Annotated in this window: 58 protein-coding genes (2 of these 58 cut by a window edge); 23 read left to right on the top strand and 35 right to left on the bottom strand. The window is 61.1% G+C overall.

The features are described from left to right. Positions 1 to 2780, bottom strand: partial view of a PAS domain-containing protein gene (locus DVK01_RS14255; RefSeq protein WP_121537233.1) — the 5' portion only. Its footprint begins 1120 nt before the window's first position; 2780 of the gene's 3900 nt are visible here — the first part of the coding sequence; its start codon is at positions 2778 to 2780; its stop codon lies off the left edge, out of view. A 221-nt stretch (positions 2781 to 3001) separates the two neighbouring features. Between DVK01_RS14255 and DVK01_RS14250 the strand changes: the two genes are divergently transcribed. Both DVK01_RS14250 and DVK01_RS14245 read left to right on the top strand, forming a co-directional pair. Beyond that, on the top strand, positions 3002 to 4948 hold the full coding sequence (locus DVK01_RS14250) for an ATP-binding protein (protein WP_101351922.1): 1947 nt from the start codon (positions 3002 to 3004) through the stop codon (positions 4946 to 4948). Positions 4949 to 5838: 890 nt separating this feature from the next. Next, positions 5839 to 6948 (top strand): guanosine monophosphate reductase, encoded by a 1110-nt coding sequence (locus tag DVK01_RS14245; protein WP_101351598.1) that lies wholly within the window; start codon positions 5839 to 5841, stop codon positions 6946 to 6948. 120 nt (positions 6949 to 7068) lie between these two features. On the opposite strand, the gene DVK01_RS14240 is transcribed toward DVK01_RS14245, so the two are convergent. Both DVK01_RS14240 and fdhF read right to left on the bottom strand, forming a co-directional pair. After that, positions 7069 to 7347 carry a hypothetical protein gene (locus tag DVK01_RS14240; protein WP_101351597.1) on the bottom strand — a complete coding sequence of 93 codons (279 nt, stop codon included), beginning with the start codon at positions 7345 to 7347 and terminating at the stop codon, positions 7069 to 7071. 155 nt (positions 7348 to 7502) lie between these two features. Then, positions 7503 to 9554, bottom strand: a complete 2052-nt coding sequence (gene fdhF / locus DVK01_RS14235; protein ID WP_121537231.1) for a formate dehydrogenase subunit alpha — start codon at positions 9552 to 9554, stop codon at positions 7503 to 7505. 201 nt (positions 9555 to 9755) lie between these two features. Between fdhF and DVK01_RS14230 the strand changes: the two genes are divergently transcribed. From DVK01_RS14230 to DVK01_RS14220, 3 genes are read left to right on the top strand one after another with little or no spacing between them, the layout of a single operon-like run. Then, positions 9756 to 11669: a NosD domain-containing protein gene (locus DVK01_RS14230; RefSeq protein ID WP_121537229.1), complete on the top strand. Its 1914-nt coding sequence runs from the start codon at positions 9756 to 9758 to the stop codon at positions 11667 to 11669. Further along, on the top strand, positions 11666 to 12391 hold the full coding sequence (locus tag DVK01_RS14225) for an ABC transporter ATP-binding protein (protein WP_101351594.1): 726 nt from the start codon (positions 11666 to 11668) through the stop codon (positions 12389 to 12391). Before DVK01_RS14230 ends, DVK01_RS14225 begins: the two co-directional genes overlap by 4 nt. After that, complete coding sequence (locus tag DVK01_RS14220; protein ID WP_101351593.1) at positions 12388 to 13200, top strand: ABC transporter permease; 813 nt, start codon at positions 12388 to 12390, stop codon at positions 13198 to 13200. Before DVK01_RS14225 ends, DVK01_RS14220 begins: the two co-directional genes overlap by 4 nt. A 2-nt stretch (positions 13201 to 13202) precedes the next feature. Here DVK01_RS14220 and DVK01_RS14215 read toward each other — a convergent pair whose 3' ends face one another. From DVK01_RS14215 to DVK01_RS14195, 5 genes are all read right to left on the bottom strand, one after another. Then, complete coding sequence (locus DVK01_RS14215) at positions 13203 to 13730, bottom strand: helix-turn-helix domain-containing protein (protein WP_121537227.1); 528 nt, start codon at positions 13728 to 13730, stop codon at positions 13203 to 13205. Between the two features lie 70 nt (positions 13731 to 13800). Further along, on the bottom strand, positions 13801 to 14367 hold the full coding sequence (locus tag DVK01_RS14210) for a nitrous oxide reductase accessory protein NosL (protein ID WP_101351591.1): 567 nt from the start codon (positions 14365 to 14367) through the stop codon (positions 13801 to 13803). Positions 14368 to 14425: 58 nt separating this feature from the next. Continuing rightward, positions 14426 to 14746: a hypothetical protein gene (locus DVK01_RS14205; protein WP_101351590.1), complete on the bottom strand. Its 321-nt coding sequence runs from the start codon at positions 14744 to 14746 to the stop codon at positions 14426 to 14428. 135 nt (positions 14747 to 14881) lie between these two features. After that, on the bottom strand, positions 14882 to 15106 hold the full coding sequence (locus DVK01_RS14200; RefSeq protein WP_232794593.1) for a universal stress protein: 225 nt from the start codon (positions 15104 to 15106) through the stop codon (positions 14882 to 14884). A gap of 158 nt (positions 15107 to 15264) precedes the next feature. Next, positions 15265 to 15744 (bottom strand): pyridoxamine 5'-phosphate oxidase family protein, encoded by a 480-nt coding sequence (locus DVK01_RS14195; protein ID WP_101351589.1) that lies wholly within the window; start codon positions 15742 to 15744, stop codon positions 15265 to 15267. A 280-nt stretch (positions 15745 to 16024) separates the two neighbouring features. On the opposite strand from DVK01_RS14195, the gene DVK01_RS14190 reads away from it, so the two are divergent. From DVK01_RS14190 to DVK01_RS14180, 3 genes are all read left to right on the top strand, one after another. Then, positions 16025 to 16927: a universal stress protein gene (locus DVK01_RS14190; RefSeq protein ID WP_121537225.1), complete on the top strand. Its 903-nt coding sequence runs from the start codon at positions 16025 to 16027 to the stop codon at positions 16925 to 16927. Between the two features lie 127 nt (positions 16928 to 17054). Next, entirely contained in the window at positions 17055 to 17489 is a 435-nt protein-coding gene (locus tag DVK01_RS14185) for a pyridoxamine 5'-phosphate oxidase family protein (RefSeq protein ID WP_101351587.1), read from the top strand. Between the two features lie 149 nt (positions 17490 to 17638). After that, positions 17639 to 20224 carry a calcium-translocating P-type ATPase, PMCA-type gene (locus DVK01_RS14180; protein WP_121537223.1) on the top strand — a complete coding sequence of 862 codons (2586 nt, stop codon included), beginning with the start codon at positions 17639 to 17641 and terminating at the stop codon, positions 20222 to 20224. An 18-nt stretch (positions 20225 to 20242) separates the two neighbouring features. Here DVK01_RS14180 and DVK01_RS14175 read toward each other — a convergent pair whose 3' ends face one another. The 4 genes from DVK01_RS14175 to DVK01_RS14160 all read right to left on the bottom strand — a co-directional run bounded on the left by DVK01_RS14175 (position 20243) and on the right by DVK01_RS14160 (position 23377). Then, a complete protein-coding gene (locus DVK01_RS14175) occupies positions 20243 to 21664 on the bottom strand; it encodes an FAD-dependent oxidoreductase (RefSeq protein ID WP_121537221.1) in 1422 nt (473 codons plus the stop codon). Positions 21665 to 21853: 189 nt separating this feature from the next. After that, positions 21854 to 22210, bottom strand: a complete 357-nt coding sequence (locus DVK01_RS14170; protein ID WP_121537219.1) for a DsrE family protein — start codon at positions 22208 to 22210, stop codon at positions 21854 to 21856. A 249-nt stretch (positions 22211 to 22459) separates the two neighbouring features. Beyond that, positions 22460 to 22819, bottom strand: coding sequence for a thioredoxin (gene trxA / locus DVK01_RS14165; protein WP_121537217.1), 360 nt, complete (start codon positions 22817 to 22819; stop codon positions 22460 to 22462). 153 nt (positions 22820 to 22972) lie between these two features. Next, positions 22973 to 23377, bottom strand: a complete 405-nt coding sequence (locus tag DVK01_RS14160) for a helix-turn-helix domain-containing protein (RefSeq protein ID WP_101351582.1) — start codon at positions 23375 to 23377, stop codon at positions 22973 to 22975. Between the two features lie 575 nt (positions 23378 to 23952). Between DVK01_RS14160 and DVK01_RS14155 the strand changes: the two genes are divergently transcribed. Continuing rightward, entirely contained in the window at positions 23953 to 24393 is a 441-nt protein-coding gene (locus DVK01_RS14155; protein WP_101351581.1) for a DUF302 domain-containing protein, read from the top strand. 1 nt (position 24394) lies between these two features. Continuing rightward, positions 24395 to 24955: a class I SAM-dependent methyltransferase gene (locus DVK01_RS14150; protein ID WP_101351580.1), complete on the top strand. Its 561-nt coding sequence runs from the start codon at positions 24395 to 24397 to the stop codon at positions 24953 to 24955. Between the two features lie 101 nt (positions 24956 to 25056). On the opposite strand, the gene DVK01_RS14145 is transcribed toward DVK01_RS14150, so the two are convergent. Genes DVK01_RS14145 through DVK01_RS14115 form a run of 7 tightly spaced genes read right to left on the bottom strand, consistent with a single transcriptional unit; the run spans position 25057 to position 30312 of the window. Further along, positions 25057 to 25746, bottom strand: a complete 690-nt coding sequence (locus DVK01_RS14145) for an urease accessory protein UreF (RefSeq protein ID WP_121537215.1) — start codon at positions 25744 to 25746, stop codon at positions 25057 to 25059. After that, positions 25743 to 26309, bottom strand: coding sequence for an urease accessory protein UreE (locus tag DVK01_RS14140; RefSeq protein WP_121537213.1), 567 nt, complete (start codon positions 26307 to 26309; stop codon positions 25743 to 25745). The genes DVK01_RS14145 and DVK01_RS14140 overlap by 4 nt, the downstream gene beginning before the upstream one ends. Next, positions 26309 to 27208 carry an urease accessory protein UreD gene (locus DVK01_RS14135; RefSeq protein WP_121537211.1) on the bottom strand — a complete coding sequence of 300 codons (900 nt, stop codon included), beginning with the start codon at positions 27206 to 27208 and terminating at the stop codon, positions 26309 to 26311. Before DVK01_RS14135 ends, DVK01_RS14140 begins: the two co-directional genes overlap by 1 nt. Then, positions 27208 to 27831: an urease accessory protein UreG gene (gene ureG / locus DVK01_RS14130; protein ID WP_101351576.1), complete on the bottom strand. Its 624-nt coding sequence runs from the start codon at positions 27829 to 27831 to the stop codon at positions 27208 to 27210. The genes DVK01_RS14135 and ureG overlap by 1 nt, the downstream gene beginning before the upstream one ends. Next, a complete protein-coding gene (locus DVK01_RS14125) occupies positions 27828 to 28211 on the bottom strand; it encodes an urease subunit gamma (RefSeq protein ID WP_101351575.1) in 384 nt (127 codons plus the stop codon). The genes ureG and DVK01_RS14125 overlap by 4 nt, the downstream gene beginning before the upstream one ends. Beyond that, positions 28208 to 29914, bottom strand: a complete 1707-nt coding sequence (ureC, locus tag DVK01_RS14120; protein ID WP_121537209.1) for an urease subunit alpha — start codon at positions 29912 to 29914, stop codon at positions 28208 to 28210. Before ureC ends, DVK01_RS14125 begins: the two co-directional genes overlap by 4 nt. Further along, positions 29911 to 30312 carry an urease subunit beta gene (locus tag DVK01_RS14115; RefSeq protein WP_121537207.1) on the bottom strand — a complete coding sequence of 134 codons (402 nt, stop codon included), beginning with the start codon at positions 30310 to 30312 and terminating at the stop codon, positions 29911 to 29913. Before DVK01_RS14115 ends, ureC begins: the two co-directional genes overlap by 4 nt. Positions 30313 to 30942: 630 nt before the next feature. Here DVK01_RS14115 and DVK01_RS14110 point away from each other — a divergent pair. From DVK01_RS14110 to DVK01_RS14085, 6 genes are all read left to right on the top strand, one after another. Beyond that, positions 30943 to 32250: an urea ABC transporter substrate-binding protein gene (locus DVK01_RS14110; protein ID WP_101351572.1), complete on the top strand. Its 1308-nt coding sequence runs from the start codon at positions 30943 to 30945 to the stop codon at positions 32248 to 32250. A 2-nt stretch (positions 32251 to 32252) separates the two neighbouring features. After that, on the top strand, positions 32253 to 33191 hold the full coding sequence (gene urtB, locus DVK01_RS14105) for an urea ABC transporter, permease protein UrtB (protein WP_101351571.1): 939 nt from the start codon (positions 32253 to 32255) through the stop codon (positions 33189 to 33191). Next, positions 33192 to 34346: an urea ABC transporter, permease protein UrtC gene (gene urtC / locus DVK01_RS14100; protein WP_101351570.1), complete on the top strand. Its 1155-nt coding sequence runs from the start codon at positions 33192 to 33194 to the stop codon at positions 34344 to 34346. After that, positions 34346 to 35152, top strand: coding sequence for an ABC transporter ATP-binding protein (locus DVK01_RS14095; RefSeq protein WP_101351569.1), 807 nt, complete (start codon positions 34346 to 34348; stop codon positions 35150 to 35152). The genes urtC and DVK01_RS14095 overlap by 1 nt, the downstream gene beginning before the upstream one ends. Continuing rightward, entirely contained in the window at positions 35152 to 35850 is a 699-nt protein-coding gene (locus DVK01_RS14090) for an ABC transporter ATP-binding protein (RefSeq protein ID WP_101351568.1), read from the top strand. The genes DVK01_RS14095 and DVK01_RS14090 overlap by 1 nt, the downstream gene beginning before the upstream one ends. A gap of 176 nt (positions 35851 to 36026) precedes the next feature. Then, the gene (locus tag DVK01_RS14085; RefSeq protein ID WP_101351567.1) at positions 36027 to 37442 is read left to right on the top strand and encodes a sodium-dependent transporter; all 1416 of its coding nucleotides are present in this window, start codon (positions 36027 to 36029) and stop codon (positions 37440 to 37442) included. A 39-nt stretch (positions 37443 to 37481) separates the two neighbouring features. On the opposite strand, the gene nth is transcribed toward DVK01_RS14085, so the two are convergent. Further along, positions 37482 to 38177: an endonuclease III gene (gene nth, locus DVK01_RS14080; RefSeq protein WP_121537205.1), complete on the bottom strand. Its 696-nt coding sequence runs from the start codon at positions 38175 to 38177 to the stop codon at positions 37482 to 37484. A gap of 471 nt (positions 38178 to 38648) precedes the next feature. On the opposite strand from nth, the gene DVK01_RS14075 reads away from it, so the two are divergent. Next, a complete protein-coding gene (locus DVK01_RS14075; RefSeq protein ID WP_233562780.1) occupies positions 38649 to 39245 on the top strand; it encodes a hypothetical protein in 597 nt (198 codons plus the stop codon). Positions 39246 to 39307: 62 nt separating this feature from the next. Here the strand turns inward: DVK01_RS14075 and DVK01_RS14070 are convergent, their stop codons facing one another. Beyond that, positions 39308 to 39991, bottom strand: a complete 684-nt coding sequence (locus DVK01_RS14070) for a hypothetical protein (protein WP_233562779.1) — start codon at positions 39989 to 39991, stop codon at positions 39308 to 39310. A gap of 93 nt (positions 39992 to 40084) precedes the next feature. Between DVK01_RS14070 and DVK01_RS14065 the strand changes: the two genes are divergently transcribed. Beyond that, on the top strand, positions 40085 to 40558 hold the full coding sequence (locus tag DVK01_RS14065; protein WP_101351563.1) for a hypothetical protein: 474 nt from the start codon (positions 40085 to 40087) through the stop codon (positions 40556 to 40558). Positions 40559 to 40642: 84 nt separating this feature from the next. On the opposite strand, the gene DVK01_RS14060 is transcribed toward DVK01_RS14065, so the two are convergent. The 3 genes from DVK01_RS14060 to DVK01_RS22295 all read right to left on the bottom strand — a co-directional run bounded on the left by DVK01_RS14060 (position 40643) and on the right by DVK01_RS22295 (position 43272). Then, positions 40643 to 41680 (bottom strand): hypothetical protein, encoded by a 1038-nt coding sequence (locus tag DVK01_RS14060; RefSeq protein WP_101351562.1) that lies wholly within the window; start codon positions 41678 to 41680, stop codon positions 40643 to 40645. Between the two features lie 165 nt (positions 41681 to 41845). Next, positions 41846 to 42754 (bottom strand): permease, encoded by a 909-nt coding sequence (locus DVK01_RS14055; protein WP_121537203.1) that lies wholly within the window; start codon positions 42752 to 42754, stop codon positions 41846 to 41848. Between the two features lie 170 nt (positions 42755 to 42924). Further along, positions 42925 to 43272 (bottom strand): hypothetical protein, encoded by a 348-nt coding sequence (locus DVK01_RS22295; protein WP_198560263.1) that lies wholly within the window; start codon positions 43270 to 43272, stop codon positions 42925 to 42927. An 841-nt stretch (positions 43273 to 44113) separates the two neighbouring features. Here DVK01_RS22295 and DVK01_RS14045 point away from each other — a divergent pair. Continuing rightward, positions 44114 to 44380: a hypothetical protein gene (locus tag DVK01_RS14045; RefSeq protein WP_101351560.1), complete on the top strand. Its 267-nt coding sequence runs from the start codon at positions 44114 to 44116 to the stop codon at positions 44378 to 44380. A 435-nt stretch (positions 44381 to 44815) separates the two neighbouring features. Here DVK01_RS14045 and DVK01_RS14035 read toward each other — a convergent pair whose 3' ends face one another. The 7 genes from DVK01_RS14035 to DVK01_RS22290 form a co-directional block, all read right to left on the bottom strand. Then, on the bottom strand, positions 44816 to 45700 hold the full coding sequence (locus tag DVK01_RS14035; RefSeq protein WP_121537201.1) for a DUF6498-containing protein: 885 nt from the start codon (positions 45698 to 45700) through the stop codon (positions 44816 to 44818). 38 nt (positions 45701 to 45738) lie between these two features. Continuing rightward, on the bottom strand, positions 45739 to 46575 hold the full coding sequence (locus tag DVK01_RS14030; RefSeq protein WP_121537199.1) for a DUF4870 domain-containing protein: 837 nt from the start codon (positions 46573 to 46575) through the stop codon (positions 45739 to 45741). A 51-nt stretch (positions 46576 to 46626) separates the two neighbouring features. Next, positions 46627 to 47217, bottom strand: coding sequence for a hypothetical protein (locus tag DVK01_RS14025; protein ID WP_101351556.1), 591 nt, complete (start codon positions 47215 to 47217; stop codon positions 46627 to 46629). Between the two features lie 432 nt (positions 47218 to 47649). Next, positions 47650 to 47916 carry a helix-turn-helix domain-containing protein gene (locus DVK01_RS14020; protein ID WP_121537197.1) on the bottom strand — a complete coding sequence of 89 codons (267 nt, stop codon included), beginning with the start codon at positions 47914 to 47916 and terminating at the stop codon, positions 47650 to 47652. A 218-nt stretch (positions 47917 to 48134) separates the two neighbouring features. Further along, the gene (locus DVK01_RS14015; RefSeq protein WP_101351554.1) at positions 48135 to 48422 is read right to left on the bottom strand and encodes an amphi-Trp domain-containing protein; all 288 of its coding nucleotides are present in this window, start codon (positions 48420 to 48422) and stop codon (positions 48135 to 48137) included. A gap of 402 nt (positions 48423 to 48824) precedes the next feature. Then, complete coding sequence (locus DVK01_RS14010) at positions 48825 to 49853, bottom strand: sulfite exporter TauE/SafE family protein (RefSeq protein ID WP_101351553.1); 1029 nt, start codon at positions 49851 to 49853, stop codon at positions 48825 to 48827. Positions 49854 to 49856: 3 nt separating this feature from the next. Continuing rightward, positions 49857 to 50018, bottom strand: coding sequence for a hypothetical protein (locus tag DVK01_RS22290; protein WP_170084266.1), 162 nt, complete (start codon positions 50016 to 50018; stop codon positions 49857 to 49859). 378 nt (positions 50019 to 50396) lie between these two features. Between DVK01_RS22290 and DVK01_RS14005 the strand changes: the two genes are divergently transcribed. Continuing rightward, positions 50397 to 51236, top strand: coding sequence for a universal stress protein (locus DVK01_RS14005; RefSeq protein ID WP_121537195.1), 840 nt, complete (start codon positions 50397 to 50399; stop codon positions 51234 to 51236). 9 nt (positions 51237 to 51245) lie between these two features. Here the strand turns inward: DVK01_RS14005 and DVK01_RS14000 are convergent, their stop codons facing one another. From DVK01_RS14000 to DVK01_RS13985, 4 genes are read right to left on the bottom strand one after another with little or no spacing between them, the layout of a single operon-like run. Continuing rightward, positions 51246 to 52427: an inorganic phosphate transporter gene (locus tag DVK01_RS14000; RefSeq protein ID WP_121537193.1), complete on the bottom strand. Its 1182-nt coding sequence runs from the start codon at positions 52425 to 52427 to the stop codon at positions 51246 to 51248. Between the two features lie 21 nt (positions 52428 to 52448). Further along, the gene (locus DVK01_RS13995; protein ID WP_121537191.1) at positions 52449 to 52919 is read right to left on the bottom strand and encodes a YeeE/YedE family protein; all 471 of its coding nucleotides are present in this window, start codon (positions 52917 to 52919) and stop codon (positions 52449 to 52451) included. Next, a complete protein-coding gene (locus DVK01_RS13990) occupies positions 52919 to 53410 on the bottom strand; it encodes a YeeE/YedE family protein (RefSeq protein ID WP_101351549.1) in 492 nt (163 codons plus the stop codon). The genes DVK01_RS13995 and DVK01_RS13990 overlap by 1 nt, the downstream gene beginning before the upstream one ends. Before the next feature lie 6 nt (positions 53411 to 53416). Next, positions 53417 to 54610, bottom strand: coding sequence for an MBL fold metallo-hydrolase (locus DVK01_RS13985; RefSeq protein WP_121537189.1), 1194 nt, complete (start codon positions 54608 to 54610; stop codon positions 53417 to 53419). 249 nt (positions 54611 to 54859) lie between these two features. On the opposite strand from DVK01_RS13985, the gene DVK01_RS13980 reads away from it, so the two are divergent. The 3 genes in view from DVK01_RS13980 to DVK01_RS13970 are tightly spaced (at most 40 nt apart) and all read left to right on the top strand, a layout consistent with a single transcriptional unit that may run on beyond the window. After that, on the top strand, positions 54860 to 55105 hold the full coding sequence (locus DVK01_RS13980) for a sulfurtransferase TusA family protein (RefSeq protein ID WP_101351547.1): 246 nt from the start codon (positions 54860 to 54862) through the stop codon (positions 55103 to 55105). 1 nt (position 55106) lies between these two features. Continuing rightward, on the top strand, positions 55107 to 55679 hold the full coding sequence (locus DVK01_RS13975; protein ID WP_101351546.1) for a DsrE/DsrF/DrsH-like family protein: 573 nt from the start codon (positions 55107 to 55109) through the stop codon (positions 55677 to 55679). A gap of 40 nt (positions 55680 to 55719) precedes the next feature. After that, positions 55720 to 55997, top strand: the start of a protein-coding gene (locus DVK01_RS13970) for a type 1 glutamine amidotransferase (protein ID WP_121537187.1). 433 nt of this gene lie beyond the right edge of the window; 278 of the gene's 711 nt are visible here — the first part of the coding sequence; it begins with the start codon at positions 55720 to 55722; its stop codon lies off the right edge, out of view.

Here is a 55997-nt window from a genome sequence, read left to right as displayed (position 1 = left end):
AACACGGCCAGTATGCTCGCTATCTCTCCGTCGGGAGCAGTGATTGGGGCAGCCGACAGGAGCAGATCTAGTTCCTCACCGGCTTTCGTCTTCCGTCGTACCTCCTTGCCCCGAATCGGCTCGCCGCTCAATACGCGCTCCCGGTGAGAGGCGAACTCAGCCTGGTGCTCGTCTGGGACCATCGGATTGAATTCGCCAAGTACCTCTTCGCTCGACCAGCCGAACATATTCTCGGCTCCATCATTCCAGCGGATGACCGTCCCGTCCGTGTCGATTTCCATGACAGTGAGCGGCGTCGCCTCGATGAGTGACTCCAGTCGCTGGTTCGTCGCTTCGAGTTTGCGTTCCCGCTCGACCTGCTCAGTCACGTTGCGGGCGATGCCGACGATCCGGACGATCTCGTCACCCACAATAACCGGCGCGAGGCTCGTGTCCCAGAACCGTGCGTCGTCAGCGATGTCCAGCTCCTCACGATACGAGATTGGCGCACGCTGTTCGACACAGCGAGTGTAGTTCGCTGCGAGCTCAGCACCGCGTTCGGCACCGAAGACCTGCCGCGGTGTTTGCCCTCGAACGTCCTCGGTCGTGAGTCCCGTCTGCGACTCGTAGCCGGGGCTGAGTCGCGCAAACTCGAACGCTGGCTCGTCACCGGCTGTCTCGACATCGAGCATGAATATGGCGTCACCGGAGGTGTTGAGCAGTGCCTCGTATTCCTCTGCAAGCTCTCGGTGCGCGCGCTCCTCGGCTCTTCGCTCGGTGATATCCTGGAAAACACCCCGAAGCACGGGCTCGTTGTCCTGCGAACCGTCGACGCGCTCCCCCCATGCCCGAACATCGCGTACCTCACCGTCTGTCCGAACGATTCGGAGATCGAGATCGTACGACTCCCGGGCCTCGATTGCCCGCTCGACGGCCTTCGTAATCGTCCCCCTGTCCTCAGGATGGTAGAACTCGATAGCGTCGTCGATAATCGGTTCGTAATCGTCGTCGACCCCGTGAATCCGACGCACTCCAGCGGACCAGTCGAGGTCGCCTGTAGACGGGTAGTACTCCCAGACACCGATATCAGCGATGGCTTGCACTCGTTCGAACAGGAACTCCTGTCGCTGGAGCTCCGCCCGGTCTTGTCTACGCGATATTTCGGCGCTCACGAGCTCTGAGAGTAGCTTCACGAACGTCCGCTCGAGCGCTCCAAAGGGAGCGACCCGCGTTGTGGGACTCGAAAAATTGACCGTCCCGTACCGACTCCCGTCAACGACCAATGGGACGCCGATGTACGATTCTAACTCGAACTCACGATATGCTGGGTGGGTTTCTCTCCCGTCGGCCACCGCATCGGTAAACGAACAGAGGGAATCTGTGCCCACGACTTCTTCGCAGTACGTCGATCCGATATCGAACTGATCCCCGGATTCGATTTCGGCAGTCGGCGCGTGCACTGCCGTGACCGTGTACTCATCCCCCTGAATGTGTGAGACGATGCCGATGTCGAGACCGAGCGTTTGACACCCCAGTTCGAGAAGTTCGTGAAGGCGTGTTTCGGCTGAGACATCGCTGCTTGCCATGATATTCTGGAGTTCCCGGAGCGCGTCGCGCTCTCGCTCCAACTGTCGCTTGGGTTCGCTCTGTTCCGTGATGTCCCGAGCAACGACAAGCGCTTGACTGCTCTTGTTGCTCTGGAACGGTGTCACTCGGACATCAAGTGTGCGTTTATTGCCACCGGTCGTGATATCAAGCTGTAAGTCCGCGTCGTACAACCCCGTGACGCCACCGTCGCCCTCTATGTCATTGAGCGTCGAGCGGACCGCAGATGTAAACTGCTCCGCATCAGACGTGGAAACGCGGTCACCCACGACTGTCTCTAACTGCTGCCCCGCGACCTGCGTTGCCCGTTCCCCGGCAATCAGCCGTTTCGACGCCGCGTTCGCGAATTCGATCGTCCCCTCATCGTTCAGGACGAACACGGCGTCGTGGATGGTTTCGAGGATCGCTTCACTGCGCTCCAGTTCCAGTTCGCGCTCCCGCTCGGCCGTCGTTTCACGTGAAAAGACGGTGAGCCCGTCATCGTCCGGGAATACCCGCACTTCGACCCAGTACTCAAAGGGTTCGCCAAGGTACTGTTCGAACGACACCGGGTCACCGGTTTCCATTGCCGTTCGGTATTTGTCTTCGAGTCCCGTCCCAACTACCGAGGGGAACTCTTCCCAGATGACCGTACCGACGATAGCCTTGGGGTCGCGGCCGACCCGGTTAGCCATCTTCTCGTTTACGTATTCGATTCGCCATTGGCTGTCGACGGCATAAATCCCGTCAGTCGCCCGCTCTAAGGTTCGTTGGAAGCGGTCGGATAGCCGCTCGGCGGCCGCCTGTTTGCGAGCGGCATCGGTGAGCGTCTGGATGCGGCCCGCGAGCACCTCGAAACTGTTCTGGCCCGCGCGGATCGGAATGTAGTCGGAAACACCCGCCTGTGTCGCTTCGCTCGCAATTCGCTCGCTCCCGCGGCCGGTAAATAGAATCGTCGGTAGTTCGTACTCGCCAGCCTGGAGCCGATTCAGGAGGTCGATTCCCGTCCCGTCCGGCAGTGAATACGAGGTGACCACACAATCGATAGTCGATGTTTCGAGCGAGTCGAGAGCAGCCTCCACAGTCCCGACAGCTGTCATGTCAAAATCCGATGAGAGATGTGCGAGTTTCGTCTGTGTTAGCTCAGCAAACTCACCATCGTTGTTTACATACAGAACCTGAATGGAATCGGGAGTCCTGTCACCTATGTAGGCCATTGGAGCTACTACGTAGTGGGCTTTTATCAGTCGAGTGCCCCGGTTTTTATCTGTGATACTATTACGACCCGCCGAAATCAGAAATCACGGGTGTCAGGTGATTCGGTGCTGAAAATTTCCGCTCTTGACACATACCACGTCCAAGATTAGAGTATAGGTTCTGATACTCGGGTCAGCAACTTTATCCTCCGAAGTTCGGTACAGTCGGTATCGTGTCAGAGATGTCGAGTATCGCTGTGCTTCATATCGATGATGAACCGGACTTTTTAGATGTGGCATCAGAAATACTCACACAGCAATCAGATAAACTCACTGTCGTCCCTGCGACGAGTGCTGCTGAAGGGCTCGACAGACTCGCGACGCGGTCTATTGACTGTATTGTCAGCGATTACCGGATGCCCGAGACGGACGGCATCGAACTCCTCGAAACTGTCCGTACGGAGTACCCTGATCTCCCGTTTATTCTTTTTACCGGAGAGGGGAGCGAAGCGGTCGCCAGCGATGCTATTGCCGCCGGTGCAACCGACTATCTGCGGAAAGGGCACGGCACGGAACGATACGAACTCCTCGCAAATCGTATCGAAAACGCCGTCGACCAGTACCGCACCAATCAGCGCGCTGCTGAACTTGAACGGGTTCGCGCTCTCGTAAGCAGTATCGACCAGGCTCTCATCCGGGCGAGTTCGCTCTCGGAGATCAAAACGCGTGTCTGTGAGATTATTAGCGACTCTGAACCCTACCGTTTTGCTTGGATCGGCGAGCCCAATCCTGAGACAGACCGAATCGAGCCACAGGCCTGGGCCGGCGTCGAAGACGAGTATCTCGATACGATTGTTGTCACGGCGGACGACTCTCCGACCGGACAGGGCCCCGCGGGCAGGGCCGTCCAGCACCGACGCATTGCTACGTCGCAGAACATTCAGGCTGACCCGGCGTTCGAGGTCTGGCGAGAGGAAGCACTCGACCGCGACTATCGGAGCAGTGCTGCGGTTCCGCTAGAATACAATGACACGCTTTATGGCCTTCTGTGCGTCTATTCATCCCGTCCGTTCGCTTTCGCAGAGGACGAACAGGAGCTACTCACCGAACTCGGGAACAGCATCTCGCACGCCATACACTCGCTAAAGATCCGAAACGAACTCCGGACAGAACGGACTTTTATCGATCAGGCGCTCGATTCACTTGCCGATATATTCTACGTGCTTGATTCCGAAGGCAACGTCCAGCGCTGTAACGAACACTTCGAAAAGCTGGCCGGGTGCACCGACGAAGAGATGACGGATCTTGACGTACGCAGTCTTTTTCCGGAAGAGGAACGGGAGGCAGTCTCTAAGGCGATTGAGGAGGCGCTCACAACGGGGCACTCGACCATCGAAGCGGATTTCCGTACCGCAGAGGGGAACCGCGTTCCCTACGAGTTCACTGCTGACCGACTAACTGACGCCGACGGTACCATGATAGGGCTTGTCGGCACCGGTCGAAACATAGCCGAACGTACGAGGCGTGAACGGGAACTGCAGGATCAAAAAGAACAGCTGGAGCAGTTTGCCGCAACTGTCAGCCACGACCTGCGGAACCCGCTCAACGTCATACAGGGTCGGCTTGGACTCGTTCAAGCCGAACAGTCGAGCGATCATCTCGATGTGATCGAGACCGCGACTGATCGGATGGAACGCATTGTCGAGGACCTCCTCTGGCTCGCGCGGGAGCAACAAGAGATCGGGTCACTGGAACCTGTCGCAATCGACGCAGTCGCTGCGGCTGCGTGGAAGCTTGTCTCTGACCCTGCAGACGAGGCCGAGCTGTACTGTGATTGTGGGGCCGATGCACAGCCAGTGATAAAAGCTGACCCCGACCAACTCCGGCACCTGCTCGAAAACCTGTTCCGGAACACGATTGATCACGCAGGTCTAGACGTTACTGTGGTAGTCGGCGAGATTTTCGGAGACGCCAACGGATTCTACATCGAAGACGACGGTCCAGGCATCCCCGACGAGGACCGGGAAAAAGTGTTCGAGGCCGGCTACTCGACTTCCGAATCGGGGACTGGTCTGGGTCTCAACATCGTCAAACGAGTCGTTGACGCTCATGGCTGGGAGATTCACGCAACTGAGAGCTCGATGGGTGGGACACGATTCGAGATTACAGGTCTCGAAGCCGTGGAATAACCCCGGCTGACAAGCGGGTGCGCGCTCATCGCGACTGCCCATGCTGCGATTGCGGACGCTCAGTAACCACAGAGCCAATAAAATGAACTAAAACGTCACAGTCGTTATTCCCAAGTAACCCTATTATCTCTAATAGGGTTCTGGTTCCCGCGCCACCTCTCCCCCACTGAATCCGGGCACCCTCAGCAAACGGCCCGGGCCCAGAACCCGTCGTCGTGGATGACGACCGTGAATGGTGCGGTGCACACTCCCCCCGGCTGCCCACCATTCCGTCGCTGGTAGCATTCGGGTGTATTGCTGACGCGACCGGACGGGAGTAACGCCCGTGAGAACTGTGCGACTTGCGGTCAAACCAACAGACAGCGAACGGATCCCGCAAGCATTTTATATATACTGGTAGCGGAGCTAGATGGGTTCTGAGCCTGTCCAATCGCGCTGGCTTTTCCCACACGATTGCCCGGGCCGGACCCCATCGTCAGTTTCGACGACTTCCGATGGTGCGTTGCACCCACCTCTCCCACCCCACAGCAACGTACCATTCGTTCGTGTGATCGGCAGAGCTGCGCGTTCCGGTGCTGACTGGATTGTGCAGACCTGCCACTGTGTTAAGGCTTACCACAAAAGATATGACCAACGGCGGCTTACGTAAACACGGGTTCTGGCTCCCGCTCTGGGCTTCTTCGTACTTTGAGCCCACGCGTTTCACCCCATGCCTCGGATTCAGAACCCGATCGTGCCTCTGACTGCAGTGGGTGGCACACACGGTGCCCACCGCCACCCGTCATCCGCTTCCTTGCTGGAGCGCAACCTCTGTTTCGGCCACTCACGTTTCCGGGGGAACTCTCCAATCCGACCTACTTTTGTTCTAGGCGGTACACTGGCAGCGGGGCATGAACGAGTTACGTACTGGATTGAGTTATGGCGACGTTCTTCTCGTCCCGAAGCGATCACCGGTCGACAGTCGGAGCGACATCGACCTCTCGACGCCCCTTACTCCAACCGTTGAACTAGACACGCCGCTCGTCTCGGCCGCGATGGACACTGTCACAGAGGCAGCACTGGCAATCGAGCTTTCGCGTTCAGGCGGGTTTGGGGTGTTGCATCGCTTCTTGACGCCGGACGAACAGGCCGAACAGGTCACGCAAGTGAAGACCGCGGACGAACGGGTCGGTGCTGCCGTCGGTATAAATGAGGATTACGTGGCGCGGAGCGCGGCCGTCATTGCGGCCGGCGTTGATGCGCTCGTCGTCGACGTAGCCCATGGTCATCTTGAGCGGGCGCTTGATGCCGTCGAGACGCTCGCTGACGAGTTTCCCGACACTGACCTCATCGCCGGCAACGTTGCGACGCCCGCAGGTGTTGAAGACCTTGCCGCCGCCGGAGCCGACTGTGTCAAAGTCGGCATCGGACCGGGGTCACACTGTACCACCCGGAAGGTCGCGGGTGCCGGCGTCCCACAGCTGACCGCTGTCGATGACTGCGCCACAGCCGCTGCGGATCTTGACATCACCCTCTGTGCGGATGGCGGGATTCGCACGTCTGGTGATGCGGTGAAAGCCCTCATGGCCGGTGCCGATACCGTGATGCTCGGCAGCCTCTTTGCCGGCACGGAGGAGGCTCCCGGTGCGATCGTCGAAGTCGACGGGACGCAGTACAAGCGGTCGCGGGGGATGGCGACCACCGCCGCGGCCGAAGACCGTGACGACAAACAGAACAACGTCAGCGCTGACGAGGGAGTCGAAGCACTGACTCCGTACAAAGGCTCGGTCGCTGCTGTGGCTGAGGAATTCTGTGCCGGCATTCGCTCCGGACTCTCCTACTGTGGCGGACAGACCATCGCTACGGCCCGTGATAAGGCGGAGTTCATCCGTGTCGCCCAGAGCGCGAAAGAACGCGAGGGGTACCACACGGACCACGACTGGGAAGGCGTTAACGTGGAGAGTGAAGCCACACAGGTCCGTACCGCCGGCACCGAGGCGACAGTCGACAGCGACGACTGAGCCGGCTTCAGTGTGTTCGAGAAAGGTGCCCGCGTGATGAACTTCAACCCCACCGGTCCGCGCCACTCTCGCTGATGAAGGAGTTGGGAGACTGGAGTTCCGGCGATGTTGTTGCCTTCGCTATTCGCCGTCCCCGTCAGCCGCGGGCAGGTCGTCGTCTGTCTCTCCAGCGCTCTGCAACAGGAGATCCGTACCGGCTGCGGCAACCATACCAACGCCGACTGCGCGCAACTGCCGGCGATACGCTGGCTTCACCTGCAACTCCGACGCATTGTCGAAGTTCTTTCCGATCATGGATTTGATGAACTTGACACTTATCTGCGGGAAGAGCGCAGTCACGACCCCCTGGAAGAGGACGACTGCTGCACTGAGCTTACGACTTTTTCGACTATCCAACATACATTCATCTACGCGTCCGACAGGAATTACTATTGCGACTAATCCACTCCATTGAGAAACGTAGAAACTGTTTTATCGGTGTCTAGAGCGCATCGACCACGCTCCGCAAGCCGTTCGAACCGGCCACCTGCACGCCCAGTCCCCCGCCGGCTCTGCTACCCTGCCTTCCGTACCGTCACCGCCGAATGCTTGTACTCGGGAATCTCGGCGACCGGGTCGAGCGAGTCACCGGTTAGGGCGTTTGCGAGCGGGTCCAGATAGTGGAACGTGCAGAATACGACACCGGGCCGAATGGCCGCCGTCACAGCCGCCGACACTGTCACGCTGCCCCGGCCGTTCTCCACGACGACAGCATCGCCGTCCTCGATACCGCGAGCGGCAGCGTCGTCTGGATGGATTTCGAGCACGTCCTCTCCGCGCATTCGCATGAGTGTCTCCGACCGGCGAGTGAGCGCGCCGCTGTTGAAGTGCTGGAGCGCGCGTCCCGTCGTGAGCACGAGCTGGTCCCCGGAGACGGCATCGGCTGGCGGTGTCGGCGAGACTGGGCGTAGCGGCGCCGTTTGTTCGCCCGAGGCGAACGTCTCCGTGTGGAGCACGTCGGTTCCGGAATCGGCCTCTGCCGGGAACGGCCAGCGCTGGTAGCCCTCACCGATGCCGTCGTAACTCATACCGGCGTACAGCGGAGTGACCCGCGTTAGCTCCTCGAACACCGCTTCAGGCCCGTCGTAGTCGAACGCGTCTGGCTGGTCGACCAACCGATGACCGAGGTCTGTGAGGATATCGAGGTCCCGACGGGCGTTTCCGGGCAGATCGGCGTTCGGCCGCATCCGCATCACCCGCCGGTCCGTGTTGGTCACGGTCCCCGCTTTCTCCGCCCAGCTGCTTCCCGGCAGCACGACATCGGCGTGGTCGACGGTCGCTGTCTCGAAAAGGTCGATGACGACGCAGAAATCGAGGTCGTCAAAGCCGGCCCTGACAGAACTGGCGTTCGGTTCCGTGACGGCCGGGTTCTCGCCGAACACCACCGCAGCCTTGACCGCGTCGCCGAACTGATGTGTCGCAGTCGTCTCCGTCAGGCCGGGTTCGCTCGGCGGCTCGACACCCCACTCGTCGGCGACACGCTGTCGAGCATCCGGGTCCGTAACGGGTTCGTAGCCGGGGAGCACGCTGGGAAGCGCGCCAACGTCGCCGGCCCCCTGGACGTTGTTCTGGCCACGGAGGGGGTTCACACCCGTGCCCGGGCGACCGACGTTGCCGGTCAACAGCGCGAGGTTCAACAGCGCGTGGACGTTGTCGGTCCCGCACGTGTGCTGGCTCATTCCCATCCCGGTGACGATTGCCGCTGTATCGGCCTCGGCGTATGCTCGGGCTGCCTCCCGAACGGTTTCCGGGTCGACGCCGGCTACGTCGGCACCCGATCCGACGTCGACGTTGTCGAGATGTGCCGTCAAGTCTGAATAGCCGGTTGTACGTTCCTCGACAAAGGACTCGTCGACGAGGTCCTCGTCGAGAACGACTTTCGCCATCGAATTGAGGAGTTCGATATCGTATCCGGGGCGAACATCGAGGTGGATGTCGGCGGCATCGGTCGTGTCCGTCTCGCGCGGGTCGATATGGATGAGCGTGGCCCCGTTCCGAATCGCCGGCAGGAAATACGACCGGAAAATGACGGGGTGCTGTTCGGCCGGATTCGCGCCGGTGACGAGCAGACAGTCGGTTTCCGCGAGGTCATCGAGCGTGTTCGTCATCGCTCCGGCACCGAACCGCTCGCTCATCGCGGCGACCGTCGACGAATGACAGAGGCGAGCGCAGTTGTCGACGTTGTTGGTGCCGAGCATCCGCGCAATCTTCTGAAAGACGTAGTTTTCCTCGTTCGTGCAGTTCGAGGACGCGAAGAACTCGACGGCGTCCGGCCCGTGCTGGTCGACGATGCCATTGAGCCGGTCGGCCACGCGAGCCATGGCGGTTTCCCAGGGCGCAGTGGCGAACTGCCCGTTCTCACGGACGAGTGGCTCGGTCAGTCGGTCCCCGTGTTCGACCACGTCGTACGCGGCTCCACCCTTCGGACAGATCTCTCCTTTCGTGTTCACTGGCCCCGCTGTGCCGGTCGCCTTTCCGTTGTCCGCGTACTGTATCGTACAGCCGACGCCGCAGTACGGACAGACTGTCTGCTCGGCCCGGGGATTTCGGTTCTGGTCGGTGCCCATTTCTACGCTGAGTAATGGGAGTGCAGCTACAAGTAGCCGACCGGTAAAACGTAGGCGATTTTATCAGGGTAGCAAAACGACGCCACTTGAACGCCCTAGAACTGTGCTCCGGTCTGGTGTGGGTGACCGTGTGCGGGTGCGCTGCCAGTTTCGAGAGCCACACCACATACTGTAATGGGGCCTCACTCGTAGTACCGGCAGATGCGACTAGCCCTGTCGACTGTGCAACTCGTCGCGCTCCTTGCGGTAGTTCTTGGCACACTGATCGTTGCGATGTCGTTTGCCGTCGATACAACCAGCGCCCGTCCTGAACCAGTCCCGTTTGATAACACTGTCCAGCGTGGGATCACGATGGCCGACGAACAGATCGCCCGGAATCGGAGCATCAGCGTTCCGCGGGCGCAAGTCTTCTACTCACAGTACCGCTACGTTGTCGGCTACGTCGGCATCGATCAGGCTGTGACCGCGCTCACGGAACCGGGGCACGAGCAGCAGTTCGGCTATCCACTTGCGGTGTACGTTTCTGACTACAGTGACCGGCCAGTCAGGTGCGGTGACGACGGCTCGCTCCGGACCGCAACGCCGCCGGACTGGGTCGAAGCTAATCAGGCCTACTACGTCGTCGACGGGTCGGCGCGGGTCCCGTCCGGGTCGGCAGTTGTGCCGTTCGCCGACCGGGACGACGCCGAAGCGTTCACCGATAGCTGTGGCGGTCGAATCGTCGACTGGGAGGCCCTCAAGACACACTCGTTCGACCTCCAGCAGGCGGCGGCAGTCCGAAAACAGGTCGGTCCGCGGCGAAACGATGCGAACGCAATCGTACAGGCAACACGACAGCGTCGAGACCGACCTGTCTCTGTCGAAGTCGGAACCGATGCCCCAACGGTGCAGGCGGCCGTCGATGCGGCCCCGCCGAACACGACGGTCGTTGTCCCGACCGGGACGTACAACGAGCAGGTGACGATAGACAAACCACTCACGCTCCGCGGTTCCGGAGCGACGCTCGACGGTGGTGGGAACGGTACTGTCGTGACAGTGACCGCCGACCGGGTCGGCGTCACCGGGTTCGAAATCGTCGGCGTCGGCAACAGGACAGTCGGCGACCCAGCGACGGCCAACGACAGCGCCTGGGACGCGACCGTCACGACCGCCTACGGCAACAGCGACGCCGCCGTGACCGGTCGCAACGTTTCAGGACTGTACGTCGCGAATCTCACCGCCGAGACGCCCGCAAGCGGCGTCGTTCTGCGACAGGCATCCGGCTCGGTCGTCGAGAACGTCACGGTCAACGGGACGGCAGACTGGCAGGACGGGTTTATGGGCGTTATCGGGATGCATGGGCCGATTGTCGTGCAGGACTCGGTGTTCAACGGCGGGCGTGACGGCGTGTATCTCCACCGGGCCGACGGGACCGTCATCCGGAACAACACCTTCCGGGACAACCGCTTCGGCGTCCACCTGATGTACACCTCCCGGTCGCTCGTTGCCGACAACGTCGCCCGGGGACAGGAGTACGCTGGTGTCGTCGTCATGACGAACCCCGTGGCGAACGCCATCGTCGGGAACGACGTGCGCCACTCCGGGAGTGGCGTCATGTTAGCCGGCTCCCGGAGCTATATTGCGCACAACGTGGTGGTCGACACTACGCAGGCGATGTCGACCAACGCCGACCAGTCCCTGTACGAGCACAACGTCCTGTACGGGAACGACATCGGTGTGAGAGCGTCGACAGTCGTCCCGTCGAACATCGTCACCGAGAACGATTTCATCGCAAACGACCGCCACGCCGTCTCCGGGCCGGGGCCGCTACGCGTGTACACACACGACGGCAGAGGGAACTACTGGAGCGGCGCGTACGACCTCACTGGCAAAACTGGCCCGGTGCTGGCCCAGTCCTACTCACCCACCGATTCCGTCGACCGTCGGCTCCATCAGACTGACGCCGCCATCGCCCTCAGGTCGGCCCCGAGCGTCCGGGGTCTCCGAGCGCTTCGCGGCACCACACCCGGCTTTCGCCGGGGAAGCATCGTCGACAGGGCACCTCTGTCGGACCCTGCGAATCCCGAGACCGTCAGGCGACTTCGAAACGAGACAGCCACGGAGGACCCAGCATGACCGGCGAGACGTACCTCACGGCGTCGGATGTCACGAAATCGTACGGTGATGTGACGGCCGTCTCAGAAGTATCACTCGACATCCCGTCCAACGCCGTCACCGGATTCATCGGTCCGAACGGGTCCGGGAAAACGACGCTCCTGCGCATGCTTCTGGGCGTCGAGCGACCCACAAGCGGCACCGTCTCGTACAGCGGGCCTGACGCCGAACGGCAACTGGGCTACCTGCCACAGCGGCCGACCTTCCGGCCGGGGTTCAGCGTCCGGGAGACGGCCGGATTCTACGCGGACCTCGTCGACGACGATCCGGACCGACTGCTTGAACGTGTCGGCCTCGAAGAAGTGGCCAGCCGCCCCGTCTCAGGACTCTCCGGGGGAATGACGCGCCTGCTGGGAATCGCGCAGGCACTGGCCGGCGACCCGCCGATTGTGATGCTCGACGAGCCAGCGAGCGGGCTCGACCCGGCGATGAGCCGTCTGATATTCGACATCGTCGAATCGATTGCCGACGCCGGTCGCGCCGTGGTTCTGTGCTCGCACGAACTGCCACTCGTCGAGGAAACGGCTGACCGACTGGTTGTGCTCGAGTCCGGTCGCCTTGTCCGAACCGGGTCGGTTGCATCTCTGCGGGAACAGACCGGCGGGCCGCTCCACGAGACGTTTACAGCGCTTCTCGAACAGGACAGAACCACTATCGCTGCGCCGGGGGGAGAGAAGCCATGACAGCGGGCGGTCGCTTCTGGACGGTCTTCGTCCGAGAGGTCCGGAGCGCAGTCAGGACACGCACATATATCGCCCTCGGTGTGGTCACGGGGGTTGTTCTGTTCGGCCTCGCCCACGCCGGCGGTGGCCCAGCCGGCGGCTACGTTCCAACCGTCGTTGATACGCTCGTCGCCGTCGAAGTACTCGTGCCGACGCTTGCCTTTGCCGTCGGCTATCGCGCGATTGCTGACCCCGCCGTCCGGGGCGAACTCGACATCCTCGACACCTATCCGCTGTCGACGTGGGCGTACGTCGGCGGAGTGTACGCGGGCCGCGCCCTGCTGTTGCTCACTATTGTCGTCGGTCCGTTGCTGGCGCTGGGCATCAACGTGGCGACGACTGCAGGACCGGAGACGACGGTGTTTGCGAGCCATCGCGGCGTCGACTCACCGTTCCTGTTCATCCGGTTTATCGCGCTGACCGTCCTGTATGCGCTCTCCTCGCTGACTATCGCGTTCCTGCTGTCAGCGCTCGCCGGCAGCCGGGGCCGGGCGCTTGTGCTCGCACTCGCCGGGCTGCTCGTCCTCACTGTCGGAAGTGATCTGGCGGTATTCGCAGCGCTTGACACCGGTGTTACCACGGACACCCTCGGCGGCGCGCTCGCCATGACCCCGGCGGGAGCCTACCGCGGACTCGTGTTCGATCAGGTCCTGTACGTCGCTGTTCCGGGCCGGTCGGCGTTCGTCCCGACGTGGGTCGCCTCCCTTTCGCTGCTGTTCTGGTGGGGACTCACGTTTGTGGGGGCGATGCTCGCGACGGATGCGGCCTGAGTTCAGCCGTCGTCTGCCGCGGCCGCGAGCCCTTCGTCGACCAGCCGCGTGAACCGGTCGATAAGACGATCTGCAAGCGACGGACGAACCGCCGCAAGCAGCCGCTGTGTCTCGTTCGGGTCAGTCAGGGTCACGACGACACGACCCCGGTCACCGTACGACTTCTCGAGTATCTCTGCGTCGGCCAGTGCCGAAACGTGCCAGGAAACCGTACTCCGGGCGACGCCCAGCCGGTCGGTCAGTTCGTCTGCTGACAGGGACTCCGCTTCCAGAAGATGCAAGAGAATCGTCCGCGCAGTCTCCCGCCGGGCAAAGGCGAGTACACGCCGCTCCCAGGGGTCGTACTCCCGGCTGTAATAGTGCGTTTTACCCTGAATCTCTTCGGCGACGATATCGCCGGCACGGCGCAGTTTCCGCAGGTGATACTGTGCCTGGCCAGTCGCGATATCGAGATCTGCTGCAAGCGCGTTGAAATGAACTCCCGGTTTGGACTCGACGTGGGAACGCACTTGCTCAGTAACCGTGGACATTGTCTTCAAGACAGCGTTCTATCCACCGAAACAACAGGGTATCGAACGTTCTCACCGCGTGGGAACTCGCCTACATTCCGCCGACTAGTTCCCGCGATATCTCCTCTGCGGGGAGCGTCTGACCGCCGTGTTCTTCGGCAAACGACTCGGCGTCCCCGCTGTCGCTAAACGGAACGATAGCGGTCCCCATCGCACCCTCTACCTCGGAGTTCGCGACGACAGTGAGGCGTTCCGTCGAAGCGAAGGCTTCTCGCCCCAGATGGCGAGAGATAATTGTCTTGCCCCCGTCGGTCTGGGTCTCGTAGTCGCGTGTACTGTAGTCGGTGAGGAACGTTTCCGCGGGCGTCCACCCCGATTGTTCTTTGGCGAATCGGTGGCGATACGTGCAGGTCGTACTGCAGAACCGTGCCGGCGGGTCGTGGCCCTCGGGCGAATTGTTCTGATAGTACGTTTGGCCGGCTGGCCCCGGGTGCTGGTCGATAACCATTCCACACTGGTCACAGTTCTGGCCGCTTTCGATGCTGACCGGGTCCATCTCCTCACTGGTTCCCAGACACCCCGAAAGCGAGACGACGGCCACAGTCCCAGCCCCGGCCAAGAAGCATCGCCGTGTGAACCCTGTTGTGTGTTTGGACATACGAGGTAGTACACTGAACGACACCAAATGGTTCATGGTGCGACCGTCGAAACGCCGGTCAGTCGGGGACGCTCGGCGGTGCGACCGAATAGATCGCACTCAGTACCAGCAGCGCGATCAGGAAGTCGAACCCGTGCTCAGTGAGGTGGTGTACGACCATCGGGACGACACCGAGAACGGTCCCGATACCGACCACGGACCGCACGACCAGTAACCCGATAGCGACGGTCAACAGCACGTACGGGCGTGACCGGCGCCGGCGTGTACTGACCGCTGCGACGACAAACAGCGCCACCGTTCCGAGTGTAGCGAGGCCTAGTACGGCGATCAACACTGCGGATTGACCGGGACCGATCCAGTCAGCCGTCGGTTGGAGCATCTCTCAATAGTCTGTTTCGAACAGTAGCACTGGAATCGGTTTCGGTCGCCGTCGCTGCCGCCGCTGAATCACAGACGGATGTACTCAGACACACCTCCACCGGCGAACCCCTGTTCGAACGGATCTGTCGCCCTCTCAGGTAGCCACCAGCACTGGCCGCCCCGCGTTCTGGACAACCCGGTCTGTCACACTGCCGATCTGGTTGCCTTTGCTGTGAGAATGGCCGTGGTAGCCGAGCACGACCAGATCGGCGTCGACCTCGTCTGTATAGCTGATAATTTCCAGGTACGGGTTCCCGTGACAGCATCGAGTGGTGACCTCGACGTCAACGGCGTCGCCTCTCTCGGCGACTTCTGCCAGCGCAGGCTCCCATCCTATTTCAATCTACTTACAATCCTCACTTAGTTGCACCTTATTACACGTAGCGCCCGCCAACAGCGGAATCTGCCAGCTTCTACTGGCGCAGGAGTATCGTCATTTCAGTAATGTCGTCCGGTTGTACCACGAGCAACCGACAGTCACGGTTCGATGTTCTCCCGAAAGTCGGGAGCCAGTCCGGTCTGCTTGATTCCGGTGAGATCCGTTATCTCGAATTCGTAAAGCGCGACTCCGCCGGACGTGGTGGCCGTCTGGAGCGTGTTGGGTCGCCAGGCGTTTTGTGTCATCGCCGTAATCTCTGCCCACTCGTCTTCTGGGACACTGTTGATATCCCCGGCAAGCATCACGCTCTGCCACTCAAACGCGGTGTCAATCTCGTAAACGAGAAACCGGCCGCGGCCGGCCCGCTCAGTTAGGTCCGCTTTCTGACTTGACTCGCCCAGCAGGTACGTGAAATAGAGACACGCCCCATCGTCGAAGCCGTACGAGAGCGGCAGCAGATACGGAACATCTGTTGTCGGAAGCCCGAGGACGCCGGTTGAGTGTGTGGCGAGGAACTCCTGTATCTCCTCGTCGTCCATCCGCTCAAGTCCGTACGCCTCTAATTCATCGATTGTCATAGCTCGCGTCTGATCATCCAGTTACGTATCCTGAATGTGACCCCACGGTAAAAAAAGTAGAGCGCGCTCCTCAGGGAGAGGCCGCCTGCTGTGTGGCACAGATACTGCGCCATCTCCGAACGGACCCGGTACTCGTTATATTCCCGGGACACATCCCGCCGAGAACTCGTGATAATCCCGGTAAAACAGTTGGGTGCCACACCCACCTACCGGATTTCTAATAACGTGAGAACCACGACTGCAGTTTATTGACTGACAGCAACGAGCTGTAAACGCAGCAATGTTCGATTCAATCCTGGTTCCGACCGACGGCAGCGAGCACGCAACCCGGGCCGCTGAACACGGGGCAGCGCTTGCGCGTGCGTTCAGCGGGACTCTGCACGTCATGGCTGTCATCGATACGCGAACGGCGGGCGGACCATTCAGCAGTGGTGAACTCGACGACGAGACACGCGACCGCATGAGGGCCGACGCCGACGCAGCAGTCACGGCCATCACAGACGCGGTGGACGCCGCTGGAGCGATACAGACGACTATCCGCACGGGCAATCCTGTCGACGAGATTTGCGCATACCGCGACGACCACGATATCGACCTGATTGCGATGGGAACGCACGGTCGTACCGGTGTCGGGCGATATCTCGCCGGAAGCGTGACAGAGAGCGTCGTCCGGCAGGCTGATGTCCCCGTTTTTACCGTCCGCGCAACCGAACAGAGTCGCGAGACCGACTCCTACGACGACATTCTCATCCCGACGGACGGAAGCACGTCTGCAACGGCTGCTGTCGAACCGGCATGCGAGATTGCAGCGCAGTTCGATTCTCGCGTTCACGTTCTGAACGTCGTCAACCTCGGCGACGTGGCGACCGGTTCGGAATACACGCTGCCGAAAGACTTGATCGATACTCTGGAATCACAAGGTAAGAAGGTGACCGAGCGGATTGCAGCGCAAGCACGCGAGTCCGGCGTGGACGCTGTCACGCAGGTCGTCGATGGATTCCCGGCGGCAGATATTCTCGATTACGCTGAGGAGAACGATGTCGATCTGATTGCGATGGGGACGGCCGGCCGGACTGGGCTCAATCGGTTCCTCATGGGAAGCACGACAGAACGGGTCATCAGACACGCTGACATGCCTGTGCTGGCAGTCAATGCCCGAGACCAGCGTGGCGACAAAGCCTGAAAACAGCGTCACGCGTTTCTGTCTGCCAGCGCCTGACTGCCTACGGCTTCGGCCATGTCCCCAGCGAGCCAGCAGTCAGATGCGGCTCGACCGTGCACTTATTGCTGTTCCTGTTGTGACAGTAACTATGTCCGCGGACAACCCGATTACGATGACGGACGAGGAACGGGACGCGCTTCTGGGCAACGGGGGGACGGGCGTCCTCTCGCTGGCTGCCGGCGACGCACCGCCACACTCGGTTCCGGTATCATACGGGTACGACGCGCCGACTACTACCTTCTATTTCCGGCTGGCTGTCGGCGCTGAGAAGTCGAAGGGCGAACTCAGCGACCGCTCGGCGACGTTCGTGACCTATCGCGAGACAGAGACTGGGTGGCAGAGTGTGGCCGCCAGCGGTCGACTTGAAGATGTCGAACGGGAGGGAATTGAGACGGACACGCTAGCGGGACTCGAACACGTCGACATTCCGCTGGTCGACATCTTCGAACGCCCGCTCCGCGAGGTGACATTCGAATTTTACCGCCTCGTGCCGGATGACCTGACGGGACGAACCGAACTCTAACACGAGACGGCTCTCAGCAGTACCGGCGAGTGCGAGTATGGATATCATACAATTGATGCGTCCATTCCCCGTCGAAACCAGCGTCTCAAAGAAGCACTGCCGTACTACGGAGGTAAACTCATATCAACACAGCGGTAGATCTGCCGTCCATGTCCGAAGCTGCCCACACGCAACCGACTGCCGACGTTCTTTCCGGACTCGACAGCGAGTCTGCCGGGCTATCGGCGTCGGAAGCCCGCTCTCGGCGCGACAGACACGGCGAGAACGAAATCACGCAGGGCAGCAAACGGACACCACTCGATATCGCTGTTGCACAGTTCGATAGCGGCCTTATCTGGGTTCTCGTTGCGGCCGCGATACTGTCCGTGTGGGCGGGACACGCTGTCGACGCAGTCCTGATAGCCGTGATTGTAGTCGGGAACGGTCTGTTCGGCTTCGTCCAGGACTACCGTGCAGAGGGAACGCTCGAATCCTTGCGAGAACTGACCGCTCCAACCGCGACAGTCAGGCGCGACGGCAAATCTGTCGAGGTCGACGCGACCGAACTCGTCCCGGGTGACGTTATCGAACTGGAGAGCGGTGACGTCGTTCCAGCCGACGGTCGGCTGATTGACTGTCAGTCCTTGGAAGTAGACGAAGCAGCGCTCACTGGTGAGAGCACGCCGGTCGCGAAGGGAACTGAGCCGGTCGGAACCGATACACCGCTTGCGGAGCGCGAACCGATGGTGTACAAGGGGACGAACGTCACGCGCGGTTCGGCTGTCGCCGTCATCACGACAACCGGGATGAACACTGAGGTCGGGTCCATCGCCCGCAAGCTCGCGGGCACGGAGGAAACCGACACACCACTCCAGACTGAACTCGACGCACTCGGGCGGACACTTGGTATCGGTGTGATAGCTCTTGCTGCGCTCGTTGTCCCTCTTCTCGTCCTCCAGGGGACCGAACTGGTTCAGGCGGCACTCACCGCGATATCACTCGCGGTGGCTGCGGTTCCGGAAGGCCTTCCAGCGGTGGTGACGCTAACGCTGGCCCTCGGTGTCCGGAAAATGGCCGACGAGAACGCGCTCGTGCGGCGCTTGCCCGCCGTCGAGGCGCTGGGCTCCGTCGATGTCATCTGTACGGACAAGACCGGGACGCTGACCGAGGGGCGAATGTCAGTTAGTCGGATCTGGGTCAACAACGCCGTTGTCGACACTGGCGAGATAGACGGGGAATCCTTGCCGGACCGCGTTGCCAAAGTGCTGCGTGCAGGGACACTGTGTAGCGATGCGACTCTTGAGGAGGGCGACCCGACGGAGCAGGCCATCGTCATGGCGGCTGATGAGTCCGGCATCAACGTCGAACGTCTCCGTGAAGCGAACCCGAGAACAGACGAGATACCGTTCTCCTCGGAGCGCAAGTGGATGGGCACTGTGCACGATGACACGGTCTACGTCAAAGGCGCACCCGAAGTCATCCTCTCGAAGTGCGCCCGTGTCCTCACCGACACTGGACCGGCGGACCTAACGGCCGACAGCGCCGAGCAGATCAGGGGGCAAGTCAGAGCGTTCGCTGACGACGCGCTCAGGGTGCTCGCCGTGGCGTACTCAGCGGACGCCGACGTGGTCGAACGCGATGACACAACCGGGCGGGCCGACGATATCAGCGACGACCTGATCTTCGCCGGGCTGCTCGGCATGATCGACCCGGCCCGTGGAGAGGTCGCCGACGCGATTGCGGCGACTGAGCGTGCCGGCGTCGGCGTGAAGATGGTGACCGGGGACAACGTCCGGACCGCCGCGGCCATCGCCGGCAAACTCGGGATCGGCGAGCGCGTGATGGACGGCCGCGACGTCGAGGATTGCTCCGAGGCAGCGCTCCGTGAGCGTGTCGAGTCTGTGGACGTGTTCGCACGCACGTCTCCTGAGCACAAAGTACGGATTCTGCAAGCGTTACAGGCGAACGGCCATACCGTCGCAATGACTGGCGACGGGGTCAACGACGCACCGGCGCTGAAAAACGCCGATATCGGCGTCGCAATGGGCGTCCGCGGAACTGACGTGGCCAAACAGGCCAGCGATGTTATCCTGCTGGACGATAACTACGCGACAATCGAGCGGGCAATCGAGCGCGGACGGGCGATCTTCGACAACGTCTGGAAGTTCGTCGGGTACCTGCTGAGTGCCAATGTGGCAGAAGTGGCTATCGTCTTTCTCGCCTCGCTCTTTGGCTACCTCGTCTTGCCGGCGGTACAATTGCTGTGGATTAATCTCCTGACTGACGGACTGCCAGCGCTCGCGCTTGGGGCCGACCCGAAAAGCGGCGACGTGATGCAGCGGCCGCCCAGAGACCCGGACCGGGGCATCATCGACCGCGAGATGCTCGCACTCATCGGGGGCACAGGAGTCATTTCGACAGCCGTAATGCTCGGGCTGCTACTGGTCACGCTTGCAGGCGCACCCACAGTCACGCCCTACGCGATGACGATGGTGTTCACCGGGTTCGTCTTCCTCGAATTCGAGAAACTGCACGTGATTCGCTGGCTCCGGGAGACACCGCAACTGTCGAACCGGTGGCTGGCCTCCGCCGTTTGTGGGTCGGTACTCCTGCAGCTCGCCGTCCTGTACACTCCTCTCAACACCTACTTCGGGACGGTCCCGCTCGGCTTCGCCGACTGGGGGTTGATCGGTGGGGCTCTCTTGCTCGCCTTGCCGCTGTACCTCGCTGTCGCCAGCGGCGTGAAGCGTCTGTAACGCTCTGAGCCGTGGCCCCTAGAGGTGTCCGTTGAGCACCTTCGCGGCGACCAGCACCGGGTCCCAGACGGGGCTGAACGGCGGCGCGTACGCCAGGTCAAGTCGTTCCAGTTCGTCGACAGTCATATCAGCCTCGATGGCCGTCGCGAGCGTGTCGATACGTATCGCCGCACGGTCTTCGCCGACGATTGCACCGCCCAGCAGGCGACCGCTCTTCCGGTCTGCGACCAATGTCACGTCGGTGTCGTCGCCGCCGGGGTAGTACCCTGACCGGGAGCCGGCGGTGACTGTTTTCGATACCGGGTCGAACCCGGCAGTGCTGGCCTCTTCGTGGTCGAGGAGGCCGACGCGCCCGCATTCGAGGTCGAACGCCTTCACGACGGCTGTCCCGGCGATATCGCCGACGAGGGAGGGGTCACCAGCGACGGTCTGCCCGATTGCGCGACCGGCCCGGTTCGCAGTCAGTCCGAGCGGAACCCAGTCGGGCGCATCGGTCACGGCGTGGCGGTCCTCGGCGCAGTCCCCGGCGGCGTAGACGCCATCGACGTTCGTCGCCCCGTACTCGTCGACCGCTATCGCCCCGGAACCACCCAGTTCAACCGGTGTGTCTGTGACGAGTGCGGTGTTCGGCCGGATGCCGATACCGACCAGTGCGAGGCCCATATCGGTGGTGCCGCTGTCGTGAGCGACTGACGCAACACGCCCGTTTTCGTCGCCGACGAGTTCGTCTACAGCGGTGTTCAGATGCAGCGTCACGCCCTGCTCCCGGAGGTGGTCGGCAACGCGCTCGCCCACTGCTTCCCCGAACGGCGGCAGGAGGTGGCCCGACCGCTGGAAGAGGTGCGTCTCCACGTCGTGGGCGCGGAACGCCTCGGCCATCTCCACGCCGACGTAGCCGCCGCCGACGATGGCGACGCGCTCGGGTGGCTCCCAGTCGGTATACTTTTTGACGAGCGCCGTATCGACGTATTCGATACTCGTGTCGACGGCGTCGTCGTCAGGTCCGGACAGCGCGGCGCGGACTGCGGCGGCCGAGTCCAGCCCGTGCATCGTGAACGCGCCGTCGAGGTCCGCCCCTGCGATCGGTCCAGTCACGGCGTGTGCACCTGTCGCGACGAGCAGGTCGCCGTATGGCTGGTCGAACGTCTCGCCGTCGTGCGCGACGGTGACCGTCTCGGCATCGGTATCGACGCTGACGACCTCGTGGTTCCGGCGAAGGTCGATACCTCGTTCGGCCGCCTGCTCGGGCGACAGCGAGAGGAGGTCAGTCAGCCGCTCGACAGTTCCCTTCACGTAGTACGGCGTCCCGCAGTGGGCGTAGGACACCCACTCACCCTTCTCGAAGACAATCACGCCACGGTCCGGTGCCTCACGGGCGAACTTGCTCGCGGCGCTTAGCCCGGCTGCGTCGCCACCGATGACTACGAACGGGTCTGTCATACAGTCCGTTGCGTCGCTGCAGTACTTAGTGTTGAGTGAGAAATGGGTAACTGCAGAGACCACTGTGAATACTTGTGTCCGGAGCGGATTCGAATTGGCTGTCCGGTGGTTCCCGTGAAAGACACGGACGGCCTTCGATTCAGCCGCGCTGTGGGTCGATACAGCGCGATTGGACCTCTGCTGTCGGAATTAGAAGGTGATGACCTCGTAGTCGTCGTCGACGAGTGAGCGGATGCTCGGGTGGCCGTCGTGGTCGTCCAGCGTGACAAGCCCGGCGTCGTCGACGGCGTCTTCGACGCCGAACGCGCCGGAACAGTAGTCACAGACTGCAACGTCATCCTTGAGACTCTGATACAGTTCGTGGTAGTCGCTGTCCTCGTCTTCGAGTTCCGGAATCCACTGTGTTCCGGCCCCGTCGAAGATGAGTTCGAGGTCGTCTTCATCGTTCTGTGCGAACTCCGTTGCGGCTTCGAGGCCGTTTGCGAGCCGGCCGAGGTTTTCGTGTCCCTCCGTCCCTGCGAGGATGATGATGGCTGCTTTTGTCATTACGTGGCGTAATAGCGGACCCGACAATATATTACGAGTGGGTGCGTGCACCGGGGTTGAACTCGCACCAAGTATTTATAAACCAAGATCAGTCGGACAGTGAGTGAGCTGAGCCCACAGAGGGCAACCGCGTGCTGGCGGATGGCGGGCGACTCGGCTTCTCAGACTCGTCGTCGACGGTGGTCGGCCTCACGTGCTCGACTCAGTCGTCGCGATACTTTCCTTATTCGACGGTGTAGAAATGCGATTCTATTCAGTGTAGGACTCGATAAGCGCTCGGAGGTCAGCTTCGCCTTTGACGCCGACGATCTCTTCGACCTGCTCACCGTCGGCGAACAGGATGAGTGTTGGGACGCCCCGGACACCATACGACTGAGCGAGTTGCTGGTTGGCGTCGACATCAACCTTGGCTACGGTCGCATCGGTTTCCGCGGCTAGCGTCTTGACTACCGGTTCGAGCATCTGGCACGGGCCGCACCAGTCGGCATAAAAATCCACGAGGACGACATTGTGCTTGCCGATGACATCGTTGAGTTGGTCCGCTCCGTCAATGTGAAGCGGTTCGTTCGTCGCGGCCATCTCGGTGTCGGACGGAGTATCGGTTGTCATCGATATATCATAGGCGTTTGCGATAAATAAGTGTTTGCACAGAAAGCACAATACTATGAATTATTGAATGCCGGACAGGCACCGTAAAAATATACGTCGCCACAGGTACAAATCGACGCGGCGCGGGAGCCAGGGTACGATAGAGGGGCGTCGTTAGCTTTCGACAGTAGGGGCCGTGGACTCAGCCTGTTCGTACTTGTTTTCGAACTCCTGAATCAGTTGCCCCATCTTTGCGTACCAGTCGTTGAGCATCCGCTGCATCTCGTCTGCGATCTGTGACGGGTCTGTCGGCGAGTAGACGTGGTAGTAGCCGCCTTGATCGTAGTTGATCTGGTCTTTCTCGATGAAGCCCGTCTGGAGGAGCCGCTGGACGGCGCGATACGCGGTCGAGCGCTCTCGGTCGACTGCTTCGGCGAGCTCGTCGACGGTCAGCGGTTCGTCAGCCTCGACGAGCGCTCGAAAGCACTCTTTATCGAGTTCCTTGAGGCCGTGGAAACATTCCAATAGCCCCTCGCACTGCATGTCCTGTCGGAGTTGTTCAGACATCGAATCTGGCATTGTTATCACGTCTTCGTAGCCGCTACGCGGTTAAAAGACTTGTGTACAGTTCGCACAAATGCACGCAAAAGCTGCTAGCTAACGAGTGGGTGGGAGCACAGTCATACAAGTGACACGACTTTTACCGTCAAGGCAGTCTCCCCCGTCGCGGTGTCGTGCCAGTTTCACTCCCCGGCCTCGACACACCCGGTGCTGCTTACTCAACCGCTCATGTCGTCTTTGTGGCGGAGAACGATTGAGTCGTACCCGTGGCTGAACCTTTGATACCACTGTATTTGTGGTATTGCTGCCCACTTTTCACACGACCGGTTCTTCCTGAGAGCGTTGGCGCGGGATTCCAAGGACAGACCCAGCGCGGTAGCTCGGTAGCACTCGCTCACGGCGCAGTTTCCGTGCCACTCTACATCTACATCACTCCTGAGTGGCTGGACGATACCTATATTCAGCCCACAGATGACAGTCACACCCTCAATATGTAGCGACCGATTCGTCTGATTCAAGATCTGCGAGAACGGCTCACGCCGCTGACGTGCACCCGAAGAGATTTTGTTCTGTAGCCACAATACAATACACGAATGACGCTCCCAATCGACCCGAGTCAGATCGACCCTGAAGACATCGGTGAACAACAGGCGACGCTCGAAATGAGCCACGAGGACGCTATCGAACACGTCCGGGACGTGTTTACCGACGCTGGATTCGGGGTCCCCGTCGAATTCTCGCCGTCTGAGATGCTCAACGAGAAGATTGACGCGGACCGTGACCCATACTACGTGCTGGGTGCCTGCAATCCCGAGGTCGCTGACCGTGCTCTCGACGCGACGGACAACAAACTCGGCGCACTCATGGCCTGCAACGTCGTCATCTGGGAGGAAGAACCCGAACAACAGCGCGTCTATCACGTTTCGATTATGCGTATTGCTCGCCTCGTTGGAATGGCCCCCCACAACGAGGAGATGGCAGACATCGTGGCTGACACCGGCGAAATCGTTGACGAGGCGTTCCAGAACCTCTAACATGGGGTATCACACGTTCGACGCCGACCGGGCCGACAAGCTCGAAGACGCACAGCAACGGTACCGATTTCTCTCCGCGGAAGAGCTCCGCTGGGCGTTGTCGGCCAATCGGGACGACACGGTCGCGGACCTCGGGAGTGGGACTGGTTTCTACACCGACGATGTTGCATCGGCCGTTGACCATGTGTACGCCGTGGATATCCAGGAGGCGATGCACGACTACTACCGGGAGAAAGGTGTCCCCGACAACGTCGATCTTGTGACGAGCGCGGTCGATGACCTCCCGTTCGATACTGCCGGCCTTGATGGGGCGTTCTCGACGATGACGTACCACGAGTTCGCTAGCGACGGGGCGCTAAACGAGGTTGCACGAGTGCTCAAATCTGGCGGAACGTTCGCTGTCGCCGATTGGGCGGCTTCCGGCAGTGGTCACAGTGGGCCGCCCGTCGATGAACGATTTTCGGCTGACGAGGCGACGGACGCGCTCCGACAGCACGAGTTCACGGTTGAGTTCGCAGCTGTGCGGCCGGAGACATTTCTGCTCGTCGCGAGTGCTGAATAACGGGCCAGCCCTGACACCCGAACTCCCCCGGTTTCTTCTTTCCTCTGAGAGCCTGTCCGGGAACAGTACTGGCCGACCTGTTGCGCTCGAACGTCTGGCCGTCAACTGGCGAACAGCCGGCGCTCTGCCCGTTCATGATCGGCGGCCAGTACGTCTACGAGGGGGGCAAACGGAGCCATCTCGTCCAGCCCCCGGTCCGCGCTTTCCTCGACTGCGGCCGTCATCACCGGCTGTAGCTCGTTCAGGATTCGCTGGGCATCCGTGTGACCCAGCGAGAGGAGTCGCTGGGCCGCGCCCAGCAGCCCGGTGACGAAGCCGTGACAGCACAGCAGGCAGGCCTCGCGGACGGCGACGCCGGCCAGTCCCGTCGCAACGCCGAGCACGACGGCGTAGTTCCCGGGCGCGTCGTCGGCGTCGACGCGCTCCGCGTAGCGGTCCAGCATGGCCTCGTCGCGCAGTTCCGTCTGGAGTGAGAGCAGTCGGTCGCCGGACTGCTGGGCGCTCTCGCGGAACTCCGCGGCCAGCGTCACGGCCGAGAGCCGTCGGTCGGCCCGGCAGACCTCGTCGAGGTCGCCCTCGGTGGCGGCGGCGTGTGCCGCCCGGAGCGCGACGAGTTCGGCGGGGCCGACCTGCCGGCGCAGGTACGTCGACAGGAGCGCTTCGAGGTCTGCCGCATCCTCGACGCGGTCGTCTTGAATGAACTGTTCCAGCCCGTAGGAAACAGTGTAGGTCCCGACCGGCAAGAACGAATCCGCCAGCCGGAACGATTCGAGCGTCGCGGCGTCGGTCATCGCTCGCCCCCGTCGATAGTGCGGACGCCGTGGTCGTGGGCGTGGCCGCCGTGACTGTGGCCTCCGTGGCCCTCGTCGCCGTGGGTGTGGTCGACCTCGTCATCGTCAAAGGTGGTCGGCGGCACGTGCTCGTACCGCGTCGGCACGTCCGCAGGGAGCAGGTCGGCCACCGTGGCCTCCATCCTCGATTTCGACTCAGTGACCGGGAACAGGGCCTCTTCGCCGCGGACCGCGAGGTTCCAGTGCCTGTTCCCGACCGCGTGACCGACCTCCAGCGCCGCGGTCGATGACACGTCGCTGTCGGCGAAATCGAGCACCAGAGCCTCGACCGCAGCGAGTTCGACGACGACGAGGGTGCCGCCGTCGGCTTCCAACACGTCGCCGTCCGCGAGGTCGCGGGCGACCACGATACCGAGGTCCCGGCCGGCCGTCGTTTCGGTGCGCACCCGCGAGCGCCGCCGTTCGGTGTCCGAGAGCACGACCGTCGCGTGGTCCGACCCGTCGACCGCCTCGGCGACGGCCTCGTCGTCGCGGTGGCCGAGGTAGGTGTCCGCGACCAGCATCAGTACTTCCTCCCGGACGGCGCGGGCGCGTCCAGCAATTCCCGTCGGCCGTGGTCCCAGGCCGCGTGCAGCGTCGACTGCACGGTCTCGGCCCGGTCGCCGAGGGCACGGACCGCGACGCCGGCACCGTTCGGGAGCGCCGTCGCGCCGGCGCGGGCCCTGCCGTCGGCGACGACCGCGTGCAAGGCGTCGCTGAGTTCGCCCTCGTCGCGGTCGGGCGCGAGGACGAACGCCGTCCCGTAGACGGTGAACTCGCCGAGGACGCCGGGGGCCGTCGGGTCGCCGTCGGCCGGCGTCAGGTGCGTCGCGTCCTCGAACAGGAGGCCGTCCGGCCCGTCTGCACGCACGCGGGAGAGGTACCGCTCGAACTCGAAGCGCTCGCCGCGGGCGAGTCGTCCGGGGACGACGACGTCGCTGACGACGGCGGTCGCGCCGGGGGCCAGCTCGACCGACAGCTCCTGCAGGTACCGCGAGTCGGCGTGGAGAATCGTCGGCTCGGGCACGTAGTCCAGATGGCCGCTAGCGCCGACGCTAAGCGTCGTCTCGGCAGCGGCGTAGTTACACGTCATCGTCTGGACCTTCGTCGAACTCTGGGTCGAGACGTGGGCGACGGCGTCCTCGCCGACCTCGATAGTCACGTCGTGGCGGTCCCCCTGTGCGACGCCGCCGGTCGGCGACTGGACCAAGACGGTGTCGGCCTCGGGGAGGGGGTCGTGGCCCAGCGTCCCCGAGATGTGGAACGGGACCGTCGCGTAGTCGTGGACCAGGGTCGTCCCGTCGCCGGTCCGCTCGAAGGTCAGTTCGAGGACGCCGTCTTTCCCGGGCGACCCCACGGCGGCCTGCGGGACGGCTTCGGTCGCGTACCCCTCGAACGCCGGATGGGGCGCGTCGGCGGCCATCAGGCGAACAGCACCCCCTCCCGGACGTGTGACAGCACCTCGTCGACGTTTGTCTCGTCCTTGCAGTTGGTGAAGACGACGGGGCCGTCCCGGACCTCGTCGGCGTCCCGCTCCATCACGTCGAGGTCGACGCCGACGTGGGGCGCGAGGTCGGTCTTGTTGACGACGAGCAGGTCACAGTCGACGACCCCCGGCCCGCGCTTGCGGGGGATGTCCTCGCCCTCGGCGACGGAGATGACGTACAGCGAGTAGTCGGCGAGTTCGGGGTTGAACGTCGCCGCGAGGTTGTCGCCGCCGCTCTCGACCAACACGAGGTCCAGTTCCGGGTGCTCGGCGAGGAAGGCGTCTATCTGCTGGAGGTTCATCGACGGGTCCTCGCGGATGCCCGTGTGCGGGCACGCGCCGGTCTCGACGCCGGCCACGAGGTCCTCGGGGACGACCCCGGCGAACCGCTCGCGGAGCACGTCGGCGTCCTCCTGGGTCAGGATGTCGTTGGCGATGACGCCCACGTCCAGGCCCTGCTCACGCAGTTTCGGGACGAGCGCGGTCAACAGCGACGTCTTCCCGGAGCCGACCGGGCCGCCGATGCCGACCGTCGCCACGTCGCGGTGCGTGAGGCTCACTCCTCGGCCTCCGTCGCGGCGTCGCCGCCGTCGGCCGCCGCGTCCTCGCTCTCGCTGTCGGCCGCCCCGACACTGTCGGAGCGAATCGGGTCGTGAACCGTGACGAGTTTCGTCCCGTCGGGGAACACCGGTTCGACCTGAATCATGTCGATCATCTCCGGGACGCCGTCCATCACGTCCTCGCGGCCGAGCAGTTTCGACGCGCCCGACCGGATTTCGGCGACGGACTGACCGTCGCGGCCGCGCTCGATGCACCAGTCGCTGATGTAGGCGACGGCTTCGGGGTGGTTCAGCGGGACGCCGCGTTCCTTGCGGCGTCGCGCGACCTCTGCGGCGGTAAAGACCGTGAGTCGCTCCTGTTCTTTGGCTGTGAGTTTCATAGCAGGTACCGCTGTGCGAGTGGTAGTTCGGAGGACGGTTCGCAGGTGACGTGTTCGCCGTCGACCCGGACCTCGAACGTCTCGGGGTCGACCTCGATGTCGTCGGGGCAGTAGTCGTTGTACACCATGTCGTCCTTGCCGGGCGTTCGCGCGCCCTCTATCGGCACGACGCGGGAGTCGAGCCCGTACTCCTCGCCGACGCCGGCCTCGGCGGCCGCCGGGGAGACGAACGACAGCGAGAGGGCGTGTCTGGCCTTGCCGACCGCGCCGGCCCGCTCGCGCTGGATGATGGGCTCGCAGGTCATCAGCGAGCCGTTGGCCTCGCCCATCTCGGAGTGGACCGGGAAGCCGCCCTTGAACGTCATCGCCGGCTTGACGCCGAAGAAGGCGGGGTCCCAGAGGCAGATGTCGGCCAGTTTCCCCGGTTCCAGCGTCCCGACGTACTCGTCGATACCCGCAGAGATGGCGGGGTTGATGGTGTACTTCGAGATGTAGCGCTTGATGCGGTGGTTGTCCGCGCCGGTCCCCTCGTCCTCGGGGAGCGGCCCGCGCTGGGACTTCATCTTCGAGGCGGTCTGCCAGGTGCGCGGGATGACCTCGGCCATCCGCCCCATCGCCTGTGAGTCGGAGGTCATCATCGAGATGGCCCCCATGTCGTGCAAGACGTCCTCGGCGGCGATGGTCTCCGCCCGCACCCGCGACTCTGCGAAGGCCACGTCCTCTGGCACGTCGGGGTTGAGGTGGTGACACACCATCACCATGTCGAGGTGCTCGTCGAACGTGTTGTCGGTGTAGGGCATCGACGGATTGGTCGACGACGGGAGCATGTTCGGCTCGCCGACCATCTCCATGATATCCGGCGCGTGGCCGCCGCCCGCACCCTCGATGTGGAACAGGTGCATGGTCCGGCCGTCGACGGCCCCGAAGGTGTTCTCCAGGAAGCCCGCCTCGTTCAGCGTGTCCGTGTGCATACAGACCTGCACGTCCTCGTCCTCGGCGACTTCGAGGCAGGTATCGATGGTCTCGGGCGTCGACCCCCAGTCCTCGTGGAGTTTCAGCCCGCAAGCCCCGGCCGCGACCTGCTCGCGGAGCGGTCCCGGTTCCGAAGCGTTGCCCTTCCCGTAGAAGCCGACGTTGACCGGCCACGCCTCGGCTGCCTGCAGGAAGCGCTTGATGTTCTCCGGGCCGGTCGTGGTCGTCGTCGCCCCGCCCCCGTACCCGCCGCCGAGCATCGTCGTGATACCGCCCGACAGCGCGTGTTCGTGGAGCTGTGCGGAGTTGAAGTGGATGTGGATGTCCAGGCCCCCGGCGGTCGCGATCTTCCCCTCGGCCGGGTACACGTCCGTCGACGGGCCGACGACCATGTCGACGCCGTCCATCGTGTCGGGGTTGCCGGCCTTCCCGATGCCGGCGATTTCGCCGTTCCGGATGCCGATGTCGGCGGCGACGATGCCCAGCACGGGGTCGATAATCGTCGCGTTCGTCAGCACCCAGTCGAGCGCGCCCTCCGCCTGCGTGACGCCGGGTGCCATGCCCAGCCCGTCACGGAGGGTCTTGCCGCCGCCGAACACCGCCTCGTCGCCGTGGGTCCGCAGATCCTCCTCAACCTCGGCGAACAGCTCCGTGTCGCCGAGCCGAACTTTGTCGCCTTCCGTCGGCCCGTACAGTTCGGCGTAGTTCTCGCGGTCGATGTCGCGTGTCACTCCGCTCCCTCCTCGTCGTCGGCCCCGGTGTCTCCGAATCCGGCCGCGCGCATGCGCTCGACCGCGTCGCTCGTGTCCCCGTCGACGCTCCCGTTCACGAGGCCGTTCATCCCGTGGGCGCGGCGCTTCCCGCCGATTTCGACGAGTTCGACGGTCTGCTCGTCGCCGGGTTCGAACCGGACGGCCGTCCCGGCGGGGATGTTCAGCCGCATCCCCATGGCCGCTTCGCGGTCGAACTCCAGGGCTGCATTAGCCTCGAAGAAGTGGAAGTGGGACCCGACCTGCGAGGGTCTGTCGCCCGTGTTCCCGACGGTCACCTCGGTCGTTTCCCGGCCCTCGTTCAGCGTCACTGTCCCTTCGTCCGGGATGACCTCGCCGGGAACGAGTCCGTCACTCATCGCGCCACCGCCCCGCGCATTTCTGACTGTTTGTCTATCATCTGCCCCTTTCTTTGAATACGCATACTAAAATGATTGCTCTCTGCGCAAGTGACGCCCCTATGTCGAGAACTGGATTAAATAATAAAGTTCCGGACCCAGATAAAGGGGTTCGACTATCGAACTGTCCTACTTCCGGGAGTCAACACGACTCACGTCCAGTCTGTCGTCTGTACCGACAGCGATGGCTCCAGTGACGCGGGCGAGGATATGACGGGTGATCTGCGGACTGAGAGCGCAAAACTGCCTGACAGCGGCGAGATAATTCGCTGTGAAAAAATAACGCTTTGACTTCTACTTTTTCCGCATCGAATAATTGGGAGATGAAATTATGAAACAATCCAAACTTAAACTCTAATATTGATGGGTACGGCGACTATTCGTCATATCCTTTGACGACCTTATACTATCAAGAGTGTGTGGTGGACAATATAAGATAAGAGTGGTAAACCTTATTTGCTACCTCCCAGACGGCAACACTGTGAACGATATCATGGACGAACGTTCGGATATCCTGAGTAAAGAACGAGAGATGACCAAATATAATGGAAGTAACAATCCTAACAAAAACCTAGTCTCGGATGTGAAAGCATGAGCCGGTCCCCTCTCAGTCGCCGCCAGTTCCTCGGCGCGAGCGGGGCCGCACTCGTCACCGGCCTCGCCGGCTGTTCCGCCGGTGAAGGTGGGACTTCTACGGACACCGCAAGCAGTACTGATACGCTCAAAATCGGCGTGCTGGAGGACCAGTCCGGGAACTTCGCCCTCGTCGGCGACCCGAAGGCCAAGGCGTCGATGCTCGCCATCGAGGAAATCAACGCCAACGGCGGCATCGACGGCAAGCAGATAGAGACGTTCCAGCGCGACCCTCAGTCGGACAACCAGCGCTACCAGGAACTGACTCGCACGGCGATAAACGAGGAGAACGTCGACGCGCTGTGGGCCGGCTACTCTTCGGCGACTCGGGAGGCCATCCGCCCGATTATCGACCGCAACGAACAGCTGTACTTCTACACCACCCAGTACGAGGGCGGCGTCTGCGACGAGTTCACCTTCGCGGTCGGCCCGACCGCCCGCCAGCAACTCGGCATCGTCCTCCCGTACCTGGTCGAGGAGTTCGGCCCGGACATCTACACCATCGCGGCCGACTACAACTTCGGCCAGCTCTCTGCGGACTGGGTAAAGGTGCTGGCGAACGAAAACGACGCGAACGTCCTCGGCGAGGAGTTCATCCCGCTGAGCGAGTCCTCCTTCGGGTCGACCATCAACCGGATTCAGGAGGCGGACCCGGATTTCGTCATGTCGATGCTTGTCGGGGCGAACCACACGTCGTTCTACGAACAGAAGGCCTCGGCCGGCCTCGACATTCCTATCGGCACGTCAACGGCGATGGCACAGGGGTACGAGCACCGTCGGCTCGACCCGCCCGCGATGGCAAACATCTACGCCGGCGTCAACTACATGGAGGAGGTGCCGACCGAGAGCAATACTGGTGACGGCGGCTTCGTCGACCGGTACTTCGAGATGTACCCCGACGCACCCTACCTCAACGAAGAGGCCGAGACCAACTACTTCTCGACGTACATGTACAAGAAGGCCGTCGAGCAGGCCGGGACCACCGAACAGCCGGAAGTCATCGACGCCCTGGAATCGGGCATCGAACTCGGCACCGAGGAGGCCCCCGAAGCGCCCGAGGGCGAGACTATCAGGCTCGACGGCGCGACCCACCACGTCGACCACCACATGTGGATTATGCGCGCCGACGAGGAGCACAACATCGAGGCCGTCGAGAACCGCCAGATTCCCGAGACGTTCCTCTCGGAGACGGCCGGCTGTAACCTCCCCGAGAACCCGGAGCAGACCCAGTACACCCCGGTCGACTACTACGAGGAGGCCGAGTAGGGATGGTAAACGGGATCAACCTCGCGTTACAGTTCCTCGATAGCTTCGCGTTCATCGTACTCGCCGCGGCGGGGTTGGCCATCATCTTCGGCATCATGGGCGTCATCAACCTGGCACACGGGGAGTTCATTCTTATCGGGGCCTACACTGCGACGCTGGCCGTGACGCAACTCGGACTCCCGCTCGTCGTGGCGATGCTTGTCGGCGGTCTGGTCACCGGCCTCTTCGGGATTCTGACTGAGCGGGTGATAATCTCCGGAGCGTGGCCCAACTATGTCAGCCAGCGGACGCTCGGCCGTGACATCATCGAGCCGCTGTACGACCGACTGGCCGATTCCATGGTCGCCACCTTCGGGCTTAGCCTGATACTGACACAAGGCGCTCGGATACGCTTCGGGAACTCCATCGACCAGATTGCCACGCCGTTCGGTGCGATATCGTACGGGGAGTTCTCGTACTCGTCGTACCGAATCGTCCTGGCCGGCGTCAGCATCGGGCTGCTCCTGGTCACCTACTACCTGTTCACTCGGACGGACTTCGGGATGCGTGCCCGGGCGACGATACAGGACAAGCAAACGGCACAGGCCATGGGCGTCAACACCGACCGGATGTACATGCTGACGTTCGGAATCGGCTCCTCGCTGGCGGGACTGACCGGCGCGCTGTTCGCGCCGGTCATCTCGATGCAGCCGACGCTGGGCGACCAGTTTCTGGTTGAGGCGTTCGTCGCCGTCGTCGTCGGGGGGCCGAGCGTCGTCCTCGGGACCGCGCTGTCGGGGGGTGTCCTCGGGGCGATTCTGGCCACGTTCTCGAATCTCTACGGGACGTTCATCGGCCGTATCGCGCTGCTCGTTGCTGCGCTGATCGCCCTACGGTTCCTCCCTAACGGCATCACCGGCTTCATCGACCAACTGCGGAAACGGAGACAGGAGAGCGACTAGATGGCGAGAAACAGTGCAAACGGCGAGGCGAACAGGTCGCTTCCGGGTCGGCTCCGCAGTCGGTTCGAGGGGCCAAACACCATCGGGGAATCCCGCGGGTTCTGGGGTGGCTTCGCCGCCGCTGTAGCGGCGCTCGCCGTCTACCCAGCCTTCGGTGACAGCTCCCAGCTGTCGCTGTTCATGGTGCTGGCTCTTTTGGGGCTTTCCCTGTCAGTCGTCTGGGGCTACTCTGGCGTGCTGAGCTTCGGGCAGGTCGTCTTCTTCGGCATCGGAGCCTACACGTTCGGCGTCGTCTCGATCAACTTTGCGACCCCGGGTGGGATTACGGCCGCCGTCGTCGCCGGTATCGTCGGCGGTGGCCTCAGCGCAGCGATACTGGGCTACTTCATGTTCTACGGCGGGGTGCGTGACGTCTACGTGACTATCATCACGCTCGTCTCGACCATCGTGCTCCACACGTTCATGGCCCAGACCGCCGGCTCCGAGTGGGCCATCGGCGAGGCGGCGCTCGGCGGGTTCAACGGGATGCCGGACATCCCGCTGTTGACTCTCGGTGTCGGTGGGCTGTCGTACCAGTTCATTTACAACCCGTTCCCGATGCGGGTAATCGGCATCGGAGCGTTTGAGATCAGTCCGTTCTACTACCTCGTCCTAGTGTTGTTGGTCGGGACGTACCTCGCATTGCGAGCCCTCGTCAATTCTGACTACGGTCGCGTGATGGTCGCCGTCCGCGAGGACGAGGACCGAACCGAAATGTTCGGCTACAACGTGACCCGCGTCAAGTTCGTCGTGTTCACGCTCGGCGGCGCACTGGCGGGCCTGTCCGGCGTGCTGTACGCCGCACGAAACGTCTACATCGACCCGACCGTGTTCTCGCTGCTGTTCGCGACGCTGCCGGTCATCTGGGTGAGTATCGGCGGCCGAAAGAGCTTGCTCGGGGCCGTTGTCGCAACGCTTGCCATCGAATACCTCCGCATCTCGATGGCGGGTGAGCTGGCGCTGGTCCTGCTTGGCACTCTGTTGCTAGTGACGATTCTGGTTCTTCCGAGCGGTCTCGTTCCGTGGCTCCACGAGCAGATCGTCGCAACTCGACTCGGACCGGGCGAAGCCGGTGGAGCCGACACACCCGATGCGCCGAGTGAGGTGAGTGACTAATGAGTGATACTGAAACCGAATCCGACATCGACCCGCTTGGACCGAACGTCCGGCAGACCGCTGCGGAACTGGCAACGGGCGACAGAACCGAGACACTGCTGCAGACCGACGGGCTCGTCAAACAGTTCGGCGGGTTCACCGCTACTGACGACGTGGACTTCTCGGTCGCCGAAGGGGAGCTACGGTGTCTCATCGGTCCAAACGGCGCTGGCAAATCAACATTACTGAACCTGATTACCGGTACCTACGAGGCGAGTGACGGCAGTATCTACTACAACGGCCACGATATCACCGACCTCGAACCACACGAGCGGGTGTCACGCGGCATCAGTATGAAGTTCCAGGTCCCGTCCGTGTACGGTGACCTGAGCGTTAGAGAGAACGTCAGACTCCCCGTCCAGCAGTTCGCCGACGGGGAGGAACGACGGCGGCTTGTCGCCGAGGCCATCGGGGCTGCTGGTCTCACCGGCTACGAGGACGTCGAAGCCGGCCAGCTCTCACACGGCCAGCAACAGCAACTCGAAATCGGGATGGCTGCCGCGCTCGAACCCGACCTCCTCCTCTTGGACGAGCCGGTCGCCGGCCTCGACGTGGGCGAGCGCGAAGCTATCGCCGAGCGGATCAGACGGCTCAACGAGGAGAAAGGGATTGCCTTCATCGTCATCGAACACGACACCGACTTCGTCGCGAGCATCGCCGAGGAAGTGACCGTCCTGCACAACGGCGAGGTGTTCCGCGAGGGAGCGATTGCGGAAATCGAATCCGACCCGGAGGTCCAGCGGATCTATCTGGGTGGTGAGTCGTGATGCTCGAACTCGACGACGTTTCCGCTGCCTACGACACGACGCCGATACTGCGGGACGTGGACCTCTCTGTCGAGGAGGGGGAAATCGTCGGCGTGATGGGAAAAAACGGCGTCGGCAAGACGACGCTCCTGAAGACGGTGATGGGTTTACTGGAGTCCAGCGAGGGGACCATCCGCTACGACGGCGTGGATGTGACCCACGCGAGCGCCGACGAGCGCGCCCGGGCCGGAATCGGCTATATCCCGCAGGGCCGGGACGTGTTCCCAAAGCTAACCGTCGAACAGAACATCAAAATGGGTGAGACCATTCGGTCTGACAGCGATGAAACGCTGTACGACCAGATATACGACTACTTCCCCGTACTCGAAGAGCGGGCCAGCCAGGAGGCCGGCACGCTCTCGGGCGGGCAACAGCAGATGCTCGCCATCGGCCGCGCACTGGTCTCGAACCCCGACCTGCTCCTGCTCGACGAGCCCAGCGAGGGCATCCAGCCCTCTATTGTCGATCAGATCAGCCAGGATATGCAGACCATCAACGCCGACCTCGGGACGACGATTCTGTTCGTCGAGCAAAACCTCGGCGTCATCCGTGAGATGGCCGACCGCTGTTACGCGATGGAGCGTGGGACGGTCGTCGACGAACTCGGCCCGTCGACGATTGCCGACGAGGACGCGATTGCGGAGTACCTCGCGGTCTGAGACGGGCTGTTGGCGCTGGTCTGGACCGCTGGCACCGACCTTCTGGCGGTCGCCTACGGAGCGACCCATGGCGGTTCGGACGCGCTGTCATATTGCGTTTCTAACTACTTCCTGATTACACGCAAGCAACCGAATCAACAGGAACTTGAGTACCCATCGTACAGACGTGTACACGAATGTCCGATCGTGATTCTTGGATCTCGAACCTCGGTTTCGTGCTTGCCGCTGTCGGCGGTGCAGCGGGCCTCGGGAACATCTGGCGGTTCCCGTGGCTGACCGCCGGGAACGGCGGCAGCGCGTTCCTCATCGTCTATCTGCTCGTCGTCGTCGGCATCGGCGTTCCGGGACTGCTCGCTGAGTTCGTCCTCGGACGCTGTGGGCGGCAGACGCCAACCGCGGCGTTGCGCTCACTCACCGGCTCCCGCTGGGGGTCATGGCTGGGCGCGTTCAACGTCCTCACAACGCTCGTTATCCTCTCGTTCTACTCTGTCGTCGGCGGGTGGATCCTCCGCTACACGCTCGTCTCGCCGGTCGGAGCCTACTTCGGGCAGCCCCAGCAGTACTTCGGGGCGATGAGCTTCGGGCTCGACGCGGTCGCCTTTCACCTGCTGTTCCTCGGTATCGTCGCTGCTATCGTCTTTTTCGGCGTGAGCCACGGTATCGAACGCGTCTCGAAGGTGATGCTCCCCGGCGTCGTGATTATTCTCCTCGGCCTCGCAGTGTGGACGGCCACCCAGCCGGGTACGGCCGCCGGCTACGCGTTCTATCTCAGCTTCGACGCTGAATACCTCGCCGCGAACTTCCTGAGCGTCATCGGGCCGGCGGCGGGCCAGGCGCTGTTCACCCTCTCGCTCGGCGCTGGAGTCATGCTGACCTACGCCTCGTATCTCGACGATAACGCATCGCTTCCACGGGATACGCTCGTTATCGCAGTCTCAAACACGTTCATCGGAGTCCTCGCCGGACTGGTCGTCATCCCGCTGCTTTTCTCACAGGGCGTCGACCCCGGACAGGGCGGTCCCGGTGCGCTGTTCGTGGCGCTCGCGACGGCGTTTGCGACGCTTCCGGGCGGCGAACTCGTTGCAACCGCGTTCTTTGCGACTGTGCTGATGGCCGCGGTGACCAGCGGCATCAGCCTGCTTGAGACGCCGGTGGCAACGCTCGTCGACAGCTTCGGCGTCCCGCGACGCCGGGCGACGGTGCTGGTATCGGTCCTGCTCGCCGCCACCGGGAGCGGACTGTCGCTCACAAGCTCGGTGTTCCAGTTCGTCTCCGGCACGCTCGCCGACCTCCTCTTGACTGTCGGGCTGTTCGCGTTCACTGTCATCGTCGGCTGGCTGCTGCGCGTGGAAGCGCTGGCCGAGTTCCGCGCCGGAACCGACCGTTTCGAATGGGTAGCCAAGCCGTGGCTTCTAACCGTTAGCTGGGTGCTCCCCGTTGTCGTGCTGTTCCTGTTGACGAACACCCTCGCGTCGCTCGCTGGGATGTCGCTGGGACTCGGCGGCCGAGCGCTCATTGCTGTCGTCGGTACCGTCGCCCTGGCTATCGTCGTTCGAAACGGAAGTCGAAGCGACCTGTTGAGTTCGCAGTAAGACGGCTGTTTTGACTTGTCCCGGCTCTGGAATCCGGCGCTAACACTCCTCACAACCGCAGTAGCGCTCGCAGACTGGGTTCGCACAGTCGGGAGTACGCGCCGAGCAGAACTCTCGGCCGTGGGTAATAAGCAGGACGTGCAGCGGGTAGGTCAGCTCGTCAGGAATGAGGGCGTCTAGCTCGTCGTGGGCGCGCTTGTTAGTCGCCGACTCGGGCACTAGCCCGAACCGCTTGGAGACCCGCTCGACGTGGGTATCGACAGCCATTGTTGGCTTCCCGAAGTGGAAGTTCAGGACGACGCTGGCGGTCTTTGGACCGACGCCCTTGATATCGGTGAGCCAGCCTTTCGCCTCGTCGGTGGGCATGGCGTCGAGGAAGGCAAGAGAGTAGGCACCGCCGGTTTCCTCGCGGATGGCCCCAAGCGCCCGCTGAATACGGGCCGCCTTCTGGTCGGGGAGCCCTGCGACGCGGATGGTGTCGGCCAGCGTATCGTGGTCTGCCCCTTCAATGGCTGCGAAGTCGTCGTACGCCGCAAACAGCGCCTCGGAGGCTCGGCGCGTGTTCTCGTCGGCCACGTTCTGTGAGAGAATCGTCGTCACCAGCTGTCGAACCCCTTCGCCAGGGTCGGCGTCGGCACCGTGGTTGCTCGCACGTTCGACGGGGCCATGCAGCGAGACGAGATCCTCGTGGAGGGCACGAACAGCGGCGGCATCCCACTTCTCAATCGTCGACATATTCCGAGACACGGACTGAACGGACTTCAACACACTGACCCGCTGTTCGGTTTCGATCCACAACGCCCCTAAACCATGGCAGAAGCGACTTTCGACAGAGCCATACCACTCACCGCGTGACTGCCAGCAGGCAGCAGCAAGATCGGAGTCGGGGCAGTCTACCGGGGCAAGTCCCTCTCAGTATCAGCCATGGTGTTTTGCGATGGGGGAGATTAATCACAGACGGCCTCGCCCGGGTATGACGAGACATAGTTGTCACTGATTGTGAATACCTTCTTAGCTATGCAAAGTAAATAGCCGTGCATGGGGATGCGCTGTGAACTATTCGGACACGACTTCGGAGCCTCGAAGATAGAGGAGTCGTACGATGAAGGCGAGCGCGGCACTGTTCTAACCGTTCGTGAATACCGGTCTTGCCAGCGATGTGGCTATATCCGCAATATCTCTGAGAACCACGGTTTGATATCCACTATGGAAGAATCTGACGCAAATGACGGCCTGCCGGACAAGGCCGAATACAGCGCCGAGACTCGGCAGCCAGTGGAACGGCAAGAGAACGCAGCAGACGAGACCGAAGCGACAGACAGGGCGCAGGCGGCGGAACCGGACCCGACCGAGTCGCCCGAATCAGCGTCGACTGCGCCGGACACGGTCGGGGACCAACCCTCGGATACGGAAGTGAGTGATGCGTCTACGACGGAGACTCCACCGACACCACCAGAACGGACTGACGATGCTGTGATCCTGTCTGATTCAGAACCACAGGAGCCAGCCGACGCCGGCACCACGCCGCTGAACAGCGACGATGCAGTCATCATCGATGCTGCTACAGATACTCCACACTCACCGTCTGAAACATCCGAAGGGCCAGATAGTAGAAACGACCGGGACCGGAGCACGCCCACAGTGGACGACGGAGAGAATACTACAACCGACTCGGATCCCACATATACGTGCCCAAGGTGTGCGTTCGAACTCCCTGTGAGTGAGTCGTCGTTCTTTGCCGGTGATGTCTGTCCGCAGTGTCGAGTCGGCTACCTCGAGGACACAGTAGACAGCGAGTCGTGAGCCGTCGACGTGGCCCCATCAGAGCGCGTTGGGGAGATGGTCGTTTCCCGGTGCGTGTCCGATCAGTAGTTTTGGAACAGCAGTTTTCGCACGTCGTCTTTTGTCCGCGCGCTCACTGTCGACCCATCGGGGAGTGTGACTTCGTATGGTTCGTCGTTTTCGTCCGACCGAGTCCACTTTTCATCATGTTCGGTCAGTAAACGGTTCGCGACCGAAAGGGCATCTCCCGGACTGTTGTTGGCTGCCTCGGTTGGTTCGGCTGCGTCATCGGTTTCGACGGCAGCGGATGCTGGACCAGTCTGGGCACCGCCGTGTGCTCCACCGTGCCCGTCGCTCGACGTCTCTCCAGGTCTATCTGGACCAGTTTCCCCCTCTTCAGTACCTTTGCTCGCGCTCGTGTCGGCTTCGATGTCTGCAAGGCGCGTCGCGAGTTCACTCGTCCCAAGCGCCGAGAGCAGTTTCCCTCGCATCTCGTCGGCTTCAATACCACTTCCGGGAACCTCTGGCACATCGGATGCGATGCGCTGGAGTTCCGGATACTCAGCTTCGGCGATTCGCTCGTAGTCGGGACGACTCAGGCCTTGCTCGTCTTCGAGCCGGTCCGGCGGTGTGTACGTATCGAGGAGGTAGGCAACAACATCCTGCGTACGAATATGACCGTACGTCTTGATGAACGCGTCTTCGAGATCCTCCTGCACCGATGTTAAATCCGCCTGTTGTGTGTCCGTAATCTCGATCTCCGGCATCGCCTCTAACATTGGCCGCCCATCTCATAACTCGTTCCCTGGACGGCGAAAACTGACGGAACCATTGTATAGCAGAGACACGCATACTCTGGTATGTGGTGTCCCCGCTGCGATTCAGACCTCAGCACATATACGCTTGCGACCGCTGATCAAACAGCTATCGTCTGTGAATCGTGCGGCTTCGCAGGCATCTCTGCGTCACATCACACCGAGGCCACCCCTCCAGAGTCCTGGGAATTCGCATTTACCCGGTTCAACCAACATCCCGACTCTAACCTCGGCAAGCCGGAAAATACTGACAGAATACCCAGCGTCCCGATTCCGGAACGTGACGAGCCCACAGACCAACCAGAGCTCTCGCTTGAACAGGCTGGTGTTTCAGTCGGCATCTCTCTGGGATCTGATGCGAACACGTTCCAACAGGACGCTGCTGACGAATTGAACCGCGTTATTGACGAGAGTGAACGCGAACTGAGTGGCGAACCCACAGCCAAATATGATGAGAGCGATGGGAACAATCAAAACACAGACACTGATGCCGTCGAAAACGGGGAGGAAACTGAGTAATGCCCACTGTCGGGTCTATCGCTTGGAGCGGGGAGCAGGTCCCAACTGACGCAGGCGAGCAGTAGTGCGATCGGTGAATACCCGCTACTCGGCGGTGGTGTCCGGCTCTTCGGCCTGCTCGGCTTGCTCGGCTTGCCCTTCCCGCTCTTCTTCCGACCGCGCTGCGACGAGCGCTCCCTGTGCAACGCTATACAGTGGGTTCTCAGCCTGACGGACATCGCTAATCGAGAACGGAATCTCAGAGTCGTTGATCCGTTCGGCGAACAGCTCTTCAAAGCCGTCAGGACTCGATGTCCCGCCAGTTACGACAACCGGGACATCCAGTCCCTCCTCGACATCCTCTTCATCAACCTCACTGATGATGTTCTCGATGACGTAGTCGAGGAGATTATCGTAATAAATGCTCAGCGCACCCTCAATCCCACCGACATCCGTCTCGAAGTTTAGCGCGAAGTCTTCCTCTTTTACCGAGGTAACCTTATCGACGGGCGTGCCAGTCGCCTGTGCAGCTTGCTCGTCAATCCAGTCACCACCGCGTGCGATAGAGAACTTCATGACGGGGACTGCATAGTACGACAGACAGACGTTGGTCATCCCTGCGCCGAAGCTGATACCGAGGCCGGTGAACTCACGATTTGCTAGCTCGGAGTAGATAACAGCCATCCCCTCATTGATCGGCTCCGGGCTGTATCCCATATCAGTAAGCAGTGACTCAATGGTCTTTTGATGATACAGCGTCGAGACATCGGCGTCGATAGGGTCCGCAGGAACCGAGAAAAACAGCCGCTCGTTCGGATACTCCGGTTGTCCGACTACCTGTTCAGTAATGAGCTTAATCATCGGAATGGCTGATTGCTCGTCGCTTGAGAGAATCCCAGCCTGCATCGGTCGCCGTGTCTCCTCACTGAAGATGTTCGCGAAATTCAGGGCGTCATCACCAACGATATAGACCCGATCATCTTTGCGGATGTGGAGAACGTCACTTCGCGACAGCATTTGTTCGGCCATGTCGCTGTAGTCAATTTCAACAAAGGAGTTCCGCTGCTGCACGAACACTGTCTCGTTACCGTCTTGACGTGCAGACAGGAGGTTCATCGTACCAACATCGAGACCTTGGGGCATACAGTTGTATTCCTCCCACCAAGTTGAAAAAACTAGCCTATAATATAGAACCAATTACAACTTACGTACCAACACTACAGCGACGGTGCGTAGGAGTCTACTAACACGGTAAAACCTACGCTCCGAGACTGACGCCGTAGATGTCATGTGGCTCAGTCAGACGGATTAATCGAATAATAATGACCGAAGACGTCTCAGAAGTCCCTTCTGCTCCTCGACACCAGTTTCCACATCATCGCCTTCACTCTGTTCATTCCGGAACTCGGTAAGCGCGTTGACCTGCTCTTCGGTTCCAGTACCTCGGTCCGTCTTTGATTGGCCTCCCTGCAGTTGCCTGAGTCCGTCTACTGCGTCGTCAACGTCGTTGCTGTCGGCCCGTGTCGTGGTCGCCTCGGAGTTCTCGATGGCCGTCCGGTCGAGGTCCGAGTCTGTGTCCGGCATATCCAGATTCAGCCGCTTCGTCTTTGGCTGTTGTTCGACGCCACCCCACGATAGCTCCGCCCCCTCCAGAGCCTGCTGTATGTCGTTGTCGACATCGGCTTTGCTGACCGACTCTGATTCACTCTCGGCTGACTCAAGCGATTCGGTCGATTCGCTTGGGGCTGTCGCCTGCTCAAGATAATGCGCGACCAGTGCCGCTCCTGTCGAAGCTGCAAGCGTAACTAGGCCAGTAGCGTAGACGCTAATCGTCCAGACGCTCCCATTGATACCCTCACTGGTTGTCCATCCGTACGGGAAGACATCAACCAGAATTACAGTTGCAGCGAGACAGAAGACCGCGCCAGCGGCACTGACAAACCGGGTCTTGAAACCCACCGGGAGGAGCACGACGACGCTCAATAGCACGGAGGGAAGCCCGATGAACCCGACGACGAGTGCGACCTCTCGGATCTGCCAGTACAGTGTACTCCCGGATTCAAGCACGTTACTGTACAAAAAGAGGCAGAATCCGACAACGGCAAGCGTGACCCCAGCGAAGAAGAGGCCAAACCCGACATAGATGTCTCGCTCTTTCGCCGGTTCGCCGATATAATCGTGATAGGCCGACCTGAGCGTGTCGCGATAGCCCGACACAGGATCGGAAGATTCGGGGGACCTGTTCGATGTAGATGCAGGGCTCATTCAATTTGTCATTTTGTTCGGATGGGTGTTAAAGATGAGCTTACTCAATTCTCCCGGCGATAATTCGAGATCATAATCCCACGATTCACGTCGTAAATAGTGCTGATAAGCGGGGTTTCACTTCATTCCTGTACCACCGCTGGCTGATGGTCGGTGCCACGGTCGAACTTGGCCCTGTACTGCCGGGAGACGTACCAGACGGCAGTGGTACCGACGGCGACGAGAGTCAACCATATTACCGGCAGGAGACCAACCGAGACGTCTCTCACATTTGTCGAAATGAACGCGGTGATAGTCGCGATATACGCTCCACCCATGCGCTGGATGTGCTCGAAAAACCACGTGCGGGGTTCGAGGTCAGTGGCGCGAAACTGGCGGATATCGCTCACAGTCGCGGTGAGCGCGATACCACAGAAGACGAGCATGATGATTCCGAACTGGTTCCCGTCGCTGAGGAACCACGTACCCATGGCGGCAAGGCGACGCCAGACACACCGAAGAGTCCGGTGGCCACCCAGTCGACGATGCTATGGGTGTCGATAGTTCGTTTCCGGGAGAGGACACGATAGCCGGAGAACGCGACGTAGAAGCTGAACACGGCGACGAAGCCAAGGAACACCCGGAGCATCGTTTGGCCGACCACGAGCAGTCCGAGTACCGTGACCGAGACGACTGCCATCGCGTACACGTACGTGCGGCCGAGCCGTCGCTGCCAGGAGCACCTTTTTTCGTGAGGAGCGCGCCAGCACCGGCCGTGAGTGCGACGAAGCCAAAGAGGACGTGAACGCCGAGGGTGGTGTGTTCAAGGAATGCCATGATACCGATACTTCTGAAAATCATATAAACAGGCCTGTGACACGGTGAAGCGGTCATTTCCATCGGTGGACAAATACGTCAGTATCACTGACTGTGCCCGACTCGTGCCCTGTATTCAGCACAGCCACTGCAGACTCCCAGTGAGCAGGGGTTTCAACAGAGTCAGCTGATCTAGCTCCGGACACCTGTCGGGACTACTTCCGACGCTCGATCGAAGACCTATACAACTCGTTGTAGCCGCTGTAGAGCGAGTTATTTCCTCATAGCAGCGATTGAAAAAACCCAGCGAGGATGCGAATTGACTGCGGTGAATTCAGTTGCTCAGGGAGAAGGTGTGAGTATCGTCCGAGAAATAGGGTGGCTAATCGGTGCAGCGTGTGGCGAAAACGTGACGATTACAGGGGCGTCTCCGTCGGCGCAGCCAATAGATATGCCAGCTATCCACAGCGTGACTTTATGTGTCGCCTACAGCTACAGTCTGCCACTTGACGAACGATGAGTGCTGACCAATCGCTCGAAATTCTTGTCGTGGCCATTCTCTACATGTACATATTTGTGATGGTCATCGGACCGGCTCTTGAGTCGGTTACCGGCCTGCAAGCGCTCTCAGCGGACGGTGTGAGAGGCATTGAACGCACATGGGCGTTAGTCTCAAACCCACAGGGCTGGTTACTCTGTCTCGGCTACGTCCCCGTCCATTACACGTACCTGTTCGTCCGCGCACGACTCGCTGGTGAACCGATTGATGTCTACTGGGAGTAGTCCAGTGCTCGCAGAACGGTATACAGGTGAATACAATGGGACTCTGTGTTGTCTTGCAGTGGTGATTTCACGGCTGCGCTCGAAGCGCGGGAGAGTGCGATGCTGTCCAACACGATGTCGTGTCCAACCGAGACACCGACACCGGGAACCATATCATCCAGGGCATTCCCGAACCACGCCCCCTCTATGACTACCACCATCCCGGTTAACCCTGAGCGAGCGCACGGCATCGACACCACCGGTGCCGATTCGGCGATGAGCAGTAACCGCCGCGGTCACTGGTTGACCTTGCAACGCACCCGGAGGACTGAGAAGGTCAAATGGCCGTCTACCGGCGGTGTACTTGTCCCAAATACCGCTCACGTCATGCGTGAGTGTCCGAGTGATCGCCTCCACGGAAAGACAGGGTGAGCAATTTCATGGGAGGTTGTGAATTCATCGACGCTCTTGCTCCCACTCACGGAGGTGCGGGTTCTCCGGTGTGAACCAGCCTGCAAGCCCGTCCGCATCGGTTCGGATGCCGACGGCCCGCCGTGACCAGTCGACCACGGCTTTCCCCGCTGAGAAAACGACCACAGGAGCGAAAACCGATAGATCGAGTCCGGACGCACCACCCGCAGCGTCAGGAATAACGAGCCCACCGAAAACCAGATCGAGTATGAGTCCGAGCACCAACAGGCCGATAATAGTCACAGGAACCACGACAATCGCCAGCATAATATAAAAGGCAACGACCCGCTGTGCCGCCTCAACTGTCATATATGCCGACCAGTCTTCGTACGTCCTCGGTACGAAATACTCCCGTCGGAGTTCAGCGAGTTGCGACGTACAGACTAGCAGTGATCCGAGTATGACAGTCGGTGACCGAAGGGCAGTCACCGGATTCGACAGGGTGTTAGTTAGATAGCCCCACAGTATGGCGAGAAACAGCACGACGGCCAGCGACCGTCCGACAACAGGGAAGTTCCGCCGATACATCGGGGGGAGGCGCGACTCGACTGCATCCGGAAACACGCTTTTGAGCCTGTCCATCGGTTCGGGCTCGCCGCTCCAGTTGTCCTCGTTGATCTCCTCGCGTCTCCCGTAGCCAACGATATAGAATTCGCGGTCTTTTAGGACGACTGGCTGTTTCGCGAACAGTGCTGCCACGCTGTAGGCAGCCACCATTACGACGACCTCGATCCAGTAGAGGACCAGTATTTCGGCTGCACGCCATCCCAGAACCACGACTCCTGCTACCGGAAGTGAATTCGAGACAAGAACAAGAGTCAGTGTGAGCCACTGCCGGTCAGCAGGTCGCTGGAGGGCCGCTGAAGACATCCAGAAGGGGTGTCAGTGCGGCTGAGATAATTGTATTTCTATTTTGACGGTCTCGTCCACCATCGAAGCAAGTAGACGATTGCGGACATCCAGAATGCAGCAAGGAAGACATACATCGCATCGCCTTGCGGGTATATGGACTGTGTGAACTCCAGTGAAACTGCATAGCCGATAGCAGCGACAAGGATAGGAATGCCGACGTGTGCGAGAAGGTATGGCTGCTGAGTGGTCTCTCGGAGCCAATCTCCCCGGCTATGAAGATACATTGCGACCCCTGTTAGCGGGGTCAAAACCAGTATCAGTCCGACAAGTCCGAAAGCAGAAAGAATCGACACGAGATCAGTTGTTGAAGCAAAGAAAACGGCCCAGATGACGAGTGGTGACAGGACGACATACCCGAATATAACAAGCGGCCATCCTCCGGGGAGATCGATACGTAATTCAAGCTGCTCAACGAGAGCTAACGAAAACGGATACCGCCATGCTGTCCCGAAGATGGCTTTTACCATTGCAATGAGTCCGACGGCGAATGTCCAAACCGTGACACCGAACCAAAGGGTAAAAAGTCCGGAGATAGCGATACCGGCAATCGTCGACACGGACGACGGAAGAACAGAAACATCGGTGATGCCCTGTCCAGTAAGTTCGGCATAAGTGAGGAAAGAGCCGAGCGTGATGGCTGTTATCAGCAACACGGTGAGGTGCCAGTCAAGTGCATTACGGGCGTTTCGCTTTGTGAATTCGTCAGTGGCGAGGAGGTACAGGAGTCCAGCTCCGACGACACCGGTTGGAATCGCGAAGAAATGGATGAGGATTCCACTGAGTGAGCGGTCATCGAGCAGTTTGGGTCCGGGCGTGGGTGGTGTGGAGGACATGGGTTGCGTGGCAGGCTTCGAACTGTGGTACTGATCTCTGATTCACTTTGCTTAGGTCGACGGCAGGACGTTCAGTGGGCCGTATCTGTCACGAACCCACCGAACAGTCCGTTCGGTGACGAGCAACAGTATGCTCACGAATACTAGATCAAACGCGGTGCCCCAGAGAACGATGTCACTTTGGGTCCCGCGCACGTCAGTCCCAGCGACCGTGAGGACGCCACCGAGTGCGAACATGACAAGGCTCAACTGGAACCCAGCGAGCACAAGTGTGCGGATTCCGGCCGTGTCCGAGAAGGTAAGGAATCCGCGAGTGGAGAGCCGATCCAGCGGGGTGTTTGCGTTCAGCGCATGTTTGCCCTCGGGCGATACCGGCCAGTCCGACTCTGGATGGTTGATGTAGTACAGGCTGATCGAGTCAGGATACGTCTCAGTTGCGACAACGTCGATCTCCTGTAGTTCCTGAAGCCGGTTCCGAACCGTGGCCCGACTAACCTCAGGCTTGATGCGCGCATGCAGTTGACGGATCGAAAAGAACGGTCGATCGGACGCAAGCATCGTCTCGACGACGTGTTCCTGTGTGAGTGTGTTGTCGAGGTTCCGGTCAATCCGTTCATCGATCCAGGTTGGAATCGCGGACACGGTACCGTCGGATAGTTGACGGGGATAATTAAAATCAGACGAGGATTTCATCCCCTTGAACTGCAATTTGACGGCCGTGAAACGGAGAGCGCCTATCTTCAGTAGCTGAGAAACCACCATACGACACCGAGTTGGGATGCAGCCTCTGAAAAAACAAACTGACGGAGGTTCGGAGCCGCGGACTCCCAACAGGATGTGGAACCACGAATAGTGAGCGCTCTCAACGGGAGCGGCTGTGTTGAGACGACTACCAAAGCCGAGAGCAGTTCGTGCTGGTCTGGATCGCCAACAAAGCGACGAAACGGTTCCCCCCTGTCGATGACACACCTTTCGCGTTGGAGACAGACCGACATCCTCCCCGCGCTAAAGCACGGGGCTTTCTCCTCGACTCTCGGTAATCGTAGACTTCGAGTATTGCTTCAGGAATCGGCCTTAGAGTTCGTACTCGATTGCCCAGTGGTGGAGGTGCGCAAACACGGGAAACAGCGATTCCGCCCTTGCAGTCGGTGTGTACTCCATGCGGGGTGGAACTTCGTTGTAGGCTTTACGGCCGAGTAACCCTGCTTCGTTCAACTCTTTCAGCCGCGTCGAGAGCGTGCTCGGCGCGACATCGAGGTTGGTCTCAAGATCGCTAAACCGGAGCGGCTCCTCGGCGAACGCGAACGCGCTAAGAACCGCCAGTGTATGGGCCTTCCCGATGAGGTATACTTTCCGCGATGAACGACCACGGCGTCACGCGACTCGTGACGTTGATTGGTGCAGGTGTCCGCGAGGACGGTGAATCCGTCACCCATATCAACTGCATCGTTTACTCACTACTCTCTGTCGTATCGAGACTGCAAGATGTGAGCGATAGGTAGGCTGAATGTGACCAGCAGCTTGAACATACTTGACAGTATTTCGGTGTGTGCGGGATGTTACTCGATTTCCAACTGACTACTTCCGCCGCCGTCCTCAGCATCGCTCTCGTCCCACTCGAGTTCGAACTCGACACTCAGCTCGGTCATGTTACCTGCCGGCCCTTCACGTTCAGCTTTGACTTCGAAGGTCGGTCGAGCAGGGGGAGACAGTGTTACGGTCTCAGAGCCTGCTTTCAGAGTGATATCAGCCCCGCTGTCGAGATTGTCCGCGACTGTCCGGAGGTACGATGCAATCTCTTCTCGACTCTGGTCACGTTCCGATTTGAACAGCACTTCTTCTGGCATACGGGAAGTAGTACACAGGCTGTCCAAATAAACCCGCCCTCCAGACGACTACATCACGAACAGGCTTCGGTCTCTTCTCTCGAAAAAATCTTGTTCTATTCCCAGCGCGGGACAGTTATCGTATCGCTGGGTGTACTAAATCCGATATGCAAACGATGACAGACCACCATTCTGTGGACGTAGCATCGTTCGAAGCGAGCGATGATCACATCGCCACTCTCGAAGAGTGGAGAAACAGGCGGTAGATCGGTCTGTTTTCCATAACGGTTCAGCGCCGATAAAGTATGTCAGCAATCCAGTCTTCGAGGAATGGATTAGCTGGTGGCTGTGTCCGGAATTATTATTTTGTTGATGTTTGCCTCGAACAGCACTGTACCGATTAACGGGCTGTCGGTAATATGTTCACACGGTCGATGACGACTGACTCTCTTCCCGGAGCGCAGTGATGCTGCTGTAGACGACAGCACCGCTGACCAGCAGTGCGGAACCAAGGATGAGCGCCAGACTGACCGTATTCAGGGCGTCGATACTGTAGACGTTGCCGATTTCACGGACTGCGACGGCGAGAGCCCCACCGAGCAACATGAGCCCGAAGTACACCTTGATCTCATCCTCGTCGACGATGCTCGTCGCAGCGGACCCTACGCGGGCCCCAAAGGCGCTTCCCGCCAGCAGTGGGAGCACGATACCGAGGTCGACACCGCCGTCCAGCGCGTACAGGAAGCTCCCGAGCCCGCCGGAGAAGACAATCTCGAAGAGGTCAGTCCCGACAGCGATGGGGACGGGAACTCCGATGAGATAGAACAGCGCGGGCATACGGATGAATCCGCCGCCGACACCGAGGAAGCCCGAAAGCAAGCCGGTGACGAACGCGACACCAAGTATCATCCAGAGGGAGACGCTGACGCCGCCACGGAGCGATATCATCGGCGGGATGCGGTACGATTGAATCGTTTTAGCTATCTCCGGGATGTCGTCGGCGTCGATGTCGCCCGCCGCGGCATCGTGGTCAATCCCCTCGCCGCTATCGCCACCTCGAAGTGCCTCGTAGGTGACGAACGCGCCGATACCGCCCAGGAGGACGACGTACGTGACGCTGATGATACTGCCAGCCAGCCCGAGCGCCTCCAGATGGAGGACAATCTCTTTCCCGGCTTCGATGCCGGCAGTCGTCCCGGCGATCATCAGCACTCCCAGTTTGTAATCGACCTGTCCCATGTCTCTGTGCTTCAGTGTGGCAATGACCGATGTACCGAACACAAACGCGAGCCCACTTCCGACGGCGACTCGGGTGGGATACCCCATCACTAGGAGCGCCGGGGTGACAAGGAACGATCCACCCATCCCGAAGAAGCCAAAGAGAACGCCGATGAGCAGGCCGAACCCGACAAACAACACCACCATCGCCAGGCTGAGTCCAAGTATCTCCATCGGTCACTCCCCTCGCAACCGCTCGACGACACGCTGTCCGAATACCTCTTCCACTGCTCCGTACCCGACGTAGAGGATGGCCGCCTCCAGGAGTACCGCGCCGATGAGCATCGCCGCGTCGATGCCGCCTGCGCCCATCGATGTGAAGGCCGCGAGGTCTACCATGGAAGTTCGCCTCCGAAGTTGTGCTGTCGTGCATATATCATACTTTTCTACTCGACCTATCCTAGACGAAGGGTACTGATAACGGTTTTGGGACTGGTGGACAATATTATTGACAAGTATCACACCGCTATCCCACGGGGATATCTGTATACGTTATGTGGATATTGACCACGTCCGGCCCCGCTTCAAAAGCCTATATTTTGCCCGTAATAAAGTTGAGCGCACTCCTCCGTTGCGTTGCTCGAAGTGCAGACCAGTGCGGCGTAGTTCCCGAAACCGACCGGATGTCAGGTGAGACTGCAGCCCTGATTCCCAACACGCACTCAGATGTATTGTGCAATCAAAACAATATTAGTAACCGGTCGCGTATCGTCAAGTATGAGAGCCATCTATGCGACAGACCTCTCGGCGGCGAGTGAAGCGGCGATACAGAACGAGACGTGTCTCGAGTGCCTCGGACGCATCGGTGTCGATACGATCTACCTTGTCACCGTCATCCCATCGAACGTCCACGCAGGGATGCCGGGGATGAACTTCAGCAAGCGGCGCGAGCAAGGCCTCACGCGGTACCAGAACGTGATGGAAGACGCTGGGTTCGAGACCGAGACCCACGTCGTGCGTGGGACACCCCATCGCCGTATCAATGGTATCGCAGAGGCAGAGAAAGCCGACATGACAATAATCGGGTCCAGAGGGCAGAGTCCACTGGACAACCGCGTCATCGGCTCCACGGCCCGGAACCTCGCGCGAACCACGGTGGTGCCGCTGCTGGTCAACCGCATCGAACGCAGTACCGACGAGCCGGACGTACTCAGGGAGCACCTGTTCCAGCGGGTGCTCTATGCAACTGACTTCTCCGAGAACGCGGCGCGTGCCTTTGACGCGTTTCAGTATCTCCGTCACGCGACGCAGGAAGCGACGCTCGTCCACGTCGAATCACCGAAAGATGCGCCAACCGAAAAAGAGCCGTCCGAGCGTCTTGACTCACTCGCGGACACACTGGCGCAGTGGGACATCGAAACGACCGTCGAGATCCGCCGTGGCGACCCCGCCGAGGCGATTCTCGATGTCGAAGCGTCCGTGACGCCAACGACGACGCTCGTCGGCTCTCGTGGCCGGAGCCGGATGCGTCGGCTCTTGCTCGGTAGCGTCTCCGAAGATATTGTCGCGCGGGCGAACGGAAACGTCTACCTCGTCCCGCCCCCGCGAACCGCCTGAAACCGGCGTTCAAAACGCATTCATTGCGGTCATAGACCCGAAGCCGACGGCCAGCGCAAGCGTGAACGACCCGGCCCACGCACCCACGGTGACCAGAATCTTCCGTGGGTCAACCGCCTCGCTGCCGCCGACTGCGGCACCGCTTCCGATGATCGCACTGACGATAATCTCGTTGAACGACACCGGCACACCGAGGAAGACGGCGAGTTGCGCGATGAGGAACGAGGGGATGAGCGCGGCGATAGAGCGCCGTGGGCCCAGCGAAGAATAGTCCTGTGCGAGCGATTTTATCATCCGTGGTGCACCGGTCCACGATCCGACCAGAATTCCGAGGCCGCCCCCCAGCAGGACGGCCGCTGGCGAGAGTACACCGACATCGTCCAGCAGTGGGAGCAACGGACCGACCGCCAGACCGACCTGACTCCCCCCGGCTGAAAAGGCGACCAGTGACCCGAGCGCCAGCAGGACGCGTCTGAGTCCGCCCGCCTCGTCGTGGCGGATGTCTCGGTACACCGCGGCCCACACCACGGCTGCAACAGTGCCGGAGAGGGCGACTGTTGCCACGACGCCGTCGATGTCGAGCAGTCGCGGGCCGAGGCTCGTCAGCGAGCCGGGACCGCCGTCGGGCCCGAGAAACGCGAACTCGACGTTGGCCAGTACGACGCCGACCAGCGCCGCGAGCGTTGGAACCGTGGCCGCCTCCGGGACATCAGGCCGCGGCAGCACACTCGCGATGGCGTAGGCGAACCCGCCGCCGACAACCGGTGTCAGGACCCAGACGGCACCGATTTGCTGGTACTTCCCCCAGACAGGGGTGCCACCGAGAGCCATCCCGACACCGATGATTGCGCCGGTCACAGTAAACGCCGTTGCAATGGGGTAGCCGGTGTAGATGCCGACGGCCATCAGCCCAGCGCCGGCCAGCAGCGCAACGATGACCCCCGTAGCGGGGAGGGTGACGCCGCCGACGAGGCCGCGTCCGACCGCTTCAGAGACGTTCGCCCCTTGTGTCACCGCACCCGCGAGCCCGAAGATGCCAACGACAAACGCCGCCCGCATCGTCGAGATGGCGTTGGCACCGACAGCGGGCGCGAAGGGTGTTGCGCCGCTGGAGCCGGCTCCGATGACCCACGACATGAACAGGCTCGCGAGACCGGCAATCAAGAAGAGCGCGAGAAGCTGGAGTTCCATTCTAAAACCTGTAGATGAAATTCAGTCCGCTCCCGCGGGGGACGGGTCGACGCCATCGGTCGCCCGGCTTCGCCACCAGCCCTGCAGGTACGCACCGATAAACATCCCCGCGAGCGCCCACAGGATGGTCACGTTGCCGATGCCGAGGCTGGCGTATGCGGCACCCGGACAGATTCCGGAGAGCCCCCAGCCGACGCCGAATATTGCGCCACCGATAAGCACGTTCCGGTCGAATGACTTCAGCCGCCGTTCGAACGGGTCGCCGGTCAGCGGTGCCCGGTCCAGCACGCGCGGCATGACGAAGAACACGATTCCCGTCACGGCCGCGCCACCGAACATCACGAACAACAGACCGAAGTCCTCGAACTGGAGGAAGTTCAGCACAACCTCGGGGCGGGCCATGTGGCTGTAGCCGAGGCCGAAGCCGAAGATGAGCCCGCCGACCAGCACGAGCGGGATGAACAACGGGTGTCGGTCCGTCGATGTCGCCATTACGGCGTCACCCCCAGCGCGGCGACCACCTGTGCAGTCAGTATCGCGACCAGCAGGAAGGCGAGGACGCCCGCCAGTGACGTTTTCGAGGCCGACCCCACGCCACAGACGCCGTGGCCCGAAGTGCAGCCTTTCCCGACGCGGGTTCCGACACCGACGAAGAGCCCACCAAGCAACAGCCGCCACCAGGCGACATCTGTCGTCCACGCGCCGCCCTGATAGACGACCGCGTACACGGCCGCGCCGAGGATGATGCCGAGCGTGAACACGAGTCGCCAGTCCCGAGAGGCGACGTACTGCTGGAAGCGCGACTGACTGGAGACGTACGACAGCGTCGATTCGAGGAACGTGCTTGCGCCGGCGCTGATGCCGGTGCCCACGTAAATAACCGCCGCGCCGAGACCAACGAAGAGGCCGCCGATGGCGTACCGGCTGATACCGTTGGGGAACAGCTCGGCGGCCAGTTGCAGCGGGACAGGATCAGCTACCATCGACGGTTAGTCACCCGCGAGCGATTCCTGGCTCGCCGCGCAGTTGTTCGGTCCGAGTTCCAGCGTGAACGCCTCCTCGTCGTCGACGGTGTTCTGGCCGAGGTTCGTCGCGATGATGTCCTCGTAGTTCGCCGGTCGCGGTGGCATATCGGCCAGAATCGTCTCGACGAAGTCGTCCTCGTCCATAGTGAGAGCGTCCATCTCCTCGACAAGCTGGCCGATCGGTGCGGTGTAGGTGCCGTCGTTCGCCGGTTCGGCCGCGTCGCTGAAGTGCGCGCCCCCGATGAGCGTGTCATCGGGCAGTGTCAGCACGCGCTCCTGCAGTGACTCATAGAGCATTCGGGCCGCATCGGGCGCACCCTCGTCGCCCTCTTCGAGGTCCGGCCGGGCGACACTCTCGATGAAGAGCCCGTCACCGGTGGCGAGCAGGCTCTCGTCGATGAGATACGAAGTCATCCCGGTCGTGTGGCCGGGCGTCGCGACAGTCTCGATGGTGACGTTGCCGACCTCGAAGGTGTCGCCGTCCTCGGCAGTCGTCAGGTCGTCGGCGTAGGTGACCCCGCGGTCCACAGCAGCTGCGGGGATGACGCCTTCAACACCCGCCGCATCGAGTTCCCGGACCCCCGAAATGTGGTCTGCGTGGATGTGCGTGTCGAGCGCATACTTCAGGTCGACGCCCAGCTCGTCAGCATCGTCGAAGTATCGGTCGGCAAAGGCCCGCAGCGGGTCGATGACGGCGGCTTCGCCGCCGTCGTAGACCAGATACCCGAGACAGCCAGAGGACGGGCGCTGGTACTGCAACAGTGTGCCAGCCCCGTCGTAGTCGGTGACTTCGACGGTCTCGTAGATGCGCGCCCAGCCGTTCATTCCGTCTTCGAGGTGGTGCACGTCGTAGCCGCGTTCCGCAAGCGTGCCAGCGACGTACTCGCTGGCACCCCCTTTGGCACAGAGAACCGTGACCTCGCGGTCATCCGGAACGTCCGCGATGATGTCCGCATCCAGCTCGTCTTCCAGGAAATGGAAGTACGGGACGTTGATGGACTCGACGTTCTCCCCGTCGATGTGCCACTCCTCGTAGTCCCCAGACATACGCGCGTCGAGGATCGTGACCGACTCTCCGTCGTCGATGCGCGATTTCAGCGTCTCAGGCGTGACCGATTCGACGTCTGCGTCCGGCGTCGGGAAGTCTTCAGCGTTCATGTAGTACACTCATTGCTACAGGGTTGAGGCATAAAAGGGTTTGTATAGAAATCCCTAAAACATACAATACTAATGCAGCAACCACTCGGAAGTATATAGAGGATAGTGGTTTTAGGTGTTCTGTAGTGTCTTATCGCATCGATCAGCCAGTACTTGTCGTGCCAGAATTGTGCAATAATCGAAAACACTTTAACTGTCGAACTGATATTGTGCAGTAGCTCCAATACAGTAGATGGAGTCCTTCCAACAATGAGTGAAGCATTCGATATCGCGGAGACGCTCGACGTGAAAGGTGCATCGTGCCCAATGCCGGTCGTCAAGACGAAACAGGCGATAGACGACCTTGCAGAGGGCTCAGTACTGGAGGTCATCGCGACCGACAGCGGCAGTATGAGTGACATCAAAGGATGGGCCGACGGAACGAACGGCGTGGCGCTGCTCGAACAGGTCGACGAGGGCGACGTGTACAAACACTACGTCGAGAAGACGGCCTAAAATGAGCACGGACACACCATCGGCGGGTGACGACGATTCGATGACCGAGGCGGAGCTACAGGCTCGCATCGAAGAACTCGAAGAGACCGTCGCCGACCTGGAAGCCGACGACGAGCAAAAGAAGATGACCATCATCGCGACGCAGGGGACCTTCGATATGGCGTATCCGCCCCTTATCCTTGCCAGCACCGCGGCCGCGTTCGGCTGGGACGTCGTCGTGTTCCACACGTTCTGGGGACTGGATATCCTCCACGAGGAGAAATCCGGGGACCTCCAGCTGTCGGCTGTCGGTAACCCGAACATGCCGATGCCGAACGCGCTCGCGGCGTTGCCTGGCATGGACCGCATGGCGACGCGGATGATGGAAAAGCGCATCGACGACAACGGGACGGCGACGATCGACGAACTCATCGAGCTGTCGCTGGACCAGGGCGTCGAACTGCAGGCGTGTCAGATGACTATCGAGCTGATGGACTACGACGAGGACGACTTCCACGATGACGTCACTGTCGGCGTCGGCGCGGCCACCGCGCTCCAGCACATGGCCGAGTCCGACATCCAACTGCTCGTCTGAGCGACGAAAGCCACTGAGCGGCTTCTGACGGACCCTACTAATGAACCAGACACTCGCAATCGTTGATGCATCAGTCGGTGAGACACCCGCAGAACGAAACCTGACCCGGTCGCTCAACGCCGACACGGCGGTGTACAAAATCAGCGATGGTCATCTCCCACCGGTGCCCGCGGGCGGCGACTGGAGGTACGACGGCGTAGTCATCAGCGGGTCACAGACATCGGTGTACGACGACCACGGCTGGATTCACGACCTCACGTCGTGGGTCCGGGCTGTACACCGCGCGGACGTCCCGGCTCTGGGGATCTGCTGGGGCCA

The sequence above is a fragment of the Haloarcula sp. Atlit-120R genome (assembly GCF_003665885.1).
Taxonomy (GTDB): Archaea; Halobacteriota; Halobacteria; order Halobacteriales; family Haloarculaceae; genus Haloarcula; species Haloarcula taiwanensis.
This window is presented reverse-complemented; position numbering and strand designations above follow the sequence as displayed.

Excerpts from the sequence above, each read along its gene's own strand:
- DVK01_RS14000 (WP_121537193.1), bottom strand. The coding sequence starts at position 52,427 with ATGGAACTCCAGCTTCTCGCGCTCTTCTTGATTGCCGGTCTCGCGAGC.
- DVK01_RS14150 (WP_101351580.1), top strand. The coding sequence starts at position 24,395 with ATGGGGTATCACACGTTCGACGCCGACCGGGCCGACAAGCTCGAAGAC.
- DVK01_RS14180 (WP_121537223.1), top strand. The coding sequence starts at position 17,639 with ATGTCCGAAGCTGCCCACACGCAACCGACTGCCGACGTTCTTTCCGGA.
- DVK01_RS22295 (WP_198560263.1), bottom strand. The coding sequence starts at position 43,272 with ATGGGTACGTGGTTCCTCAGCGACGGGAACCAGTTCGGAATCATCATG.
- DVK01_RS14015 (WP_101351554.1), bottom strand. The coding sequence starts at position 48,422 with ATGCCAGAAGAAGTGCTGTTCAAATCGGAACGTGACCAGAGTCGAGAA.
- DVK01_RS14110 (WP_101351572.1), top strand. The coding sequence starts at position 30,943 with ATGAGCCGGTCCCCTCTCAGTCGCCGCCAGTTCCTCGGCGCGAGCGGG.
- DVK01_RS14005 (WP_121537195.1), top strand. The coding sequence starts at position 50,397 with ATGAGAGCCATCTATGCGACAGACCTCTCGGCGGCGAGTGAAGCGGCG.
- DVK01_RS14220 (WP_101351593.1), top strand. The coding sequence starts at position 12,388 with ATGACAGCGGGCGGTCGCTTCTGGACGGTCTTCGTCCGAGAGGTCCGG.
- DVK01_RS14045 (WP_101351560.1), top strand. The coding sequence starts at position 44,114 with ATGAGTGCTGACCAATCGCTCGAAATTCTTGTCGTGGCCATTCTCTAC.
- DVK01_RS14075 (WP_233562780.1), top strand. The coding sequence starts at position 38,649 with ATGGAAGAATCTGACGCAAATGACGGCCTGCCGGACAAGGCCGAATAC.
- DVK01_RS14155 (WP_101351581.1), top strand. The coding sequence starts at position 23,953 with ATGACGCTCCCAATCGACCCGAGTCAGATCGACCCTGAAGACATCGGT.
- DVK01_RS14115 (WP_121537207.1), bottom strand. The coding sequence starts at position 30,312 with ATGAGTGACGGACTCGTTCCCGGCGAGGTCATCCCGGACGAAGGGACA.
- DVK01_RS14170 (WP_121537219.1), bottom strand. The coding sequence starts at position 22,210 with ATGACAAAAGCAGCCATCATCATCCTCGCAGGGACGGAGGGACACGAA.
- DVK01_RS13990 (WP_101351549.1), bottom strand. The coding sequence starts at position 53,410 with ATGGTAGCTGATCCTGTCCCGCTGCAACTGGCCGCCGAGCTGTTCCCC.
- DVK01_RS14195 (WP_101351589.1), bottom strand. The coding sequence starts at position 15,744 with ATGACAATCGATGAATTAGAGGCGTACGGACTTGAGCGGATGGACGAC.
- DVK01_RS14145 (WP_121537215.1), bottom strand. The coding sequence starts at position 25,746 with ATGACCGACGCCGCGACGCTCGAATCGTTCCGGCTGGCGGATTCGTTC.
- DVK01_RS13985 (WP_121537189.1), bottom strand. The coding sequence starts at position 54,610 with ATGAACGCTGAAGACTTCCCGACGCCGGACGCAGACGTCGAATCGGTC.
- DVK01_RS13975 (WP_101351546.1), top strand. The coding sequence starts at position 55,107 with ATGAGCACGGACACACCATCGGCGGGTGACGACGATTCGATGACCGAG.
- DVK01_RS14205 (WP_101351590.1), bottom strand. The coding sequence starts at position 14,746 with ATGCTCCAACCGACGGCTGACTGGATCGGTCCCGGTCAATCCGCAGTG.
- fdhF (WP_121537231.1), bottom strand. The coding sequence starts at position 9,554 with ATGGGCACCGACCAGAACCGAAATCCCCGGGCCGAGCAGACAGTCTGT.
- DVK01_RS14215 (WP_121537227.1), bottom strand. The coding sequence starts at position 13,730 with ATGTCCACGGTTACTGAGCAAGTGCGTTCCCACGTCGAGTCCAAACCG.
- DVK01_RS14190 (WP_121537225.1), top strand. The coding sequence starts at position 16,025 with ATGTTCGATTCAATCCTGGTTCCGACCGACGGCAGCGAGCACGCAACC.
- urtC (WP_101351570.1), top strand. The coding sequence starts at position 33,192 with ATGGCGAGAAACAGTGCAAACGGCGAGGCGAACAGGTCGCTTCCGGGT.
- DVK01_RS22290 (WP_170084266.1), bottom strand. The coding sequence starts at position 50,018 with ATGGTAGACCTCGCGGCCTTCACATCGATGGGCGCAGGCGGCATCGAC.
- DVK01_RS14210 (WP_101351591.1), bottom strand. The coding sequence starts at position 14,367 with ATGTCCAAACACACAACAGGGTTCACACGGCGATGCTTCTTGGCCGGG.
- DVK01_RS14160 (WP_101351582.1), bottom strand. The coding sequence starts at position 23,377 with ATGCCAGATTCGATGTCTGAACAACTCCGACAGGACATGCAGTGCGAG.
- DVK01_RS14240 (WP_101351597.1), bottom strand. The coding sequence starts at position 7,347 with ATGTTGGATAGTCGAAAAAGTCGTAAGCTCAGTGCAGCAGTCGTCCTC.
- DVK01_RS13980 (WP_101351547.1), top strand. The coding sequence starts at position 54,860 with ATGAGTGAAGCATTCGATATCGCGGAGACGCTCGACGTGAAAGGTGCA.
- DVK01_RS14245 (WP_101351598.1), top strand. The coding sequence starts at position 5,839 with ATGAACGAGTTACGTACTGGATTGAGTTATGGCGACGTTCTTCTCGTC.
- DVK01_RS14035 (WP_121537201.1), bottom strand. The coding sequence starts at position 45,700 with ATGTCTTCAGCGGCCCTCCAGCGACCTGCTGACCGGCAGTGGCTCACA.
- DVK01_RS14030 (WP_121537199.1), bottom strand. The coding sequence starts at position 46,575 with ATGTCCTCCACACCACCCACGCCCGGACCCAAACTGCTCGATGACCGC.
- DVK01_RS14140 (WP_121537213.1), bottom strand. The coding sequence starts at position 26,309 with ATGCTGGTCGCGGACACCTACCTCGGCCACCGCGACGACGAGGCCGTC.
- trxA (WP_121537217.1), bottom strand. The coding sequence starts at position 22,819 with ATGACAACCGATACTCCGTCCGACACCGAGATGGCCGCGACGAACGAA.
- DVK01_RS14070 (WP_233562779.1), bottom strand. The coding sequence starts at position 39,991 with ATGCCGGAGATCGAGATTACGGACACACAACAGGCGGATTTAACATCG.
- DVK01_RS14125 (WP_101351575.1), bottom strand. The coding sequence starts at position 28,211 with ATGAAACTCACAGCCAAAGAACAGGAGCGACTCACGGTCTTTACCGCC.
- DVK01_RS14175 (WP_121537221.1), bottom strand. The coding sequence starts at position 21,664 with ATGACAGACCCGTTCGTAGTCATCGGTGGCGACGCAGCCGGGCTAAGC.
- DVK01_RS14065 (WP_101351563.1), top strand. The coding sequence starts at position 40,085 with ATGTGGTGTCCCCGCTGCGATTCAGACCTCAGCACATATACGCTTGCG.
- DVK01_RS13995 (WP_121537191.1), bottom strand. The coding sequence starts at position 52,919 with ATGGCGACATCGACGGACCGACACCCGTTGTTCATCCCGCTCGTGCTG.
- DVK01_RS14185 (WP_101351587.1), top strand. The coding sequence starts at position 17,055 with ATGTCCGCGGACAACCCGATTACGATGACGGACGAGGAACGGGACGCG.
- DVK01_RS14250 (WP_101351922.1), top strand. The coding sequence starts at position 3,002 with ATGTCGAGTATCGCTGTGCTTCATATCGATGATGAACCGGACTTTTTA.
- DVK01_RS14085 (WP_101351567.1), top strand. The coding sequence starts at position 36,027 with ATGTCCGATCGTGATTCTTGGATCTCGAACCTCGGTTTCGTGCTTGCC.
- nth (WP_121537205.1), bottom strand. The coding sequence starts at position 38,177 with ATGTCGACGATTGAGAAGTGGGATGCCGCCGCTGTTCGTGCCCTCCAC.
- urtB (WP_101351571.1), top strand. The coding sequence starts at position 32,253 with ATGGTAAACGGGATCAACCTCGCGTTACAGTTCCTCGATAGCTTCGCG.
- DVK01_RS14230 (WP_121537229.1), top strand. The coding sequence starts at position 9,756 with ATGCGACTAGCCCTGTCGACTGTGCAACTCGTCGCGCTCCTTGCGGTA.
- DVK01_RS14010 (WP_101351553.1), bottom strand. The coding sequence starts at position 49,853 with ATGGAGATACTTGGACTCAGCCTGGCGATGGTGGTGTTGTTTGTCGGG.
- DVK01_RS14090 (WP_101351568.1), top strand. The coding sequence starts at position 35,152 with ATGCTCGAACTCGACGACGTTTCCGCTGCCTACGACACGACGCCGATA.
- DVK01_RS14095 (WP_101351569.1), top strand. The coding sequence starts at position 34,346 with ATGAGTGATACTGAAACCGAATCCGACATCGACCCGCTTGGACCGAAC.
- DVK01_RS14225 (WP_101351594.1), top strand. The coding sequence starts at position 11,666 with ATGACCGGCGAGACGTACCTCACGGCGTCGGATGTCACGAAATCGTAC.
- DVK01_RS14135 (WP_121537211.1), bottom strand. The coding sequence starts at position 27,208 with ATGGCCGCCGACGCGCCCCATCCGGCGTTCGAGGGGTACGCGACCGAA.
- DVK01_RS14060 (WP_101351562.1), bottom strand. The coding sequence starts at position 41,680 with ATGCCCCAAGGTCTCGATGTTGGTACGATGAACCTCCTGTCTGCACGT.